The sequence below is a fragment of the Rhizobium sp. 10N414 genome (assembly GCF_056394785.1).
In genome coordinates, this window is record NZ_JBFTIN010000035.1 from 1 (window position 1) to 57,671 (window position 57,671).

47 protein-coding genes and 2 pseudogenes (1 of these 49 running past the window's edge) are annotated in these 57,671 nt (G+C 60.1%); 26 read left to right on the top strand and 23 right to left on the bottom strand.

What is annotated here, in order from left to right; all coding sequences use genetic code 11:
• The coding region (locus AC1DE4_RS24515; protein WP_477883514.1) for a porin at positions 1–189 on the bottom strand (189 nt) is incomplete at its 3' end.
• A gap of 362 nt (positions 190–551) precedes the next feature.
• Positions 552–1,649, bottom strand: a complete 1,098-nt coding sequence (locus AC1DE4_RS24520; RefSeq protein WP_477883516.1) for a Rossmann-fold NAD(P)-binding domain-containing protein — start codon at positions 1,647–1,649, stop codon at positions 552–554.
• Between the two features lie 275 nt (positions 1,650–1,924).
• Here AC1DE4_RS24520 and AC1DE4_RS24525 point away from each other — a divergent pair, with 275 nt between their 5' ends.
• The 3 genes from AC1DE4_RS24525 to AC1DE4_RS24535 all read left to right on the top strand — a co-directional run bounded on the left by AC1DE4_RS24525 (position 1,925) and on the right by AC1DE4_RS24535 (position 4,569).
• Positions 1,925–3,976: an NAD(+) synthase gene (locus AC1DE4_RS24525; RefSeq protein ID WP_477883518.1), complete on the top strand. Its 2,052-nt coding sequence runs from the start codon at positions 1,925–1,927 to the stop codon at positions 3,974–3,976.
• A gap of 73 nt (positions 3,977–4,049) precedes the next feature.
• Positions 4,050–4,259, top strand: a complete 210-nt coding sequence (locus AC1DE4_RS24530) for a hypothetical protein (RefSeq protein ID WP_018117224.1) — start codon at positions 4,050–4,052, stop codon at positions 4,257–4,259.
• A gap of 49 nt (positions 4,260–4,308) precedes the next feature.
• Positions 4,309–4,569, top strand: coding sequence for a hypothetical protein (locus AC1DE4_RS24535; RefSeq protein ID WP_192304920.1), 261 nt, complete (start codon positions 4,309–4,311; stop codon positions 4,567–4,569).
• A 9-nt stretch (positions 4,570–4,578) separates the two neighbouring features.
• On the opposite strand, the gene AC1DE4_RS24540 is transcribed toward AC1DE4_RS24535, so the two are convergent.
• Positions 4,579–5,481, bottom strand: coding sequence for a LysR family transcriptional regulator (locus tag AC1DE4_RS24540; RefSeq protein WP_477883520.1), 903 nt, complete (start codon positions 5,479–5,481; stop codon positions 4,579–4,581).
• Positions 5,482–5,617: 136 nt separating this feature from the next.
• Here AC1DE4_RS24540 and AC1DE4_RS24545 point away from each other — a divergent pair, with 136 nt between their 5' ends.
• The 4 genes from AC1DE4_RS24545 to AC1DE4_RS24560 all read left to right on the top strand — a co-directional run bounded on the left by AC1DE4_RS24545 (position 5,618) and on the right by AC1DE4_RS24560 (position 10,338).
• Complete coding sequence (locus AC1DE4_RS24545) at positions 5,618–6,784, top strand: HlyD family secretion protein (RefSeq protein ID WP_477883522.1); 1,167 nt, start codon at positions 5,618–5,620, stop codon at positions 6,782–6,784.
• Between the two features lie 113 nt (positions 6,785–6,897).
• On the top strand, positions 6,898–8,517 hold the full coding sequence (locus AC1DE4_RS24550; protein ID WP_477883524.1) for an MDR family MFS transporter: 1,620 nt from the start codon (positions 6,898–6,900) through the stop codon (positions 8,515–8,517).
• Positions 8,518–8,547: 30 nt separating this feature from the next.
• Complete coding sequence (locus tag AC1DE4_RS24555) at positions 8,548–9,789, top strand: adenylate/guanylate cyclase domain-containing protein (RefSeq protein WP_025660028.1); 1,242 nt, start codon at positions 8,548–8,550, stop codon at positions 9,787–9,789.
• 84 nt (positions 9,790–9,873) lie between these two features.
• Positions 9,874–10,338: an RrF2 family transcriptional regulator gene (locus AC1DE4_RS24560; RefSeq protein ID WP_477883526.1), complete on the top strand. Its 465-nt coding sequence runs from the start codon at positions 9,874–9,876 to the stop codon at positions 10,336–10,338.
• Between the two features lie 6 nt (positions 10,339–10,344).
• Here AC1DE4_RS24560 and AC1DE4_RS24565 read toward each other — a convergent pair whose 3' ends face one another.
• On the bottom strand, positions 10,345–11,445 hold the full coding sequence (locus AC1DE4_RS24565) for a monooxygenase (RefSeq protein ID WP_477883528.1): 1,101 nt from the start codon (positions 11,443–11,445) through the stop codon (positions 10,345–10,347).
• A gap of 158 nt (positions 11,446–11,603) precedes the next feature.
• Here AC1DE4_RS24565 and AC1DE4_RS24570 point away from each other — a divergent pair, with 158 nt between their 5' ends.
• On the top strand, positions 11,604–12,341 hold the full coding sequence (locus AC1DE4_RS24570) for a metallophosphoesterase (protein WP_018857328.1): 738 nt from the start codon (positions 11,604–11,606) through the stop codon (positions 12,339–12,341).
• On the opposite strand, the gene AC1DE4_RS24575 is transcribed toward AC1DE4_RS24570, so the two are convergent.
• The 7 genes and pseudogenes from AC1DE4_RS24575 to AC1DE4_RS24605 form a co-directional block, all read right to left on the bottom strand.
• The gene (locus AC1DE4_RS24575; RefSeq protein WP_018857329.1) at positions 12,342–14,693 is read right to left on the bottom strand and encodes a polysaccharide biosynthesis tyrosine autokinase; all 2,352 of its coding nucleotides are present in this window, start codon (positions 14,691–14,693) and stop codon (positions 12,342–12,344) included. It abuts the gene before it with no gap.
• 4 nt (positions 14,694–14,697) lie between these two features.
• Positions 14,698–15,705: a glycosyltransferase family 2 protein gene (locus AC1DE4_RS24580; protein ID WP_169682261.1), complete on the bottom strand. Its 1,008-nt coding sequence runs from the start codon at positions 15,703–15,705 to the stop codon at positions 14,698–14,700.
• The gene (locus tag AC1DE4_RS24585; protein WP_169682263.1) at positions 15,702–16,628 is read right to left on the bottom strand and encodes a glycosyltransferase family 2 protein; all 927 of its coding nucleotides are present in this window, start codon (positions 16,626–16,628) and stop codon (positions 15,702–15,704) included. The genes AC1DE4_RS24580 and AC1DE4_RS24585 overlap by 4 nt, the downstream gene beginning before the upstream one ends.
• Positions 16,625–17,623, bottom strand: coding sequence for a glycosyltransferase family 2 protein (locus tag AC1DE4_RS24590; protein WP_026371804.1), 999 nt, complete (start codon positions 17,621–17,623; stop codon positions 16,625–16,627). Before AC1DE4_RS24590 ends, AC1DE4_RS24585 begins: the two co-directional genes overlap by 4 nt.
• A gap of 60 nt (positions 17,624–17,683) precedes the next feature.
• Positions 17,684–18,832 (bottom strand): annotated as a pseudogene (locus AC1DE4_RS24595) (glycosyltransferase family protein); the annotation flags it as partial.
• A gap of 38 nt (positions 18,833–18,870) precedes the next feature.
• On the bottom strand, positions 18,871–19,665 hold the full coding sequence (exoK, locus tag AC1DE4_RS24600) for an endo-1,3-1,4-beta-glycanase ExoK (RefSeq protein ID WP_018857333.1): 795 nt from the start codon (positions 19,663–19,665) through the stop codon (positions 18,871–18,873).
• Positions 19,666–19,668: 3 nt separating this feature from the next.
• Positions 19,669–20,748, bottom strand: a complete 1,080-nt coding sequence (locus AC1DE4_RS24605) for an acyltransferase family protein (RefSeq protein WP_210258301.1) — start codon at positions 20,746–20,748, stop codon at positions 19,669–19,671.
• A 589-nt stretch (positions 20,749–21,337) separates the two neighbouring features.
• On the opposite strand from AC1DE4_RS24605, the gene AC1DE4_RS24610 reads away from it, so the two are divergent.
• Positions 21,338–22,297, top strand: a complete 960-nt coding sequence (locus AC1DE4_RS24610) for a glycosyltransferase family 2 protein (protein ID WP_113471286.1) — start codon at positions 21,338–21,340, stop codon at positions 22,295–22,297.
• Positions 22,298–22,307: 10 nt separating this feature from the next.
• Here the strand turns inward: AC1DE4_RS24610 and AC1DE4_RS24615 are convergent, their stop codons facing one another.
• On the bottom strand, positions 22,308–23,309 hold the full coding sequence (locus tag AC1DE4_RS24615) for a glycosyltransferase family 2 protein (RefSeq protein ID WP_113471287.1): 1,002 nt from the start codon (positions 23,307–23,309) through the stop codon (positions 22,308–22,310).
• A gap of 136 nt (positions 23,310–23,445) precedes the next feature.
• Positions 23,446–23,712 (bottom strand): exopolysaccharide production repressor protein, encoded by a 267-nt coding sequence (locus AC1DE4_RS24620; protein WP_018117241.1) that lies wholly within the window; start codon positions 23,710–23,712, stop codon positions 23,446–23,448.
• A 774-nt stretch (positions 23,713–24,486) separates the two neighbouring features.
• Here AC1DE4_RS24620 and AC1DE4_RS24625 point away from each other — a divergent pair.
• From AC1DE4_RS24625 to AC1DE4_RS24640, 4 genes are all read left to right on the top strand, one after another.
• Positions 24,487–25,167 carry a sugar transferase gene (locus AC1DE4_RS24625; protein ID WP_025660022.1) on the top strand — a complete coding sequence of 227 codons (681 nt, stop codon included), beginning with the start codon at positions 24,487–24,489 and terminating at the stop codon, positions 25,165–25,167.
• A 76-nt stretch (positions 25,168–25,243) separates the two neighbouring features.
• Entirely contained in the window at positions 25,244–26,515 is a 1,272-nt protein-coding gene (locus tag AC1DE4_RS24630) for a polysaccharide biosynthesis/export family protein (RefSeq protein WP_113161517.1), read from the top strand.
• A gap of 10 nt (positions 26,516–26,525) precedes the next feature.
• Positions 26,526–27,791, top strand: a complete 1,266-nt coding sequence (locus tag AC1DE4_RS24635) for an O-antigen ligase family protein (RefSeq protein ID WP_018857339.1) — start codon at positions 26,526–26,528, stop codon at positions 27,789–27,791.
• 48 nt (positions 27,792–27,839) lie between these two features.
• Entirely contained in the window at positions 27,840–28,847 is a 1,008-nt protein-coding gene (locus AC1DE4_RS24640) for an acyltransferase family protein (RefSeq protein WP_169682270.1), read from the top strand.
• Here the strand turns inward: AC1DE4_RS24640 and AC1DE4_RS24645 are convergent.
• Positions 28,842–32,036, bottom strand: coding sequence for an efflux RND transporter permease subunit (locus AC1DE4_RS24645; protein WP_477883532.1), 3,195 nt, complete (start codon positions 32,034–32,036; stop codon positions 28,842–28,844). The two genes, AC1DE4_RS24640 and AC1DE4_RS24645, sit on opposite strands and share 6 nt — an antisense overlap.
• Positions 32,033–33,208 carry an efflux RND transporter periplasmic adaptor subunit gene (locus AC1DE4_RS24650; protein ID WP_477883534.1) on the bottom strand — a complete coding sequence of 392 codons (1,176 nt, stop codon included), beginning with the start codon at positions 33,206–33,208 and terminating at the stop codon, positions 32,033–32,035. The genes AC1DE4_RS24645 and AC1DE4_RS24650 overlap by 4 nt, the downstream gene beginning before the upstream one ends.
• A gap of 400 nt (positions 33,209–33,608) precedes the next feature.
• On the opposite strand from AC1DE4_RS24650, the gene AC1DE4_RS24655 reads away from it, so the two are divergent.
• Genes AC1DE4_RS24655 through AC1DE4_RS24665 form a run of 3 tightly spaced genes read left to right on the top strand, consistent with a single transcriptional unit; the run spans position 33,609 to position 36,826 of the window.
• On the top strand, positions 33,609–34,073 hold the full coding sequence (locus AC1DE4_RS24655) for a MarR family winged helix-turn-helix transcriptional regulator (RefSeq protein ID WP_018857343.1): 465 nt from the start codon (positions 33,609–33,611) through the stop codon (positions 34,071–34,073).
• Entirely contained in the window at positions 34,066–35,292 is a 1,227-nt protein-coding gene (locus tag AC1DE4_RS24660; RefSeq protein ID WP_477883536.1) for an HlyD family secretion protein, read from the top strand. The genes AC1DE4_RS24655 and AC1DE4_RS24660 overlap by 8 nt, the downstream gene beginning before the upstream one ends.
• Positions 35,285–36,826, top strand: coding sequence for a DHA2 family efflux MFS transporter permease subunit (locus tag AC1DE4_RS24665; RefSeq protein WP_018857345.1), 1,542 nt, complete (start codon positions 35,285–35,287; stop codon positions 36,824–36,826). The genes AC1DE4_RS24660 and AC1DE4_RS24665 overlap by 8 nt, the downstream gene beginning before the upstream one ends.
• A 3-nt stretch (positions 36,827–36,829) precedes the next feature.
• Here the strand turns inward: AC1DE4_RS24665 and AC1DE4_RS24670 are convergent, their stop codons facing one another.
• The 3 genes from AC1DE4_RS24670 to AC1DE4_RS24680 are packed head-to-tail and all read right to left on the bottom strand — an operon-like array spanning position 36,830 to position 38,706.
• On the bottom strand, positions 36,830–37,420 hold the full coding sequence (locus tag AC1DE4_RS24670) for a DNA-3-methyladenine glycosylase (protein WP_018117252.1): 591 nt from the start codon (positions 37,418–37,420) through the stop codon (positions 36,830–36,832).
• 28 nt (positions 37,421–37,448) lie between these two features.
• Positions 37,449–37,769 carry a hypothetical protein gene (locus AC1DE4_RS24675; protein WP_025660014.1) on the bottom strand — a complete coding sequence of 107 codons (321 nt, stop codon included), beginning with the start codon at positions 37,767–37,769 and terminating at the stop codon, positions 37,449–37,451.
• A gap of 46 nt (positions 37,770–37,815) precedes the next feature.
• Complete coding sequence (locus tag AC1DE4_RS24680) at positions 37,816–38,706, bottom strand: LysR family transcriptional regulator (RefSeq protein ID WP_477883538.1); 891 nt, start codon at positions 38,704–38,706, stop codon at positions 37,816–37,818.
• 121 nt (positions 38,707–38,827) lie between these two features.
• Between AC1DE4_RS24680 and AC1DE4_RS24685 the strand changes: the two genes are divergently transcribed.
• Together AC1DE4_RS24685 and AC1DE4_RS24690 are read left to right on the top strand one after the other, a co-directional pair.
• Entirely contained in the window at positions 38,828–39,565 is a 738-nt protein-coding gene (locus AC1DE4_RS24685; protein WP_477883540.1) for an SDR family oxidoreductase, read from the top strand.
• Positions 39,566–39,599: 34 nt separating this feature from the next.
• Positions 39,600–39,796: pseudogene (locus AC1DE4_RS24690) on the top strand (oxidoreductase); the annotation flags it as partial.
• A 239-nt stretch (positions 39,797–40,035) separates the two neighbouring features.
• On the opposite strand, the gene AC1DE4_RS24695 reads toward AC1DE4_RS24690, so the two are convergent.
• A complete protein-coding gene (locus AC1DE4_RS24695) occupies positions 40,036–40,947 on the bottom strand; it encodes a LysR family transcriptional regulator (RefSeq protein WP_018117257.1) in 912 nt (303 codons plus the stop codon).
• A 168-nt stretch (positions 40,948–41,115) separates the two neighbouring features.
• On the opposite strand from AC1DE4_RS24695, the gene AC1DE4_RS24700 reads away from it, so the two are divergent.
• From AC1DE4_RS24700 to AC1DE4_RS24725, 6 genes are all read left to right on the top strand, one after another.
• The gene (locus tag AC1DE4_RS24700) at positions 41,116–41,937 is read left to right on the top strand and encodes an alpha/beta hydrolase fold domain-containing protein (RefSeq protein ID WP_113471290.1); all 822 of its coding nucleotides are present in this window, start codon (positions 41,116–41,118) and stop codon (positions 41,935–41,937) included.
• A gap of 41 nt (positions 41,938–41,978) precedes the next feature.
• A complete protein-coding gene (locus tag AC1DE4_RS24705) occupies positions 41,979–43,169 on the top strand; it encodes an efflux RND transporter periplasmic adaptor subunit (RefSeq protein WP_018857353.1) in 1,191 nt (396 codons plus the stop codon).
• 123 nt (positions 43,170–43,292) lie between these two features.
• Complete coding sequence (locus AC1DE4_RS24710) at positions 43,293–46,493, top strand: efflux RND transporter permease subunit (RefSeq protein ID WP_018857354.1); 3,201 nt, start codon at positions 43,293–43,295, stop codon at positions 46,491–46,493.
• A 141-nt stretch (positions 46,494–46,634) separates the two neighbouring features.
• On the top strand, positions 46,635–47,618 hold the full coding sequence (gene denD / locus AC1DE4_RS24715) for a D-erythronate dehydrogenase (RefSeq protein WP_169682280.1): 984 nt from the start codon (positions 46,635–46,637) through the stop codon (positions 47,616–47,618).
• Positions 47,615–48,511 carry an NAD(P)-dependent oxidoreductase gene (locus AC1DE4_RS24720; protein WP_169682282.1) on the top strand — a complete coding sequence of 299 codons (897 nt, stop codon included), beginning with the start codon at positions 47,615–47,617 and terminating at the stop codon, positions 48,509–48,511. The genes denD and AC1DE4_RS24720 overlap by 4 nt, the downstream gene beginning before the upstream one ends.
• Positions 48,512–48,694: 183 nt before the next feature.
• The gene (locus AC1DE4_RS24725; RefSeq protein WP_477883544.1) at positions 48,695–50,476 is read left to right on the top strand and encodes a putative bifunctional diguanylate cyclase/phosphodiesterase; all 1,782 of its coding nucleotides are present in this window, start codon (positions 48,695–48,697) and stop codon (positions 50,474–50,476) included.
• A gap of 17 nt (positions 50,477–50,493) precedes the next feature.
• Here the strand turns inward: AC1DE4_RS24725 and AC1DE4_RS24730 are convergent, their stop codons facing one another.
• The 4 genes from AC1DE4_RS24730 to AC1DE4_RS24745 form a co-directional block, all read right to left on the bottom strand.
• Positions 50,494–51,510: an NAD-dependent epimerase/dehydratase family protein gene (locus AC1DE4_RS24730; RefSeq protein ID WP_018857358.1), complete on the bottom strand. Its 1,017-nt coding sequence runs from the start codon at positions 51,508–51,510 to the stop codon at positions 50,494–50,496.
• 2 nt (positions 51,511–51,512) lie between these two features.
• The gene (locus tag AC1DE4_RS24735; RefSeq protein WP_477883546.1) at positions 51,513–52,829 is read right to left on the bottom strand and encodes a UDP-glucose dehydrogenase family protein; all 1,317 of its coding nucleotides are present in this window, start codon (positions 52,827–52,829) and stop codon (positions 51,513–51,515) included.
• Positions 52,830–52,924: 95 nt separating this feature from the next.
• A complete protein-coding gene (locus AC1DE4_RS24740; RefSeq protein WP_477883548.1) occupies positions 52,925–54,352 on the bottom strand; it encodes a mannose-1-phosphate guanylyltransferase/mannose-6-phosphate isomerase in 1,428 nt (475 codons plus the stop codon).
• 36 nt (positions 54,353–54,388) lie between these two features.
• On the bottom strand, positions 54,389–55,813 hold the full coding sequence (locus tag AC1DE4_RS24745) for a phosphomannomutase (protein ID WP_477883550.1): 1,425 nt from the start codon (positions 55,811–55,813) through the stop codon (positions 54,389–54,391).
• Between the two features lie 154 nt (positions 55,814–55,967).
• Here AC1DE4_RS24745 and ung point away from each other — a divergent pair, with 154 nt between their 5' ends.
• Positions 55,968–56,678 (top strand): uracil-DNA glycosylase, encoded by a 711-nt coding sequence (gene ung, locus AC1DE4_RS24750; RefSeq protein WP_169684506.1) that lies wholly within the window; start codon positions 55,968–55,970, stop codon positions 56,676–56,678.
• 128 nt (positions 56,679–56,806) lie between these two features.
• Positions 56,807–57,671: the 5' portion of a VOC family protein gene (locus AC1DE4_RS24755; protein WP_169684508.1), read on the top strand. Its footprint extends 68 nt past the window's final position; 865 of the gene's 933 nt are visible here — the first part of the coding sequence; it begins with the start codon at positions 56,807–56,809; the stop codon falls past the right edge of the window.

Below are 57,671 nucleotides of genomic sequence, written 5' to 3' on the forward strand. Positions count from 1 at the left end.
GATGTAACCGCTGATCTTCAGGCAGGTTTCGGTGCCCGGGATGTAGAAGTAGCCGCTGCCGTAAGCGTCGCAAACGCGGACGTATTCAACTGGTTCCGGCTCAGCAGCAACGATGGCGTCAGCAGCCTGGGCGCTCGTAAAGGCAGCCAGGGCCGCCGCCGAGCTCATAAGGATCATCTTAATGTTCATTCTCAGTCCAATCTTTTGTCGATTGGGCACAGGTCATCACTGCCTAAACCGGCTCTACCTACCCCAAATTGTTTCGTACAAGCCCTTGCGGGAAACGCGGTACGTCCGCAGCGCCAAATTACATTTCCCATTAAATGTATCAATAATAGATACAGTCAAAAATTGGGTTTTGCTGCAAAGCGAAATCGGGGTGTTGCGCAATCGCAACTGTCGCTTTCTGCGCAAGAAGAGGGTTGCTAATGCAACCTGTAACAGTTTGGTATTCAAAGTGTTTTTGATATGGATGTCATCCGGATAATATTGTTGCATTGCAGCATTTGTATCGCCCTGCGGCTCATCCTTTTGTCAACGCTGGGCCTGAATCACGATGACGCGCGCGTCGTTTTGGCCACTTCTTTCAGCAGCGCGGCAGCGGTGGGATCGGATGGATCGAGCCTAAGAACACCATCCGTGTCGATCAGGTGTTCCAGCAGGTTTCTCACGCCCTCACTGAAATGCCGGCTCGCTTCGGCAGCCTCGTGGCTCGCAAGTGTCGTGGAGCCGATGATCCGCACGCCGAAGACGTTGATGACTTCGTCGGCTCGCGTCAGTGCGCAATTTCCGCCGTTTTCTGCGGCAAGGTCGACAATGACCGTTCCTGGACTCAGCCGCGAAAGCATGTCTTCGTCGAGGAGGAGAGGGGCAGTTTGACCGGGTATCACGGCGTTTGTGGTGATCAATTGCATCTTCGAGAGGGGATCCGAAAGCTCTCGGCGAAGCCGTGCCAGTTGTTGCTCCGGCAATGCGCGGGGAAAGGGCATCGGAGCTAGGGTCGTGCCGAGAAATCTGGCCCCGAGCCGTTCGATCTTGTCCTGCGAATCCTTGGCAAGGCCAAAGCCATGAGTCAGTGCGCCGAGGCGACGGGCGGTCGCCAATGCCTGCAGGCTTGCAGCATCGCCGCCCAAGGCAGCCATTCTCACCGGCCGCACGAAGCTGCCGTCCACCATCAACATTGGGTGCGAAATGCCGAACTGCCTGGCGGCCTCAAGGACGGCGGCGTGGCCGGTGATTGCCGCTTGTCTCGATGAGATGTCGGCGCCCTTGACCCCCTGCACACAGGAGAGGCGGGCGATGTCGAGGTGGAGCGGTCGCGCTCCGCTGGGAAGACGGGTGGCCAGGGGTGCGTGCGAACCAAGGAAAACGAGGGTCGCGGTCGCTGGAAATACCCGCGTGGTTGCCGGCTGCCGCACGCTCACGAATATGTCCGAGGAGGGCACCATATCAGCGAATTCGGCCGGTTCGCCGCCGGCGACGACATAGGCCTCATCAACGTGGCCCGCGCCGACACCGCAACCGCGCTCGAAACGAACCGACACACGCTTGGAAAGCCGCCGCACGTCCTCCGGCGTCAACGCAACGCGACGCTCACCGGGATGTGTTTCCCGAAGCAGCCCGGCGCGGACGCGGATAAAGTTGGACATTGATCGCTCTGGAAGAGGGTAAATCGAAGTGTGCGCGCGAGCGATATAGGCTGTCTCTTCCATAGTTTTATGACAGTTTGGTAATTTTATTCTGGGCAGTGATGTTGATTTTCACATTGTCACAACTGTCGATAAGTCATTCATTTTAAACGATACTATTTACCGCTTGCATGAGCGATGTCGAATAAGATTGCCGGGTGGGCGAGATCAGGTTTTGCCCGGAGGCATTTGGATGTAATGGTCAGTCATAAGGCGCGTGACTGCTGGAGGCATTGGTGAATTTCTATTCGGTTTACGATCAAGGTTTTGTCCGTGTCGCGGCCTGCACCCCGAATTGCGAGATCGGCGATCCCGATTTCAACGCGCAGGCAACGTTGGAACTGGCGCGGCAGGGACACGCCGAAGGTGTTGGCCTCATGGTGTTCCCCGAACTCGGGATTTCCAGCTACGCGATCGACGACCTTTTGGGGCAGGATGCGCTTCTCAGGGGTGTGGATGCTGCAATCGGCGATATCGTCCGGGCAAGTCGCGACCTGACGCCGGTACTTCTTGTCGGCGCGCCGCTGCAGAGTGGCGGTCGGCTCTATAACTGCGCGGTCGCCATTCACGCTGGTCGTATTCTCGGCGTCGTTCCGAAGATGCATCTCCCGAACTATCGCGAATTCTACGAGAAGCGCTGGTTCGCGTCGGGACGAGACGTACGAGGCGAGAGCATTCGTGCCGCCGGCGAGGTGGTGCCATTCGGCACGGATCTCGTCTTCGCCGCCGAGGACATGGATGATTTCATCTTCCATATCGAGATCTGCGAAGACCTCTGGGCTCCGGCGCCGCCGAGCGATTTCGGCGCGTTGGCCGGCGCATTGATTCTCGCAAATCTCTCGGCCAGCAACATAACGGTCGGAAAGGCTGAGACCCGCAAGCTTTTGTGCTCGGCACAATCGGCGCGCAGCTTGTCGGCTTATGTCTATTCAGCAGCCGGCCCCGGCGAATCGACGACGGACCTCGCTTGGGACGGCCAGGCCTGCATCTATGAGCTCGGCAGCCTGCTTGCCGAAACCGACCGCTTCCCAATTTCGTCGCAGATGTGCGTTGCGGACATCGATGTCGAGAGACTGCGGCTGGAGCGGCTGCGAACGGGCACGTTCAATGATGCGGCGACGCTCACTCTTACCGCCGGTCGCGAATTCCGGCGAGTAGGGTTCCAGTTCAAGAAGCCGAAGGGCGACATTGGCCTCAAACGCCATGTTGCGCGCTTCCCCTTCGTGCCGGCTGACGAAAGCCGCCTCGATCTGGATTGCTATGAGACGTTCAACATCCAGGTGCAGGGACTGATGAAGCGGCTGCGCTCGACCGGCATCAAGCGGCTTTGCATTGGCATTTCGGGTGGGCTCGATTCCACCCATGCGCTACTCGTCGCGGCGCGTGCCTTCGACCAGCTCGGCTGGCCGCGCTCGGATATTCTTTGCTTCACCATGCCGGGATTTGCGACGGGCGACGCCACCAAGTCGAACGCCTGGGCCTTGATGCGCAGCATGGGCGTCACGGCGGAGGAGGTCGATATCAGGCCGTTGGCGCTACAGTTGCTAATGGATCTGAAGCATCCCTTCGCAGGCGGCGAGTCGGTCTACGATACGACCTTCGAAAACGTCCAGGCCGGCCTGCGCACGGACTTCCTGTTCCGCGCGGCAAACCAGCGAAACGCGCTGGTGCTGGGAACCGGAGACCTGTCGGAAATCGGCCTCGGCTGGTCGACCTACGGCGTTGGCGACCAGATGAGCCACTACAACGTCAACGCATCGGTGCCCAAGACCTTGATCCAGCACCTGATCCGCTGGGTGATCCGCTCAGGGGATTTCAACGAGGAAGCCAATGCGACATTGGAAAGCGTTCTTGGCACGCTGATTTCGCCGGAACTGGTGCCTGCCGATGAAAATGGCGTCATGCAGAGCACGGAGGACAAGATCGGCCCATACGATCTGCACGACTTCGCACTCTACTACACGACTCGTTTCGGGCTTCGCCCGTCGAAAATCGCCTTCCTTGCCTACAATGCCTGGCGGGACGCCGAGGTCGGCGTCTGGCCGCCGCATTTCCCCGCCGACAAGCGCCGCAGTTTCGATCTGCCTGTCATCAAGCACTGGATGGAGGTCTTCCTCTTTCGGTTCTTCACGATCAGCCAGTTCAAGCGGTCGGCATCGCCGAACGGCCCGAAGGTGACGTCGGGTGGTTCCCTGTCTCCCCGCGGAGATTGGCGCGCGCCGTCGGACGGCAACGCCCGGATATGGCTCAAGGAATTGAAAGCGAACGTTCCGGATGTAAAGGCGTAGGCAGAGATGCCTTGCAAAAGCCATGCATCGCGCCAGATGTGGCCCAGGAGCACTCTGAGGTAGCGGTAAGAACGTGACAGATGAAGCTTGTCCATCCGAGGATCTTCCCCGTTACGAAATCCGTCAGGAGCCGCGTGGCAGGTGGACGATCGTCGATACCTTGACGTCCTTGCCGGCGGCAACGGACGGAAGGGATTTCGTCGGCCTTAGCAAGAGGGACGCGGAGGACATCGCCCGCGAACTGAACCTCGCCGCTGCCGAAGGACGGGATCCTCTGATCTGATCTCTTGGAACTTGGCGAACGCCGCCGGCGTTTCGTTGCCAGAGGTGCAATGATGACCGCCAATGACAACAGGCCGGACAATCATTCCAGCGATCGGCAAACTGCTTACGAAGCGCAGGAAACGGCGCTGTCCCGAGAAGGGCGCAGCCTGTCCGCCTGGGCGTTGCTGGGCGCTGTCGCCTTCGTGATTGCCGCGGTCCTCTTGGCGTTCAGCGTTTGGACGGGCGGCGGCAGCAGCCCTGCACCGAGAGCACCGGCAGGGGCAAGCAGCCCCAGCACCGCACCGCCGCCGACGCAGAACACGAACTGACCAAGGCCCTCACGTCATCCATTTCCGGTGCTCCGCGAAGCGCTCCGCGAGGAGGTCGATGAACAGGCGAACTTTCGTCGGCAAGTGGTTGCGGTTCGGATAGATGGCATTGATGCTGAACTCGACGGCGCGATAGTCGCGCATGACCCGGACAAATCGTCCGGAGGCGATGTCATCAAACACAACGAAACTTGGTGCCRGGAATATGCCCTGGCCCGTCGTCGTGAGGTGCCGCAGGGTCTCGGCACTGTTGGATACGACGTTGCCGCCAATCTTCACACTCATCTGGGCGCCATCTGCATCTTCGAAGCGCCATTCGTCTCCGTAGGGGTAATACGTATATTGGAGGCAGTTGTGATTTGCCAAATCCGCCGGGACCTGTGGCGCCGGATGGTTCTCAAGGTAGTTCGGCGAGCAGACCAGGATATGGCGCCATGGCGTCAACTTCCTGACAACAAGGCTCGAATCCGGTGGCGGCACGGTGCGGATCACGAGGTCGTAACCTTCCTCGACCATATCGATCATCCTCTCCCCAACACTCAGGTCGAGCGCGATCGAGGGATATAGCTCAAGATACTCGCTGACGACGGGCAGCAGGAAGCGGACGATGGCCGCGCTGGTATAGACCTTGAGCGTGCCGCGCGGTGTCGAGCTCATTGCACCGGCCGTGCTGTCGGCTTCCTCGAGATCGGCAAGTATCTGAGCCGAGCGTTCGTAGTAGTACTTGCCGGTTTCCGTGAGGCTGACCTTGCGCGTGGTGCGGTTGAGCAACCTGACGCCCAGCCTGTCCTCGAGGGACTGCACGTGGTTGCCGACCATCGTCACCGACATGTTGAGACGGCGCGCGGCCGCTGAAAAGCCGCCGCACTCCACCACGCGACCAAAGACTGTGAGGCTCGTCAGCCGATCCATTGCACCCCCTAGATTATCCGCTCTGAGTTGATGATCCTTCCCGATTTAAGCAGATTATCAGATCGCGCGTAACGACGCATTGTCTGTCTCATCGAATTTAGCCTCGCCTGACGAGGCAAACCACTGGAGAAGGACAATGGTCGAATTACCCCGCAAGGAAGCCTTCGAGGCGGCCGGCGAGCCCGAGGTTGCAAGGGTCACCGAAGCCCCGGCTGCACCGGCAGCGGACGTTGCCTCTGCCGTCGAAGCCAAAGGCAAGAAGGGTCGCAAGCTCGTTAAGCGGACGATCTTGGCTGCCGCGTTTCTTGCCGGTGCCGCCTTTGTGGCGGACTACGGCCATCACTATTGGACGGTTGGCCGTTTCATCGAATCCACTGATGATGCCTATGTGAAGGCCGACTATACGACCGTTGCACCGAAGGTCTCGGGCTATGTCGCCGCAGTCCTTGTCGGTGATAACGATGCAGTCAAGGCTGGGCAGGTGCTCGCCAAGATCGACGATCGCGACCATCAGGCCGCATTGTCCCAGGTCAAGGCCGACGTCAAGGCCGCAACTGCAGCCATCACAAATCTCGATGCGCAGATCGAACTGCAGCAGTCGATCATCGGCCAGGCCAGGGCGACGATCGATGCATCACTGGCGTCGCTGGATTTTGCTCGCTCCGATGCGGCCCGTTCGCAACGGCTGATCACCAATGGTGCCGGTACGCAGTCGCGGGCGGAACAGAGCCAATCACTTCGCGATCAGGCGCAGGCGGCACTTGAACGGGATCGGGCCGCGCTGGTCGCCGCGGAAAAGAAGGTGCCCGTTCTTCAGACACAGCGCGAGCAGGCTGTCGCGCAGCGTGAGCGCGCCGCCGCCGCCCAGCATCAGGCTGAACTTAACCTTTCCTATACACAGATCATCGCTCCGGTCGACGGCACCGTCGGCGCCCGCACCATTCGAGTCGGACAGTTCGTAACCTCGGGGACGCAGTTGATGGCGGTCGTGCCGCTGCATTCCGTCTATGTCGTCGCCAACTTCAAGGAAACACAGCTCACTCATGTACGCGCCGGGCAGCCTGTCGAGGTCAAGGTGGACAGTTTCCCCGACGTGGAAATCAAGGGCCATGTCGACAGTATTTCACCAGCGAGCGGGCTGGAGTTCTCACTGCTACCCCCTGACAATGCGACCGGCAACTTCACCAAGATCGTCCAGCGCATCCCGGTAAAGATCGTCATCGACGACGAGAAAGTGAGCGGTTTGCTTCGCGCCGGAATGTCCGTCGAGCCTGAGATCGATACCAAAGCGGCCGTCAGGTAGGTGGTACCGGGAAGGATTATCCAGCCTGATTGGATGATCCTTCCCTCCTTTCCCGAATTATCAGCCGAACCTCGTCATGAGATTGTTTCCGCATAGCCGGAAGGAGAGACGTCATGGCTACACTTCAGATCGTCGCCAACAATTCCAGCCCGCGTCCAGTGGACGCTGCGGCTCCGAAGCCCGCAGCTGCGATGAGCGCCTTTCGCATGTGGAGCGCCGTCGTCGGTTCGACGCTCGGCGCGTTCATGGCCGTCCTCAATATCCAGATCGTCAACGCTTCGCTCGCGGATATCCAGGGTGCGATCGGCGCGGGCAAGGACGACGGTGGCTGGATTTCGACCTCCTACCTGATTGCGGAGATCGTGGTCATCCCTCTCAGCGGTTGGCTTGCTCAGGTCTTTTCCGTCCGCAAGTATCTCCTGACCAACGCCATTTTGTTCCTGCTATTTTCCGTCGCCTGTGCTTTCGCGGCGAACCTCCAGCAGATGATCGTGCTGCGCGCCGTTCAGGGCTTTGCGGGCGGCGTGCTGATCCCCATGGCGTTCACCATCATCATCATGCTTCTGCCGAAGCCCAAGCAGCCGATCGGTCTGGCCCTCTTTGCCCTCTCGGCGACCTTTGCTCCTGCCATCGGGCCTACCATCGGCGGATATCTGACCGAGAACTACGGCTGGGAGTTCATCTTCTACGTCAATCTGGTTCCCGGTTTGCTCATGGTGGGAATGCTCTGGGCGTCGCTCGATCGCACTCCGATGAAACTCGGTCTGCTCGCCAAGGGCGATTGGCCGGGCATCATCACCATGGCAATCGGCCTTGCCGCCCTGCAGACGGTGTTGGAAGAGGGGAACAAGGAGGACTGGTTCGGATCGGATTTCATCGTCCGCCTGTCGATCATCGCTGTCGTGTCGTTGACGCTGTTCCTCATTATCGAGCTGAAGACCGCCCATCCGCTGCTAAACCTCAGGCTCCTCGTCCGTCGCAACTTCGGCTTCGGGATTGTGGCGAACGTCCTGCTTGGGATCGCCCTTTATGGCTCTGCCTTCGTTCTTCCAATCTATCTGTCGCGCATCCAGGGCTACAATTCCGAGCAGATCGGCATGGTCCTCGCCTGGACGGGCATTCCGCAGCTGCTKTTGATCCCGCTGGTGCCCCGCCTGATGAAGCGTTTTGACGTTCGCTTACTGATCGCCTTCGGTTTTACGCTGTTTGCCGCTTCGAATTTCATGAATGTCTACATGACCGCCGACTATGCGAGTGACCAGCTCTTCTGGCCAAACGTCATCCGCGCCGTCGGGCAGGCGCTTGTCTTCGCGCCGCTCTCGGCCGTCGCAACAGCGGGCATCGAACAGGAAAATGCAGGTTCCGCATCCGCGCTCTTCAACATGATGCGTAACCTCGGAGGCGCCGTCGGCATCGCAAGCCTGCAGACCTTTCTGAGCAAGCGCGAGCAATTCCATTCGAATATCCTGACGAATTCGATCTCGGTCTTCGAAGAAGCCACTCGGGATCGTGTAGCGAAACTGACCGCCTACTTCATGAGTCACGGTGTCAGCGATCAGGCTGTTGCCACCAACAAGGCCGTCGTCGCCATCGCGCTCAAGCTGCGCAAGCAGGCCAACATCATGGCCTTCAGCGACACATTCTTCGTGCTCGGTGCCGCATTGCTCGTCGCACTGCTCGCAACGCTGCTGCTGAAGAAGCCGGGTCATCTGTCCGGGGGCGGCGCTCACTAGCGCCTCACTCCGCCACCAGGGAGAAACGCCATGAACCGCATCCTCCAAATCGAAACCGAGACCCGCCCCTCAAAGACAGATCGCGTAGCAGGCAATACAAACTCACTGCTGTCGTTGATCGAGTGGCTCTCCGGCGATGAATGCCATGCGCTCGATGAGCCCGGCCTGATCTCCACCCTCGGCCGCCGCCTACTGGCACTCGGACTGCCTATCGATCGCATGACGCTTCATCTCATGACGCTTCATCCGGAACTGATTGGCCGTACGCTTGCCTGGGCTCCGGGCGATCCGGTCGAGATCCACGATCGCGAACACAGCGCGCGCCAGACCTTTGCCAGCAGCCCTTTGCGCAAGGTCATGGACAGCCGCGAGCCGCTGGTTGTCGGGCTGGGTGACAGCATGCACGGCCGCTGGCAGGATATCGATATCTTTGCAGGCCGTGGCCTCGTGCAATTGATGATCGCGCCTCTTTGCAATGCCGACGGGCCGGTGAGCGCGGCTGCCTTCGGGACCCGGCGGCCCGGCGGCTTTACACCTGCCGAAATCCAGGCTCTCGAGCGGATCCTCCCGGCGTTGCGCAACACCTGCGAATTGCGGGTGATGCGTCAAGTCGAACTCAGCCTGCTCGACACCTATATCGGTCCGCTCACAGCGCAGCGCATCCTCGCCGGGCGAGTCCGGCAGGGCGAGATCGAGTCCATTGAGGCGGCTCTTCTGCTTTGCGATCTGCGCGGGTTCACGGAGATATCCAACAGGCTGCCAAGCAACAGCGTGCTCGAGTTGCTCAACGCCTATTTCGACAAGGTCATTCCCGCCATCACGCGCGAAGGCGGCGAAGTTCTGAAATTTATGGGCGATGCCGTCCTTGCGTTCTTTCCTGGCTATGATCCGGCCCGCAGTAGCGCTTCGGCATTGATCGCCGCCAAGGACATTCTGCGTGAGATCGATAAATTCGAGTTCGGCGATATCGCTCTCAACGTCGGCATCGCCCTGCACCATGGCGAAGTCAGCTACGGCAATATCGGATCCGGTCGCCGCCTCGATTTCACGTTGATCGGTCCCGACGTGAATCTGGTCAGCCGCATCCAAACGGCATGCGGAGATCTTCGCGTCCCGCTCCTGATGTCCGATGCACTCCGGTGCGAGGCTCAGGCCGAGGCCGTCTCGGTGGGCTGGCACGCGCTCAAGGGCTTCTCGGAGAAGGTCGAGCTCTTTCGCCTTCCGGAGTCGTTCCCGGGGCGAGCAGAAGGCGAATATAAACTATATAAATAATAGCTATTTGTTGTGTGTTCACGGTTTTGGCGTTATTTGCTGAATAATGGGGATGGAGAGTACGGGGGCGTAAGGCAACAAGAAATGCTGACGAAAAAGGGAAAGTATGGGCTGAAGGCGCTGGTTGACTTGGCGCGGCTTGCGCCGGGGGAAACCGCCTTCATCAATGACGTTGCTTCGCGCAACAACATTCCGAAGAAATTCCTGGATACGATTCTTCTCGAATTGCGAAATGTCGGCATTCTTCGGTCGAAAAAGGGCCCCGGTGGCGGGTACTCGCTGTCGCGTCCGGCGTCTGAAATTCGCATTGGCCACGTCATCCGCACGCTTGACGGGCCTTTGGCGCCTATTCGCTGTGCGAGCCGTACAGCTTACGAAGCCTGCGACGACTGTTCCGATCCCGAAAACTGTCAGGTGCGGCGCTCCATGACTGAGGTCCGCGATGCGATCGCAGACATTCTTGACAATATGACGCTTGAGCAGTTCGTCGCGTCGGGCAGCAAGCTGGACGATGCGGACGAGGAAGCCGCTATCTCGGTTGCCAACTAAGCAGCATCAGCTACCGCCAAAATAATGCTCTGCTGCCGCCCGGTAAAGATCGTCGTCGGCCGCATCATTCGCGCGAATTCGCGCATTTCTCCAATGTCGATCGAGATTCCGGCCGATGCTTGTCGCGCCGGAGCCCGACAGCTCGAACAGTGCGTTGGCGACTTCCAGGGCCGTCCTGCTTGCCATGATCTTGGCAGCTGAAGCGGAGAAGAACGCGAGTTCGACCGCGCCGGTCGATGGGCCGACCTGGGAAAAATCGAGTTTGTTGCCGGCGCTTTCCAGGAGCGCTGCAGTCGCCTGCACGGAAAGGGCAAGCTTGCCGATGCTGGCTGAGAGCGGCGCCTCCCGGAGGTTGGCGAGCGCGGCCCGGGCAATGCCGAGGTCCGTGCCTGCATGGAGTAGGGCGGCCAGCGCCGAACTGGTCGAGTGGCGTTGCCGTTGATTGTCCGTCTCTTCGGCGTTCCCGGTGACACCTTGGGCGACAGCGGTTCCGGCGCCATTCGTCCGTTGCCCGAAACCATCCCAGTCATCGATGATCTGCAGGCCCGCGGCTTCGCGGGGAAGGTAGAAGCGAACCGATTGCCCTTGCGTGTCAGTCGCTTCGACAGCGATCCAATCGGCAAAGAGGATGCCGGGCGCACGCAAGCTCCGGCCGCTTAATTGATAATGGAGGCCGGAGGGAACAGCCGCACCGGCTTCGGGAAAATCTGCTGCGACGAAATGATCGCCGGCAAGGACGTGAGCGAAGAAGAGTGCCTTTCGCTCTTCATTCTGTTCACTCCGGAGTTCCTCGAGCACCGTGAAATGGCGTTCGAGGCACTCCCCGATGGAAGAATCGCCTTCAGCGATTATGGCAACGATCTCGCCGAGAAGCGCATTGCCGACGTCCAGCCCCTCGTTCTCAGGCGGCACGGTCACGGCCGTCAGTCCCGACTGGAAAAGGGCGTCGAGCTCCGCGCGAGGAAACACCCGGTTGATGTCACGCTCGCTCGCCTGCAGCGCAAAGTCCGCGGCAAGGCGGCGCGCGGTGGCTATCGCCTCTTCCTCGCTTTCGATACGGTGCGCGGCTGGTCTTGTCCGGTCTTGAAACCGCGATACGGTTCCCATCGCTTCTCCTATCAGTTGCGCCTCTAGGATTGCTGGATCGCGGGTGCAATGATAAGGCGCGTTTTTCTACGAATGCACGAGCGATTGAATTTTATTGTCGCTTGATTGCACTAATGCGAAGCGTGCGACGCTTCGCTGTCCGCAATGAGAGGTTCAACATGCCTTCAACAGTCCATGAGCGGCTGAAACTGGATCCCGGCGACATTCCGATCTACGCCATCGGTGACATTCATGGCAGGTACGACCTGCTGCTGAAGGCGGAGCAGGCCATCATTGACGACGCTGCCGTAATCCCGGGGCGCAAGCTTATCATCACGCTCGGTGACTACATTGATCGCGGCCCCTCTTCGGCACAGGTGATCTCGCACCTGATGATGCCTCCAGCGGCGAATTTCGACCGCATCTGCCTGACCGGGAACCACGAGACCACGATGCTCGACTATCTCGACGGTCTGGTTTCCTTCTCGGATTGGATGCGGATGGGGTCGGATGCGCTGCTACGCTCCTACGGGCTCGATCCGGAACAACTGCCGCTGGTTTTTCCGAACGCCGCCAAGCTCGTGGGCTACATCAAGCAGTCAATACCGAAGCCGCACATAGATTTCCTGCGATCCCTGCCGATCTTCGTCGACACGCCGAATGTTCTGTTCGTTCATGCCGGCATCGATCCGATGCTGCCGATCGATGCGCAAAGCGACGAGGATCTCGTTTTCATCCGCCATCGCTTTTTCGAGAGCAGCCGGCCGCTGCCGAAAGTGATCGTTCATGGCCATACGCCGAACGATGAGCCCGAGGTCCTGCCGATGAGGCTCAACCTTGATACAGGCGCCTTCCACAGCGGCAGACTTACGGTTGCCAGACTGTGGAGAGGGCGCGTGCATCTCTTCCAGACGTGATCAGGCGCCGGCTTCTGCGGGCTCCCGCTTCCTTGACGTCTCTTCGGTGTAGTAGCTCACATATTTGTGGCGGTAGCGTTCAGTGCCGCCGAAGTTGGTGAACTTGCCGAGTTCCGTCATGTCGGTCTTGTTGAGGATCACACCCAGAATCTTCGACTTGATCTGCGGCTCGGAATTCAGAAGGTCGCGCACGACTGATGTCGGTGTCGAGCCCCATTCGGTCACAAACAGGAAGCCGTCTACCTGCGGAGCAAACGCCTTGGCGTCGATAACAGGGCCGAGCGGTGCAAGGTCGACCACGATGTAGTCGAACATCTTGCGGGCATTTTCCATCAGATTGAACATGCCCTGCGAAGCAAGCAGTTCGCTCGTGTGCATAAGGTGATCGTTCGGCAGAACCGGCAGGATCGCGAGCTTCGTTATCGGATCGATCTTGACGGCACTCGCCCACGGAACCTCACCGAGGACTGCTTCGACAAGACCCTGTTGCGGTGGGTTCCGCAGCATACGGGTCAGGCCCGGATTGCGCAGGTCGGCGTCAATCAGCAGCGTGCGCTTGCCGCTGGAGGCGAGAAGTGCTGCGAAATTGGCCGCCGTGGTCGACTTGCCTTCTCCCGGCATCGCCGAGACGACTCCGATGACGCGGTCCGACTTGCCCAGGAACATGACGTCGCTTGCAAGCTTCGCGTTGCGCAGCGTTTCGGCGAAGACCGAGCGTGGCGCCTCGAGGACGACGCGCATGATGCGTTCGAAGGTTGCATCCGACTCTGCTTCGGCGGCTTCGACCGGCGGATTGGTGCGCGGCCGGAAGATCTTACCCTCCCGCGGCGCCTTGCCGATGAGCGGCAGGTAGCCGAGGAACTTGAGGCCAAGGATCGTCCTGACATCGCCTTCGACACGGAAGAACCGTTCACGGAATTCCTGAAACGCCGTAAGTCCACCCCCGGCCATCAGGCCGAGAACGATGGCGAGGCCAAGCGTCATGGTCTTTTTCGGGCTGGACGGCGATGCCGGCACGCCGGCTTCAGAGATGACGCGAGCCTTGGCGATCGGGAAGGACTGTTGCTGCGAGGCTTCCTCGTATTTGCCGAGGTAGGATTCATAAAGGGTCTTCAGGGCGGTCGCGCGCTGCTCGAGATCGTTGAGTTGGACGAGCGACCTGTCGGCCTCCGAATTCTTGCCAGTCAGGTGTTCGATGTTCTGGCGGAGCGAGGCCTCGCGTACGCGCGCGACTTCGGATTCGTTGTGGTAGCTGGCCGTCAGTTGCTGCAGTTCCTGATAGATCTGGCGGGTCAGGTCCTGCTTTTCGGCACGCAAAGCGACGGCCTGCGGATGGTCTTCCCCGAAGTTGGTTGTAACCTCCTGCTCGCGCTTGTTCACCGCGGCGTAACGCGTGCGCAAATCCTTGATCACGGTATTATCCGCTTGGCCTGACGAGATCGCGGCGTTGTTCACAGCGCTCTCCGGACCAAGGTCGATGATCGATTTGAACTGGCTGTAGCGGGCCGACGCGCTGGCACTGTCTGCCTGGGCGACGATCAGTTGCTTGTTCAGGTCGGCAAGCTGCTGTTCCGACATCAGTTCGCCATTGGCCGACGTGAGGCCGTTGTCGGACTTGAACTTCGCGACATCGAGGGCAGCCTGCTGCGACCGCTCGCGAAGATCCGCAAGGCGCTGCTGCAGCCACACCGAGGCGCTTTCCGTGGCGTCGAAGTTGGCGTTCAGCTGATCGTTCAGGTAGGCGGTGGCGTACGCCTTGGTGATCCGTTGTGCCAGAAGCTTGTCGGTCGAACGGAAGGAAACCGCGAGAACGGAGCTGCGATTGACCCGCGATACCGCCACGGCCTCCTGCAGCAGGGCGGCCGCCTTCTGGCGGCGGCCGTTGCGCGCATCGTCTTCCGTTACCGGCGGACCGCCGGGCGCCAAGGCGCTGACGATCAGCTTCACGCCGGACTTGACTAGCTCAACTGGCGACTTCGAAGGGTCAAGGATTGTCGAATTGTCCTGAAGTTTCTCGGCATCGACGACGCGAAGCGCAAGTTCGTTCGACTTGAGAATTTCGACGGCGCTGGCGATCTGCATGTCGACCTGCTGCGAGCTGGCGGCCGGCGTCGGATCCTGCGCGTATTTCGCGATGTCGTCATCGAGCAGGATCTGCGTCATCGACGTATATTGCGGGGTCGCAAGGAGCAGAAAGATGACGGCGAGCGTCACGGTTGCGGCAACGCAGAGCGCGATTGATCCGGCGCGCCGGATCAGGATGGCAATCAGGCGATCGATGTCGATGAAAGAATCGGAATCGTCGGCCGCTTTGGGCAGAGTGCTGTGCAAGGTCAGGTTCCGTTGGTTCATGGCTCTATCCTTTGCGGGAGCGGGTCACGCCATCGATGGCTGTAAGGTCGGTCCGAGGGCTTACCAAGTGGCGAAGCGGCGCGAGTGCGCGATTGATCCGAATGGCGATTGGCATCCTCAGATGGGCCAACGCCGACGGATTGCTCCAGGCCGTCTTGATCGCTCCGGAGATCGACCGGTCTTTGATGTTCTGTACGAGGATGAGGAATGCGCGGCCCCGGCGGAGGCTTTGTTCGCGAAACTCCTGTGCGGCCGCCGCCTCCGCATCCAGCGTGTGATCTCGAAGGAAGGCCTTATCACCCTCGATCATGGCATCGATGTGATGAAGGGCAAGAACGCGTGAAATCGATCCCTCACGAATCTGATAGTCGTAGCCAGGGATTGGCTCGATCACGCAACGCCCACCAAGCGCCATGGCCGAGGCGAGAAACAGATAGTCCTCACCGACCTTGAGGGCTTCGTTGAAGCGAAGTCCATGCTGTTCGATAAAGGCGCGCTGAAAGATCGGCTTGAGATAACCAAAGTTATGCGTTGTCTGAAAAAGGGCATTCGATCGTATGAATATCGGAAGCGTCAGCTCAGGTGTCTCGGCCAACGACTGCTGGATAAACATCGTCTCCGGCGGCGTGCCGTCGGCGCGAATAACACGGAGATTGTCGACGGCAATCTGGGCACCGGCATTCTCTGCGCGCTTGATCATGCGCTGCAAACGCTGCGGCTCGACCGTGTCGTCGGAGTCGAGCACTGCAAGCCACCGGCCGGTTGCAGCCGACAACGCGGCATTGCGCGCTGCCGCCGGCCCACCATTGCGCCCAAGCGCCAGGAGCTTCACGCCCCTGTTCGCGTAACTTTCCGCAATGGTTCTCGTCTCGTCCGTTGAGCAGTCATCGGCGACGATCACCTCAACCGACACGCCCTCTTGTGCAAGGGCGCTGTCGATCGCCTTGGCGAGCGTCTCCTCGGCATTGTAGGCAGCGACGATGAAGCTGACGTCGGGCTGGGTTTGCGTCATGCAGCCTCCGCCGTTCCATACTGACGAATCTCACGAACGCCGAGCAGGCCACTCACCACGCCGGTATGCATGAGGCCGCGAAGGGCGTAGCGATACCGCAGAACCGGAGAAAAGACGCAGGCAAGCGCCGCGCCGTAGCAGAAGGCCGCCTTGGCTGCCGCCAGGCCGATCTGCTTTAGCCGCTGCGGGCCAGCGTTCTTTTCCTGGAGCAGCCGCCCATGCGTCTGGCCGAAGCGGAAGCGGCGCTTGGCAAGCCAGGACAGGCCAGCGCGGCTTTCGGTCACCGGTTCATAAACATAGGCCTCGGGTGCAAAGGCAATCCCGCCGCCATCGGCATGCATGTGGCTGAAGAACTCCGTGTCCTCGCCGCCGGTGCGCCCAAGTGCAAGGTTGAAGCGGCGCCCGACCACATGGGGCGAATCGAGGCGAAGAAGGACGTTGCAGGTGTAACCGGTGCGGATTTCACCGCAGACCCATACGGGCAGGGTCGAGTGGAAGTCGCCCTCGCGCATCCAGTTCGGCGCCGTGGACGAGTAGACGCTGCGGACGGGGCCAAGCACCGCATCCGCCTTGGTCTTCCTGGCAACGGCAAGCAATTCCACCAGCCATTCCTCGCTGGCATCCTCATCATCGTCGATGAAGGCAAGGAAATCGCCCGTCGCATTTTCCAGGCATGCATTGCGGGCAATCGAAATGTTCGATGCCGGGCAGTGCACATAGGCAATTTCATGCGGAATGGTCGGACGAAGCGCATCGACCCGTTCCTTGGCGCTCGGAACCTTGTCGTTGTCGGCGACGATGATCCGCAGCGTTGCTCCATCGGGCACCGCGAGGACCGCAAGCGAAAGCAGCGCTTCGTCAAGCGAAGCGCGGCGGTAAGTGCAAATGCCGATATCGATCTGCAGGGGGGGCATGTCGTTCATGAAGAGACCTTTCTGCCGCGGAAGCTCAGAAGCTCCATCCAGAAACCGGCAGACCAGGCGAAGTGCATCACCATTGCCGAAACAGCGGCAAGCGGGCCGTATGGATTCTTGTGGCCGATGGCCATCCAGAAGCCGTAGCCGACGCATGCGACGGCCCAGAGGCTGAATGGGATAACGGCCGCCCAGTTCAGAACGGCAAGAAATGCGCCGATAAAGACCGGAACGACGAGAAGCGGGAGCATCTGCCGAAGATTGGGCATGCTGCCATGCTTCAGGATGTTCTTCGCGCGACCTCTGCCATAGCCAAGATATTGGCGGAACAACGTCGAAATGGTCGAGCGCGGATAGTAGGTCATTCGCGTCTTGTCGGTCATCCAGATGCCGAAGCCCGCCTGCTTCAGGCGGTAGTCGAGCTCCGCATCCTCGTTGTGGCTGAAGGTTTCATCGTAGCCGCCGACCGCGTCGAAGGCCGCGATGCGCATCAGCGCGTGATGGCCGTGATTGGTCCAATGCCCCTTGGCGCCCTCGCGATGCTTGGAACCGCCATTCCCGAGTTTGGAATTCTGAGCAAAGGCAGTTGCCTTCTGGAAGACGCCGAAGCCGACCGTTTCCATGGCGACCACGACGGAGTCCGCCTGGGTGAGCACGGCCTCCTGAACGAGGCGTCGGCAGTAATCGGCGGGGTAATCGCCGTGTGCGTCGATCCGGATCAGGTAGTCGTAGTCACGGCCAAAGGTCTGAACCGCGAGATTGACCGCCGCACTCTGGATCCGTCGGGGATTGTGCAAGAGCACGATCCGCGGATCGGCAGCGCTGATGCGAGCGACGATGTCGCGTGTCGCATCCGTGCTGCCGCCGTCGGCGACGACGATCCGGGCATCCATGTGATCGATTTCGAGGCTCAATTTGGCGAGCAACGCCTCGATATGCTTCTCTTCGTTCAGGCAGGGAATGATGATGAGACTGGAGACGCTGGCACCGACATCAGGCTTCATGGTTGTCCACCCTTCTGGAGACACGCTTGTTGGAATGATTGCGCCGGCACCGCCCCTCTCTGCGGTTGCCGGGACAAGGCGGGAAAGGCTTGCGACGAGGGCCGCGCAATCGCTGCGGTCGGCAAGCCAGATCTTGCGATCCTTGGCGGCGACGGCCTCGCTCAATGCGCGGTGCCGCTCGCCTGTCATGGTTTCGAACAACTCTGCGAGCTGCGAAACGTTGGCTTCGGAAAGCTCTAGGCCGATGTCGCGTGACTGGAGGAAGCGCGCGGTCTCCGTGCCTTCGAGGGCAATCGGCACGGCGCCATACAGGCATCCCTCATAGAGCCGGTTCGGCAGGAGCCAGCTCGAATTGAGGCCGTCCTCGAAGAAATCGATCGCCCAGGAGAAATGGACGTCGTCGTAGATCGCCCGCAAATCCTCGGGATTGCGATAGGGGCCTTCGAAACGAAGATAGGGCTCGTCGCGCACGAAGGCATCGAAATCCTCGAACTCCGAGTAGGCGGGGCGACCACGCAGAACGATCTCGACCTTGCCTTCCATGCGGCGCGAGAATTCGGCAAGAAGGCCGAGCGACTTGCGGCAGCGAAGCGCACCGAACCAGCCGATCTTCCACGGCTCGCCCGGTTGCTTCAGGGGACGGCCAAATGCCGGCTCGATAGCGGCTTCGTCAAGGGCGATGACCTTGTTCTCGATCAGAAGCATCTCGGCTTTGACGCCGGAGCGAGGATTGAAATAGTTCTCGATGAAAGCCGGAGAGCTGGTCAGAATGAGCTTGGTATTCCTGCCGAAATGCGCCTCTGCGCGGCGGATCGCCTTGCCGACCACGTCGTCGCGCAGCAGAAGGCGATGGATATCCAGGCATTCGTAGACAACGGGAACGTTGCCACCGAAAAGCGTGTTGGCTTTGTGCGCGACGGCCAGTGCCTCCAGATTGCGGCCGATGATGAGATCGGGCTTCTCTACGTTCTTCAACAGAGCCTTGAGGCCGGTCATCGCCTTTGCGACGGCGCTCATGCGCTGCGCAAATTTGGCATCGGCCGTGCGTCCAAGCTCGATCGGCGTGACGCCATGCACTTCCGCAAGCCGGTTCTCGCCGCGGCGGAAACCGGCAAGCACGACCTCGGCGCCGCCCTCGCGCAGCATCAGCACCCGCCGTCTGACGGCCGGATCTGCCAGGTCGTGCACGAGGTAGAGCACTTTGAGCATCGACGTTCCTTTTGCTGTATGGGCTTGGCCCGCGCTGGTCAGTTGAGCGTGCATGCGATCGATTCAGGGAACTGGCACTTGTCGCCGAGCGCGGTGAAGGCCACGCGGTCAACGCTGAGAGTGGTTGGCTTCGTGTAGTTGAAGCGCCCCATCCAGTTCGAAAGTGTGTCGGAACCCCATAGGCTGAAGAAGATCTTCTGCGGGTTGGACGGTATCTTCGACGGATCAGTAACGTCCTGAACAAGCTTGCCGTTCAGGTAGTAACGCAGTCGATCCTTTTCCCAGATAAAGGCATAGTCATTGAAGCCCTCATCGGCTTTGTTGCCAACCGGAACGAGTTTCTCGTTGCCACCCTTGGCCTGCACATACTGGTTCACCTGCACCTCGCCGGTGTTCTTGCCCAGCACTTCGAAGTCGATCTCATCGTGCTTCTGCTTGTCGGCTGGACCGATATAGGTGAAGAAAGCGGAGTTCAGCCCCGAGCCTGTTCCAGCCTTGATGCGGGCTTCGTAGGTGCCGTAGCTGTAACGCTTGGTCGTCTGGATCTCACCACACAAGTAGTTGCGGTCGTTCGATTTTCCGTCGGCGAACGAAAGCTGAAGGGCGCCGTCCTCGGCCTTCGCGTTGTTCTTCGACCAGGTGCAATTCTGGTGGGCGCCGTTGTTCCAGCCGTCAGAAACGTACCAGAAGCCATGGTTGATCTTGTCGAAATCGTCGACGAAGGACTTTCCGGATGCCTGCTGTGCTGAAGCCGGCAGCGCTGAAGCGCAGGCTGCCGTAATGGCGATCAGGCCGAGGCAAAGTTTTCGCGCATGGGCGATTTGGGTCGTCATGTGTCACCTTTGCTGTGTAGCAAGTTCGGGGGAGACGTCGTGCGGCGACGTCGGTTTTGCGGACCGTTTGGTTCTGCCACCCGTCAGGATTGCGTAGAGCCGCGGAAAATTCTTCCGGCAGAGCCCGTTCGAGAACGTGAGAAACGGAAACAGCAGCGCGAAAGACAGAACGAAGAAGAGCGGGTAGAAGCTCAGGTCCGACTTGCCCCATAGGATCCAGAAAAAGACGAGTAGCGGATAGTGGGCGCAGAAGATCCAGAAGCTCAGGCTTCCCGTTTTCGCGAGCCGTTGGCCGAGTTGCGTCTTGATCAGCGGCGCCGATAGCAGCCAGAAGCCAAGAGCGCCGACGATTGCTAGCGCGTTGCGAAACAATTGCACCCAGTCCGGCAAGGACGGGCCCGTGAAGAAGATCGCCGTTGCGAGGAGCGCCGAGGCGGCGAGCAAGAGAAAGACGCCAACCGGCGCAAAGCGATCGAGAGCCTTCAAGTCGAACTGCTGCAGGGCAATGAAGATGCCGAGACTGAAGCTGAAGAGGATCGAGCGCTTGAGAACGATGTAGATCGACAGCTCCGGAATCAGCGCGATCACCAGCAAGGCGGTCAACGTCAAAATCGGCGCACGGCTGATCAGCCACGCGAGGATCGGTGAAAGCAGGATGCAGACGAAGAGATCGCGGAGGAAGTAGAGCGGCACATTGTCAGGAAAATTCTCCACTGCCAGCACTTGCGTCATGAGATCGCGGCCGGACGCGTTCAGCGGATCAGGCAGATAGCCGTCACCGATGCCGACACTGGTCGCCAGAATGATCGCTGCAATGAACGCGCAGTTCCAGAGCAGGAATGGCAGGAACACCGTCTGCACTTTCGTGCGCACGGTTTTCCTGTAGCTGAAGTTTTCCTGTCCGCCGCGAAACAGCAGATAGCCCGAGATCGCGCTCAGGCAGGGAACGCCGACGCGAAAGAGCGCCTCCGTCAGGAAAACCCGAATCCAGTCAAATGCGCCGTAGGTCCCGTCGTAGGGACTGCTGGCGGCATCGAACGGTATGTGAACAAACACAATGCCCGAAATGAGCACGATGCGCATCAGATTGATCCGCGACGATACATTCGCATCAACATTCACGTTATCAGTCACCCCTTTTGGGCCGCACCTCCCCTTGCGACCGTTTTCAATCAGAGCAGACTCGAGCCCGCGCCGAGAAAGCTACGGCGGATTCCCGGAAGAAAATATGGCACTGCAGCAAAAAGTGATCGGCGGTCCCACTTCGTAACAGTCGTTCTGTCCTGGCTCAGTATGGGAAAACGCCTACGCAGGGGTCTGCCGAATCGAGCTCAACGTCAACGTGAGCAGTGCATTTCATAACATGATGATATTCATCAATTTCTGGGTTCTTTATGCGCCGCGGGGCCTGAAAGTTTTTGTTGACTAGTGAACGATTGTTACAACGCGAGGCTGACGAATTGCTCCGATCGTGGCCGAATTGCGGCTTGGGACTGAACGGCCGTTTCGTTCCGATACAGTTTGGGACGACCCGCTCAGATCACCCGCTTTGACAAACTTCGGCCGAAATGAACGTCATCATTTTGCAGTGCAGCAGACTTGCTGCGCTTTCATTCACCCCTAGATGCGTCAGGGGCGGAAAACATCACTTCGCGTATCTCAAGGAGAGCGTATGGCGACCTTCACGATCATCATCCCCTTCTACCAGCGTCAGGACGGCATTCTCAGCCGCGCCCTGGCGTCGGTCTTCTCGCAAAGCTTCAAGGATGTTGATGTCATCGTCGTCGACGACCAGTCGCCACGCTCTCCGGATGCGGACCTAGCGTCGCTGTCGGAGGAGGATAGGGCGCGTGTCACGGTGATCGCCCAGCCGAATGCCGGACCGGGCGGTGCCCGGAACACGGGACTCGATCATGTGCCGGAGGCGACGCGATATGTTGCCTTTCTCGACTCCGACGATGTGTGGACGCCCGATCATTTGGCCAATGCAGCCAAGGCGATGGAGGCTTTCGGTGGCGACTGCTACTGGGCGTCCATCGAAGGGGGCGAGGAGTTCGACTACCATTTTGGTATCGCCGCTCTCGAGAAAGAGGAGGGGGCGCGGCGTCTCCTGAGCAAGCCGCTAATCCTCGACGTGCCTGACCTCGCGGGCGTCATGCTGAAGAACTGGGCGTTCCTGCACATGTCCTGCATGGTCATCGGCCAGCCGCTGTTCGAGAAGGTTCGTTTCGACGCGGCCCTGCGCTTGGCGGCCGAGGACGTTCTGTTCTTTTGCGATTGCATCATCGCCGCGAAACAGGTGCTGCTCTGCGGCGAGCCTGGGGCGCTGCGCGGCGAGGGCATCAACATCTTCCACGGTGTCGACAACGCCTCGCCGGAGTTTCTCAAGCAGCAGTTCATCACCTGGATGGCGCTCGACCAGCTGGAGAGCCGCTTCTCTCGCCGACCGCGGGAGGTGGAGACGATCAAGGAGCACAAGAACACCGCCCGAAAGCAGGCGATCTGGAGCCAGATCGGCCTTCTGCGTCGCCGCAAGAAGCCGGATTTCCGGCTGCTCGCACGCTGGGCGGCACGCGATCCCCGATTGCTTCAGAGCGCGCTGCAGCTGGCGGCGGCCAAGTTTTCCAGATAGTCGAACCCGGCTACTTGGCTGGGGCGCTCAGAAGATATCGCAAGCCATCGCCTTGCGCGGTGACGGAAACGCCACCCGGATTTCGCAGGCGCTCGGTCTTGTCCATCAGGATGCCCGTCGCAATGGGCGGGAAGGCGGTTGGGTGGGTTGCGATATAGGCGATGGCCGCCAGCGGGCCCGATTGTGATTTGATGTCGAGGAACCGCCGCAGCTCATATTTGCCGCGCACGTGCCGCTCGTGCCGACGCACAGCATCGGCGGCCTCAGGCGGCAATCTTGACGATGCCAGCAGCACGCGATCGGCCTCGTAGAGGCGACGAAGATCTTCGGTGCGGTGTCGACCGCTGAGCGAATTTCCGCGCACGACCGCCCCGTAGCCGCAGCTGTGGATCACCTTGTAGCGCGCGCCGAGCGCCAGCGCCCTGATGTAGAGGTCGTAATCCTCTCCAAGCCGCATCTCCTCGCGGTAACGCAGGCCGTGCTTGTCCAGGAAGGCGCGTCGCATGATCGGCTTAAGGAAGCCAATCTCGCCGCGCCGAACGCCACGCTTGGAAATGTTGCCGTCGACAAAGGTGGGCAGGTCGAGGAAGAGCGGGCTTGCGGCAAATTGCTGTAGGCGCTGGGGCGCCTGGCTTGCTGTATCGGCATCGACAAAGGCGATGTTGTCGGCAACGAACTCCCAGTCGTCCTCCACAAGCATCTGGCGAAAGCGGCCCTCGAAGAAGAAGTCGTCCGCATCGAGGATTGCGATCAGGGGTGCCGAAGAGATGTCGATGGCGTGGTTGCGGGCGGCAGAGGGGCCCTTGTTCTGATCGAATCTGACGACATTCAGCCTTCCGCTGGTGTCGTCCGCACGTCTCGCGGCCCCTGCCGTGCCGTCGCTGGAGCCGTCATCGACGACCACCACTTCGGTCACTTCGGGCTCCCGAAGCGCCGATCTCACGGCGGTTTCTATCGTGTCCGCCGCGTTCTTGGCTGCGATGATGACGCAAATGCTTGCCGTTTCTGCCACGCGTAGCCTCCGTTGTTTTCGCTCAACAACTAGGACGTCAAAGTGTGGCGGACAACGGGCGGCCGTTCAAATGATGTTACGGGGCGAGGATGCCTTCCATGCCGGACAGGCACGACAGCGGTACGAATTGCGATGCTTAGCGATTGAACGGCTCAGAGCCCTTGAAGGGCGACACAGGCATTTTTTCCGCTTCTTCGCGCTTTACGGCGGGGCGAATCGTGCGGCTCCTGGATTCCTTCCAGACAAGGTAAAGCACGCCGCCAAAGTAGCCGGCCTGAAGCAGGACGGCGCAAATTGCGGTCTTGATCGCGGTGCCAGCGAGGGAACCGCTCAGCCAATACGTCGCCACAGCAAATACGGCCAATGCGCCGAGCATGCTGAAGATAACGCGAGGTGCATACATCTGTTGCCTCCTCCATCGGAGCTTCTTCAACGAACAATTATCGAAGACGAAAGCGCCACCGGGATCCTTCCTAGGATAATGTTTTACAGGACTTCCTGTTTCAACTGAAGGTCTGGAGACGTTTTTTGCGCCTGCGAAATGCGTAGTACAGCGACGATCTTAAAGGTTTCTTCCGGCTATTGGTAAAAATGCCACGCGCTGTCACCCTTCGCGGGCTTTTGCGAAAGATGATTAAAGAAGATTACATCGATCTTTGGTTGCGCCTAATTTGGCAATACACGTAAGCATTAGTGCCACAATGTCGGTCACAACGGGTGCGTTGGAGGGGTTGTGCGTTCAACTTTTATTACAAAGTTTTTAATTTTAATCGGTTTGCTAGTGCAGTGCAAAACTGATGGTGCAATGCAATAGAGAACTCTTTCGACAAATAGAATCCATTGCTTTGCGAGAAGCCGCCAGTGCAAACCACCAATTGCTCCCACCATGCCGGAACGACCTAGACTTCAGTATCTTTGGCTCCGATAGCAACGGCCCAGACTTTTATTGGTACACGCATAGATTATTTCGAGATCGCCAGAGAATTGTATGACTATTTCAGCGGATTCTTAAAAACAAAAAATCTGAACGGCGGCCGGAAAAACACGTCGTAAAGCGTCAGTCGTAAAATTGTGGCTTAAAAAAACAAAATCACCTCATACACTTCGAATTCGTCAGGGCCAGCTAAGCGGCCTGAGCCTACCCGACCAAACGGCAAACATAAGTGGAGTTACCTCTATGAAGTCTGCGACGAGATCGGACAGTTCGCCATTTTATGGCGCAGTTCATCAGAGCGTGTTTCCGCCGACTGGCGGGATCGCAAAACGGGCATTCGATGTGTCCGCCGCCTGCCTCGGGCTCATCTTTCTGAGCCCGCTTTTTTTGATGGTGATGTTGCTTGTGAAGCTCTCCGACAGGGGGCCGATCTTCTACGGACATCGCCGCATCGGCCACAATGGCCAGGAGTTCCGTTGCCTGAAGTTTCGGACAATGGTCACCAATGGTGACAAGGTTCTGCAGGAGCACCTGCGAAACAATCCGAAGGCCATGGAAGAGTGGCGTGAAACGCGCAAGCTGCAGGATGACCCCCGGGTTACTGCCGTTGGTGCCGTTCTACGCAAATTGAGCCTTGATGAGCTGCCCCAGCTCTTCAATATCATCCGCGGCGAAATGAGCGTCGTCGGTCCGCGTCCCGTTGTTCGAGACGAACTCGAAAAATACGAGAATGCGGCCGTCTATTATCTGCAAGCTCGCCCTGGCCTGACAGGCCTCTGGCAGATCAGCGGACGCAATGACGTTTCTTACGCCACCCGCGTCGCCTTCGACACGCACTATGTCGAAAACTGGTCGCTGGTTCGGGATGTCGTGATCATCGCACGCACAATCCCGGCGGTATGCGCTCAACGCGGCAGCTACTAAGCCGCATCTCAAAACCCAAAACAGTACTGCGCGGCGACGCCTTGCGGCTTGTCGTGCTGAGACACGGGGAAGGTTCATGGAAAGACGCTTTCTTGACGGCAAGGCCGGACGATTTCGTTCGCTAAGATCCGGTATTGTTGTCGCAGCCGGACTTGCTGCTTTATTGGCGTCCTCATCGCTTGCCAGTGCAGACGACTACCGGCTCGGAATGATGGACAAGCTGAGGATTCGGGTGGCCGAGTGGCAGACCGCGGATGGCAGCATCCGCGACTGGTCGGTTATCAGTGGGGACTATACGGTCGGGCCTTCAGGAAGCATTTCCCTGCCTTTCGTCGGTGACATGCCCGCATCAGGCAAGACGACGGATGCGATCGCCCAGGAGATCGGTTCGGCTCTGCAGAAGCAATTTGCTCTGAAAGACCGACCTTCTGCCTCGGTGGAACTGTCGGAATTCCGGCCGGTCTATCTCTCCGGTGACGTTGAAAAGCCCGGTGAATATCCGTTCGCGCCCAATCTCACGATCGTCAAGGCCGTGAGCCTCGCGGGTGGCCTGCGCCGCGCGGACGCCGGGCAACGCTTCGCCCGCGACTTCATCAACGCCAAGGGTGACGCGGTCGTCTACATGGCCGACCGTGCACGCCTGCTGGTGAAGCAGGCGCGGTTGCGCGCGGAGATCGCGAACCAGGATACGATCGAAATGCCGAAGGAGCTGCAAGACAAGCCGGAGGCGAAGCCCCTGCTTGACAGCGAAACGGCTCTCATGAACACGCGCAAGAAGCGGCTGACGCTGCAGCTTCAGGCTCTTGCTGACCTCAAGCAACTGCTGCAAAGCGAGGTCGAGACCCTCGCCAAAAAGAGCGAAACGCAGACTCGGCAATTGCAGCTTGCGACCGCGGACCGCGACAAGGTCGAGGATCTTGCGGAGAAGGGTCTGGCACTCAGCGCCCGCAAGATGGCCGCCGAGCAGCGCGCTGCCGATACCGAGGCGACGCTTCTCGATATCGACACAAATTCGCTGAAGGCCAAGCAGGATATCAGCAAGGCCGATCAGGACGAGATCACGCTTCGGAACGACTGGGATGCGCAGCTTGCCCAGGAACTTCAGAATGCCGAAGCTCAACTAGACGAACTCCATCTTAAGCTCGAAACCAGCAATTCGCTGATGGCGGAGGCATTGACGCAATCCACCGATGCCGCCCGTTTTGACACCAGCACCGGGGCTGCGAGCATCGCCTACTCGATCGTCCGCGATGTCGACGGCAAGGCGAAGGAGATTCCGGTTCAGGAAAATACGGCACTGCAGCCCGGCGACCTGATCAAGGTCACCGCCGGATTGGCAATGAGATAACGAGGCCGCAATGCGGATCGCAAAATCTGTGCTCATTCAGCCAGGCAGGAATGCGAATTTCGCCATCCCTGCCGTGGCGCTGTCACTTTTTTGCTTCGCCTACTCGATTAAGTTCGGGCAGGTGGCGATCCTGCTTTACTATGCGCTCTGGTTGCCGCTGATTGCCGTGGACTACAAGAAGGTGCTCGGCAGCCATGGTCGCTATCTCTGGATCTATGCCTTCGCAGCACTTGCCTTCCTGTCGGTCTTCTGGTCGGCGGTTCCGAGCATTTCGCTGCGTGCCAGCATCCAGTACCTGACTCAGGTCATCTGTGCCCTGATTGCAGTCCGCGTGGTGGACGTCAGAAGCCTGACGGTGGGCATGATCGCCGGTGTGGGGATCGTTCTCGTCTATTCGCTGCTGTTCGGCTACTACGAGTACGACCCGCTGGACGGCACCTTCAGTTTCGTTGGGGCCTTCGCCTCGAAGAACCAGCTTGGCTTCTATGCGTCGCTTGGGTTGATCGTTTCCTTCGCGGCCGTCTTTATCTTCGGTGAGAGACGCCTCTGGATGGCGGCGTCGGGAATAGTCGGGCTGCTATCGGCCTACTGCCTCATCGCCTGCCAGTCTGCGACGTCCGTTTTGACGACTGCCGTCGTGATTGCCCTCATGATGGGGCTGCGTGTCGTGCTCGCACTGACCCCCGACCACCGCAAGCTGCTGGTCGTCGGCGGTGGCGTCGCCGTCATCATTCTCGCCGTTGCTGGCGTCTATCTCGGCGCGGTCGATGCCGTTCTCGGCATCTTCGGCAAGGATTCCACGCTGACCGGGCGTACCTATCTCTGGCAGCAGGGGATCGAGGCGGCAAAGCAGAATCCGGTCTTCGGCATCGGCTACCAGGCCTATTGGGTTCAGGGCTTCTCGGAGCCGGAGCGCCTGTGGGAAGAGTTCTTCATCGGATCGCGGAGCGGCTTCCACTTCCACAACACCTACATCGAAACGGCCGTCGAGCTGGGCCTCGCGGGCGTGGTCGTTCTTGCAGGAATGCTGTTGCGGATTTTGTGGGGGCACTTGCGCCGCGTCATCGAGGATTTCAGGAACGACGAATCCTATCTGCTGTTCTCGATCGCCGTGCTGCTGACGATCCGCTCCTTCGTCGAGATCGATATTCTGACACCGTACAACGTCGGGACGTTTCTTTTCTATTTCGCCGCCGGAAAGCTGGCGACAGCGCGCCGCCAACCAGCGGTGAGCTCATGGCAACAGCACGCGTCGCCTGAGCCTCTCCCTCAATAATGTCATTGCATTTTCGACCGGGCTTGGTCCGGTTCTCCGAGGAAACGGATGAAGACACTTTACGGCATCCAATATCTGCGCGCCTTCGCGGCACTTGCCGTCGTGGTCTTCCACGCGGCCGAAAGAACCGGTGAGCATTTCGCCATTGGTGCCGCCGGCGTCGATGTTTTCTTCGTCATCAGCGGTTTCATCATGTGGGTCATCAGCGACCGCCGCCCAATGACGCCACAGGGGTTCCTGCTTGATCGCATTCGCCGCATTGCGCCTTCCTACTGGCTGGTCACGAGCGTGATGATCGCCGGCGCCCTCGTCGGTCTGTTTCCAAACCTGAAGCTGACCGGCGCCCATATCTTGTCCTCGCTTTTCTTCATTCCTGCCCACTCGCCGAGCACTGGCGAGATCTGGCCGGTCCTCGTCCAAGGCTGGACGCTGAATTTCGAGATGTTCTTCTACATACTGTTTGCCGGCGCGCTCTTCCTGCCGCGTCGCTGGAGACTGGTCTATCTGACGGCCATTTTCGGGAGCTTCTTCCTGATCGGCCTGGTGTTCAAGCCTGCATCGCCCGTGCTGAACACCTATACCCGGTCGATCATCCTCGAATTCCTCGGGGGAGTGCTGCTCGCTGAATTGTGGATCCGGCGCTGGATTGCAGGCACCAGTCTCGGCCTTGCATTCGTTGGCGCATCACTCGTCGGCTTCGCCATGATCTTTCTGATCGAAGCCGATTTCAATGAAACGATCTGTGGGCCGCTGGCCATCGCTTTGGTCTACGGCATGGTGTCGCTCGAGGCGGACGGCAGCATTGGCCGCGTACCGCTTCTCACCTATCTCGGCGATGCATCCTATTCGATATACCTCTGGCACACGCTGGCAATCTCCGTGATCGTCAAGGCTGCCGGCGCGGCCGGGCTGTCGGCAACGCCGACGATCGTAATTGCCGTCATTGGCGGCACGATCCTCGGAACGGCAGCCTACGAGTTTGTCGAAAAGCCGCTCCGGAAGATCCTTTCGTCAGACCTGTTCAAACCGAGCGCGGTCGAGCGGCGCCCTTCATGAAGAAGTCTCAGTGGCAGCCTCCTCGGAGGGCGGGGCGGGCTCGGCCTGCGCAACAGGCTTTCGCCGGCGCCCGCGCAACACGACGTAAAAGACGGGTGTCAGGAACAGGCCGAAAATCGTTACGCCGAGCATCCCTGAGAAAACGGCCGTTCCGAGCGATTGGCGCATTTCGGCGCCGGGGCCGGTGGCGATCATTAGCGGCACGACACCGAAGATGAACGCGAAGGCCGTCATCAGAATCGGCCGCAGCCGCAGGTGACTGGCCTCGATGGCGGCCTCGGTTGCCGACTTGCCTTCGTCCTGTGCCTGTCTCGCGAATTCTACGATCAGGATGGCGTTCTTGGCCGCCAGCCCGATCAGAACGATCAAGCCGATCTGCGTCAGGATGTTGTTGTCCATTCCGCGCAGATGGACCCCAAGCAAGGCTCCCAGGATCGCAAGGGGGACGATGAGGATGATGGCTAGCGGCAGAACCCAGCTTTCATATTGCGCCGACAGGGCCAGGAACACGAAGACCACCGACAGGGCGAAGATGTAGATTGCGGTATTGCCGGTGTTCCTCTCCTGGAAGGCGATTTCCGTCCACTCGAAGGTCGTTCCTGCCGGCAGGATCTGCTTGGCGAGGCCTTCCATCTTGTCGAGTGCGGTGCCCGTCGAAACGCCAGGGGCGGCATTACCCTGCACGGGGACGGACACATACATATTGTAATGCTGGACGAGGGATGGGCCGCTGGTATCACGGATGTCGACCAGCGTGCCAAGCGGGACGAGTGCACCCGTCGCAGATCTTACCTTGAGGGCGAGGATGTCGTCACGCTCGACGCGATACTGCTGGTCGGCTTGCGCGCGCACTTGGTAGACACGCCCGAAGGCATTGAAATCGTTGACATAGGATGTGCCGAGATTGATCGACAGCGTGTCGAATATGTTGGTGATCGGTACGTTCAGCGTGCGCGCCTTGTCGCGGTCGATTTCGAGGAAATATTGTGGACTGTTGGCGGAAAACGTCGTGAAGACACCCGTCAGACCCTCGGTCTGGTTCGCCATGCCCATCAGCTGATAGGCAACGCCGAGGACGCGGCGCATATCGGAGCTCTCGCGATCCATCAGCTGGATCTTGAAGCCGCCGGCATTGCCGATGCCGGAGATCGGCGGCGGCGGAATGGCGATGATGAAGGCTTCCTGGATCGCCTGCAGGCTCCCATAGAGCTGGCCGATGATCTTCGTGGCCGTCTCGCCATGCTCCAAACGATTTTCGAAGGTGTCGAAGGCGGCAAAGACCACGCCGGCGTTAGAAGCGTTGGTAAACGTTGCGCCGCTGAAGCCCGAGAAGGCAACAGCATTCTTGACGCCAGGCGTGTTGCGGATGATCTCCGAAGCGCGCTCGACGACCGCGTCGGTGCGTGAAAGCGCTGCACCGTCAGGGAGTTGCACGACGACGATGGCGTACCCCTGGTCCATGACCGGGACGAAGCCGCCGGGAACGATCCTGCTCATATAGTATGTGGCGCCGAGCAGGCCGACAAAGATCAGCAGTGCGACGCAGAGTGCTGCGACTGTCTGCACCGTATGACGGACGATCCATGAATAGCCGGCACTGAGCCTGTCGAACCCATTGTTGAATCCATTCGCAAGCGCGCTTCCGAAACGCGCGATCGGATTGCGCCGCTTCTCGTGCTCCTCGTGTGGCTTGAGCACCAGTGCTGCGAGCGCTGGCGAGAGGGTCAGGGAATTCAATGCCGAGATCGCGGTTGCGACCGCGATCGTCACGGCGAACTGACGATAAAACTGGCCTGATATGCCGGGGATAAAGGCCGTTGGGACAAACACGGCGATCAGCACGAGAGAGATGGCGACGACTGCCGTTCCGACTTCGTTCATCGTCACATGCGCCGCCTCTCGCGGCGTCATTCCCTTTGCCAGGTTGCGCTCGACATTTTCGACCACGACGATGGCGTCGTCGACGACGATGCCGATCGCCAGTACGAGGCCAAACAGCGTCAACATGTTGAGCGAAAACCCGAAGGCAAGCAGAAACGCGAAGGTGCCGATCAGCGAGACCGGGATGGCAACGATGGGGATGATTGCCGTTCGCCACGACTGTAGGAAGATGAGAACCACGATGGCGACGAGGAGGGCGGCTTCAGCGATCGTCTTGTAGACCTCGTTGATCGACTCCGCGATGAATTCGGTCGGGTTGTAGACGATGTCGTAGCTAAGGCCCTGCGGGAAATCCTGGGCGACTGTGTCCATTGTCTTCTTGATTTCGGCCGCGGCTGCAAGCGCGTTGGTGCCGGGACGCGCGAAAATGCCGAGCGCGACCGCCGGCTTGCCGTTCAGATAGCTATTGGTGACATAGTCCTTGGCGCCGAGTTCGATGCGGGCGATATCCTGCAACTGGACGAGACGCCCCTCGGAGGTCGCTTTGACGATGACGTATCGGAACTGTCGGGCATCCGAAAAACGTCCTTGCGTCGTCACCGTATATTGGAAGGCGTTGGTGCCGGCGGCCGGCGGCCCGCCGATCGAGCCGCCGGAGACCTGCACGTTTTGTTCGCGCAGCGCGTCGACGACATCGCTGGCGGTCATGCCATAAGCCGACAGTTTCTGCGGGTCGAGCCAGATGCGCAGCGAATACTCGCGTTCACCGAACAGGATGACGTCGCCAACGCCGTCAAGACGAACCAGGGTGTCGCGGATACGGGTGCGTGCGTAGTTGGAGACATAAAGTTGGTCGTATCGGGAATTCGGCGACAGCAGATGCACCACCATCATCAGGTCGGGCGAGCTTTTTGCCGTCGTGATGCCAATGCGCCGCACTTCTTCGGGAAGGCGTGGCTCGGCGATGGCAACGCGGTTCTGGACAAGCACTTGTGCCTTGTCGAGGTCCGTACCGAGCTTGAAAGTCACGGTCAGCGCCATGGAGCCATCGGCCGTCGAATAGGAAGACATGTAGAGCATGTCCTCGACGCCGTTGACCTCTTGCTCGATCGGCGTCGCCACGGTGTTGGCGATCGTCTCGGCGTCAGCGCCGGGATAGGAGGTGCGGATGACGATGGTCGGCGGTGCAATCTCCGGGTATTGCGCCACGGGCAACTGGAAATAGGCAATGCCGCCGACAATCAGCAGCACAATAGAGAGCACCGACGCGAAGATCGGGCGGTCGACGAAGAAGTGTGCAAATCTCATCGGCTGAGCTCCAGGCCGGCGGCTTCTGGCGCAATCTCCTCGCGGCTTTGCGGTAGCTCGACGACCTGCGGCGTGACCTTGGAGCCGGGGCGGGCTCGCAGCAGGCCATTGATGACGATCGTCTCGTTGCCGTCCATGCCCTCGCGGATGACGCGATAGCCGTAGAGGCGCGGGCCCGGGCGGACGGGCTTTGCAGTGACCATCCCATCCTCTCCAACGACATAGACGACGCGCTGGTTCTGGTCGGACCCGATTGCTTCATCGGGGACAAGGATCGCCTTATAAACATTTGATGCCTCGACAGAAACGCGACCGAACAGCCCCGGCTGGAGCACGTAGTTCGGATTGTCGAAGCGCGCGCGTACGCGCTTCGTGCCGGTCTCGCTGTCGATCCTGTTTTCAGCGAAGTCCAGCTTGCCCTTGAATGGCTTCTCGGTCGAATCCGTGATCCTGACCTCGACCTCCACGCCGCCACCGCCTTGCTGCAGATCGACCCCGCGGTCGCGGGCAGTCTGCGCGAAGTTGAGAAGGCGGCGTTCATCGACGTCGAAATAGAAGTCGATGGGATCCACCGAGACAATGGTCGTCAGAATCGATTGGTCAGCCTGAACAAGGTTGCCGACGGAGATCAGCCGGCGGTCGATGCGGCCGCTGATCGGCGCTGTGATCTTAGTATATTCGAGGTCGAGTGCCGCGCGATCGGCCGTTGCTTGCGCTCCACGGACGTTTGCCTGTGCCGAAACCCATTCGCGCCGGCGGTCGTCAAGGATCGATATCGACTGGCTACCACTCGTCGCAAGGCTCTCGGCCCGCTTGAATTGCGCTTCGGCATAGACGAGCGTCGACTTGGCCACCTCCAGTGCCGCATTCGCCTCGTTCAGGGCAGTGACGAATGGCCTCTGGTCGATGACGAAGAGCAGGTCACCCTGCGTGACGAGTGCGCCGTCGGTGAAGTGAACCTCCTGAAGGTAGCCGCCAATGCGCGAGCGCACCGATACCTGATCGACCGGCTCGAAGCGTCCAATGAACTCATCGTTGTCGACGACATCGCGCACGACAGGTTTGGCGACAGAGACGGGAGGGGGAGAGCCTGGCTGCTGCGCCACCGCCGAAGCGAACGGCAGGAAAGTCAGGGTGCCAATAGTCAGCAGTCGTCGAAGGGAGGAAGGCATGGCGGTTTCCTTATCCGGACGGCCGCAAACGCTGCCGTCGCTTATGCTGATGTGATGCGATTCATGTCTTGATGTCTCTGAACAAAGGCTCTGCCCTCATTCACCTATGCCATTGTAAATTCACGATCACGGCGTTCGGCCGCGTTCCGGCCCTACCATCGAGAAAAATGGGTCGGCCGCCGGTAACCCTCTGGATTTCTACTTTAAACGGCTGCCGCTCGAAATTGCAAATGCCACACGGTTGCAATTTGCGAAAGCCCTCAGAAATCTCTGCGCGTATTCTCATGCGGCATTTTGGCCGCAGATGCGGAATCTGGAGAAGCGCCTATTGTGCTATGCACACGCTTAATATATCTGAGCGTATTATAAGTGTGCTTATGAATTATCGGCACTGGCTCCCATGAACAGCAATCCTACCCTCGGCTTCCTATTGCACGACGTCGCACGGCTGCTTCGCAAGCGGTTTGAGCAGCGTGCGCGCTGCCTTGGGCTAACGCGGTCGCAGTGGCAGACCCTGGCTTATCTGCGCAGCAATGAGGGGATCCACCAGAGCGGACTTGCCGAGATCCTGGAAATCGAGCCGATCACGCTTGTCCGCATTCTCGACAAACTCGCCGATCGCGGTCTCATCGAGCGCCGGCAGCATCCGACCGATCGCCGTATCTGGCTTCTCTATGTGCGCGAGGAAGCCCATCCGCTTCTGGCCGAGATGCGCGAGCTTGGTGATCTGACACGCGGCGAGGCATTCGCCGGCATCCCTTCCGAGCAGCGCGATCAGCTGTTCGACATTCTAACCGAAATGAAGACGAACCTGGTGCAGGCCTGCCGATCCCCGGTAGCCGAGAATGAGACAAAACATGGCTGAGAAGTCCTCCCTGCGCGTCGTTACAGACGCAAATGCCAAGAACCCAGTTGAAGAAAAGGATGTTTCTCCTCGTGAGGAAACGGTAGCCGAGGCGCCTTCATCCAATTCAGCGCCCGCTACTGCTGTGGCTGCGCCTGGCGGCACTCAGGTCCGCCGCCGGCGCAGTCTCAAGCGCCCCGTTCTGTTCACGCTGCTGCCCGTCGCGCTCGTCGTTGGCGGCTACTACTACGTCAATGGCGGACAGATCATGTCGACCGACAATGCCTATATCCAGGCTGACATGGTGGGGCTGACGACAGACGTTTCCGGTATCGTCGACCAGATTAACGTGCATGAGAACGAAGCCGTGAAGAAGGGCCAGGTGCTCTTCAGCCTGCGGCAGGATTCCTTCAAGATTGCTCTCGACGGTGCGGAGGCGCAGCTCGGCGCCGTCCGAAACCAGATCCTCAATCTGAAGGCCAGCTATCAGCAGTCGCTTGCCGAGATCACGCAGGCCGAAGCTGATATTCCGTACTATCAGACCGAATTCGACCGTCAGCAGAACCTGCTGAACAGCTCGGCCGCGACGCGCACTGCTTATGATCAGGCCAAGCACAATCTCGATGCGGGCCATCAGAAGGTCGCCGTCGCAAAGGCCGAAGCGGCAGCAACATTGGCCCAGCTCGGCGGCAATGCCGATCAGCCGGTTGAGCAGAACCCGCTCTATCTCGAAGCCAAGGCGAAGGTGGACGACGCACAGCGCGAACTCGACCACAGCGTCGTCAAGGCGCCGTTCGATGGTATCGTGACGAACGTCAACTCGCTGCAGCCGGGCTCCTACCTGCAGGCGTCAACGCAGGCCTTCTCGCTGGTTTCGGACAATAACCTCTGGATTTCCGCGAGCCCGAAGGAAACGGAACTGACCTATGTGAAGCCGGGCCAGCCGGTGACGATCTATGTCGACACCTATCCGGGCGTGGAGTGGAAGGGCAAGGTCGAGAGCATCAGCCCGGCCTCCGGCTCCAGCTTCTCGCTGCTGCCGGCGCAGAACACGACGGGCAACTGGGTCAAGGTCGTGCAGCGCATTCCGATGCGCGTCAGCATCGATCACGCGGCTGGCAAGCCGCCGCTTCGCGTCGGCATGAGCACGGTCGTCGATGTCGATACGGGCCGCGCCCGTGGCCTTCCAGATTTCGTTTCCAAGCTTTTGGGCCGCTCTGCCGGCAAGGACCATGAGTAACGCTGCATCATCACCGGCCACCCTGGTTGCCAACAGGGGCGCGATCACGGCTTGCGTCATCCTGGCAGTGATCATGCAGGCGTTGGACACGACGATCGCCAACGTCGCGCTGCCCTATATTCAGGGCAGCGTCTCGGCGAGCGCCGACCAGATCAACTGGGTCCTGACCTCCTACATCGTGGCGGCCGCGATCATGACGCCGCCATCAGGCTTTCTGGCCGCCAAGTTCGGTCGCAAGCGGGTGCTTTTGGCGGCAATCGCCGGCTTCGTCGCGGCTTCCGTTCTTTGCGGCCTTGCGCAATCGCTGAACCAGATTGTTGCCTTCCGCCTGTTGCAGGGCCTGTTCGGCGCGTCTCTGGTTCCCCTCTCTCAGGGCATCCTCCTCGACATCTACACTGCCGAGGAGCGAGGCTCGGCCATGGCCTTATTTGGCGTCTCGGTCATGGTCGGGCCGGTCCTGGGACCCGTCATCGGCGGCTGGCTGACCGATAATATCAGCTGGCGTTGGGTGTTCTACATCAACGTGCCGATCGGCGCGCTGGCGTTTGCCGGCATCGTGATCTACGTCACGGAGACGAAGCTCGATGCGCTGGCGAAGCTCGACTGGTTCGGGTTCGGGATGATGAGTCTCGGCATCGCGTCGCTGCAGCTCTTTCTCGATCGCGGCGAACAGCTGAACTGGTTCGCGTCCGGCGAGATCATGATCGAGGCGATCGTCTGTGCCGCTGCCTTCTATCTGTTGATCGTGCATACGCTGACGGCCGAAAAGTCGTTCGTGAATCCGAAGCTGTTCCTCGATCGGAACTTCTCGGTGAGCATGCTCTTCATCTTCGTTATCGGCATCACCTACCTCGCCTCGCTGGCGCTGATGACGCCCTATCTGCAGACGCTGATGGGATATCCCGTCATCACCGCGGGCATCGTCATGGGGCCGCGTGGGCTCGGCACGATGCTTTGCATGTTTATCGTCGGCAAGCTGATCGGGAAAGTTGACTCGCGGCTGCTCTTGGTGACCGGACTCGGGCTGACGGCCTGGGCGATGTATGACATGACCGGTTGGACGCCCGATGTCTCGCAGTGGACGATCGTGTCCGTCGGCTTCATTCAGGGCGCCGGGCTCGGCTTCCTTTTCGTGCCGCTGACGACGATCGCCTTTTCGACGCTGCCCGCCCACATGCGCGGCGACGGCACCGGCCTCTACAACCTGTCGCGCAACATCGGCTCGAGCGTCGGCATTTCGATCGTTTCGGCGCTTCTCGTCGAGAACGCCCAGGTGAACCACGAGAGCATCGCTGCCTATGTGACGCCGTTCAACCGGGCCTTCGAGGCGACGGCGGCACAGGGGCTGAATCCGCTGACTGCGGCCGGTCGTGCGGCTCTCAACGAAGTGATCACCCTGCAGTCGACGATCATCGCCTATATAGACGACTTCAAGCTGCTGATGCTCATGTCGCTGGCGGTCATTCCGCTCGCGCTGCTGCTGCGCAAGCCGAAAGTGGCACCTGCCATGGATCACAGCGCCGTCATGGAATGAGCCTCAGCGGAAAGGTTTGCTGAGATAGCGAGATCCTGAGATGCCGAAGCGCCATGGCGCTTCGGCATTTTTCGTTATGCCGATCCGCTGGCCGGCGACAATTTCGACGGGAGCCGAAGGAGCGATCGAGAAGGGCGACCGGTCGAGCAACCTGTCGTTCAGGGAGAGATCGACGCCGAGCGCTTGGCAGAGCTTGCCGGGGCCGCTGCAGAGCTGCGTCAGCGCATGGTTGCTGCGGCGTTCGATCATCGTCGCGATGCCGGCTTCCGGCTCGATTGCGCGGATCAGCACGGCCGAGCCGGGGGTGCACACGAAATTCAGGCACCAGTGTATCCCGTAGATGCGATAAATGTAGACATTGCCAGGTCGACCGAACATGGCGCGGTTGCGCGGCGTGGGACCGCGGAAGGCGTGCGAGGCTTCGTCGTCAGGGAAGTAGGCTTCAGTCTCGGTTATGCGGCCGCCGACATCGCCGACGCGCAGATGGGAGCCCAGCAGATCCCGGGCGACGGCAATCGCATCGCGCTCGAAAAAGCGCGTGAGATCAGGGCCGGCGAGGGGAGTGGCGCCGATCGCACCGACGCCATGTGTCATCTGTTTCAGGCTTCCGGTCCATGAGGCACTAATGACCGACCTTTGGGTCATGAGCAGAAATGGAGGATCCGGTCACCGAGACGGGATCGCTTGCCGGAAAAGTATCCTCGAGGCCTTCTTCCAGTTCTTCTTCGAGAAGCGCGGCATCCTTGCCGCGTGTGCCATCGGCTTGCGAACTCTGCAGTGTTGTTGCGAGCAACGCCCTCGCGCGGGTAATCGCATTATCGCTCGTTAGCCCGGGAGAGGCGGCGGCATAGAGCGTGACCGATATGTTGTTGCCGGACTGATCCGTGAAGATGACGACAAAACAGCCGTCCTTCGGATGCACGGTGACGTCTGTGATGGTCATGAAAATTCTCCAGCTCTGACTGTCACTGTAAGTGAAACGCTTTTCGCTAGGATTGTCGAGCAAAGACCTTCACCAGCCAGTCGATGAAAACGCGAACGCGGGGCGAGAGCTGCCGGTTGGGCGGATAGAGCAGGGAGACCGGTGTTTCGGTCAGCGGGAAATCCGGCAGGACGTGAATGAGCGTGCCGGCCGCGAGATCCGCTTCGGCGTGATAACGTGGCACCTGTATCAAGCCGAGGCCGAGCCTGGCAGCCGACATGAAGCTCTCGGCGGCGTTCACCGTCACCGTCGCGGGCAGGGTGACATTACGGATGCTGCCGCCGACGATGAATTCCAGTGGTAGCACGCCGCCCGTCGCCGTCGAGCGGAAACCGACCATGCGGTGGCCATCGAGCCTGTCCGGATGTTCGGGGAGGCCGTGTTTCTCGACATAGGCGGGAGCTGCAAGGGTAACTTCCTCCAACATTGCGACGCGTCTTGCTACCATGTCGCTGTCCTGGGGCGTGCCGACGCGTAACACGCAATCGATGCCCTCGCGAACGAGGTCGACCAGCCGGTCGCCTTCGCTCATGTAGAACTCGATATCAGGATAAGTTTCGAGGAAATGCGGAAGGCTCGGCAGCACAAAATGCCGGGCAAGCGTGCCATGCACGTCCACACGCAGCATGCCTTTCGGCATGGCGTCGGCAAAGGCGCCTTCCGCGTCTTCGATGTCGGCGAGGATCGAAAGGCAGCGTTGGTAATAGGCTTCGCCGTCCAGTGTCGGGCTGACATGGCGCGTGGTCCGCTGCAGCAGCCGCACGCCGAGGCGTGCTTCGAGTTGTTTGACGGCATCCGTCACCGTGGAGCGCGGCAGGCCGATGTCCTCTGCGGCAAGTGTGAAGCTCCGGCGCTCCACGACGCGGGAGAAGACCCGCATGGCATCGAATCTGTCCATCTTATTTGTTCGCGTTATTCGGATAGTGATGCCAGATAATGATTGATTATCCGCAAACTGAAAAGCGGCATCTTCTCCCCATCAGAAACGTGCTGAGCACAACGAAAGAAGGAGAGAGGCAATGGGCAATGAGAACAAGGTTGCGCTGGTTACTGGTGCATCGAGAGGCATCGGCGACGCAATCGCGGAGCGTCTGGCCAGAGACGGTTTCACCGTCGTCGTCAACTACTCAGGAAACGTCGCACTCGCCGAGGAGCTTGTGCAGAAGATCGAGCGCGACGGCGGCAAGGCTCTGACGGCGCAGGCCGACGTCAGCAATGCCGAGGCTGTCAGCCGGATGTTCGATGCGGCAGAAGCAGCCTTCGGCGGCATCGATGTGCTCGTCAACAATGCCGGTATCATGCAGCTTTCGTCGATTGCCGATGCTGACGATGCCCATTTCGATCGCCATGTCAGCGTGAACCTGAAGGGCACGTTCAATACATTGCGCGAAGCCGCAAAGCGCCTCCGCAACGGCGGTCGCATCATCAATCTGTCAACGAGTATCGTCGGCCTGAAGCTGGAAACTTACGGCGTCTACGCCGCGACCAAGGCCGCCGTCGAAGCCCTGACGGCGATCATGTCGAAGGAAATGCGCGGCCGTAACATCACCGTCAACGCCGTGGCTCCCGGGCCGACAGCAACCGACCTTTTCCTTGATGGGAAATCGGAGGAACTGATCGCCCGCATGGCCAAGATGAACCCGCTGGAGCGCCTGGGCACGCCCGAAGATATCGCCGCCTCCGTCTCGTTCCTTGCAGGTCCCGACGGCGCCTGGATCAACGGCCAGGTGTTGCGTGCCAACGGTGGCATCATCTGATCTCCGGCTCCCGCGGCGGGTTTGGCCCGCCGCCGCCGATGCCGATGCGGGCACGGTTGCGATGGCAACGCCGAGGCTATCCTCATGCCGTTCGGCACGCGTCGGTTCCGTACGCATATCGATCCGTCAGAGGACGGTGCCGAGATCGTCGTTGGCGTCGCTGATCGGGTCCGCGCCGAAATGTTCCGGCGGATCGGCTTGGAGGATCTTCTCAAACCGGCCGTTCACTAAACCGTGATACCGGCCATTGTTCCGGTTTTGCGAACCTGCTGTGCATAAATCAGTACTTAACAAACGGCAAAAAGCAGGCTTATATTATTTGCGTAAAGGCGACTGGGAAGACCTCCAACTCGGGCGCCACCTCAGATACCGGCCGAGCCATTTCCCTGGTGACGCGGCAGGGTCTGAAAGGAATTCGATGATCGACTGTTGCGGCCCGTCGAAGGGACTCCTTCCGGGCCGCAATTGCGTCAGGCATCATTCAGCTTGGCATCCGAGAGCAATTTCACCAGCCAGTCGACGAAGACACGGACCTTGTTGCTGAGGTGGCGGTTCGGCGGATAGACGATATAGAGCGGCAGCGGTTCGCGGCTCCATTCCGGCAAGATCTCCACCAGGTCGCCCTTGGCCAGCGCATCGCGGATCATGAAGCGCGGCAGTTGGGCAATACCGAGCCCGTTCAGCGCCGCATTGACGAAGGTTCGGCTGTCATTGACCGACAGCAGGTAGCGCGGATTGATCTCCAGTTCCTCATTGTCCTTGCGGAATTCGAAGGGAAGTGTCCGGTTCGTCTGAGCGCGGAAGTAACTCACTGAATAATGGTCGTTTTCCAGCTCCTCGGGGCGAGTCGGAATGCCGAATTTCTCGATGTAGAGCGGTGCCGCGCAGGTGAGCATTTCGACCTCCGAGACACGTCTTGCGATCAGCGACTGGTCGGCCGGCGTGCCGGCGCGAAGCGCGCAGTCGACGTTCTCCGCGAGGTAGTCGACGGTGCGGTCGCCCACACCCAGGTCTACCCTGATGTCCGGATACTTCTGGTAAAAATCGCAAAGCGCCGGGACGACAATCCAGTCGGCGAAAGCGCCGGCCATTTCGACGCGCAAGCGGCCGGTCGGCAGGCCTTGCGAGTTCGAAAGGCTGCCGTCGAGTTCCTCGAGCTCGGAGACGATCTGCGCCGCCCGCTCGTAGTAGAGCGCGCCGTCGGTCGTCACCATGACGCGTCGTGTGGTGCGATTGAGAAGTTTGGTATGCAGATGTGCTTCAAGCCCCTGAATGAGATTGGTCACCGTCGCCTTGGGCATAGCGAGCGTGTCGGCGGCCCGTGTGAAATTGCCCGTCTCTACGACGCGGATGAAGGCGCGCATTGCCGAGAGCTGGTCCATCGGAAAATCACCTAAGCAGATTGCACTGCGGTATTGTTCGAAATTCGGAACAGTGTAATCGCTCTATGGCTTCTTATTCCGACAATGGAATAACAATATCTTTTCTTCACAAATTGCAAGCCATCTCGGCTCGCAATACGTTATGTGGGTCAAACGCGAGCCGGAGCCATGGCGGTGCATGTGAAAGACATAGTGTTGGAGAAGGTGGCCACCGGGCCCGTTTCCGCGCGCGTCTATCAGGGTGCCGAGTTCGGCAAGGGTTCACCCATCGTACTGTTTTTCCACGGCGGCGCATTTCTGCAGTCGGGCGTCAAGGACAGCGTGGTTGCCGAAAGCCTGGCGAAGGCTGGCGCGATTGTCGCTGTACCTGACTATAATGCGCCGCTTGGCAACGTCTTTCCTAAGCCGCTCGAAGTGGGTTACTCGATCTTTTCCTATCTCGCCAACAAGCGCGCGTCCGGTATTGGCGACCGCAATTCGCTGCTGATCGTGGCTGGCGAAGAGGCGGGCGGCAATATTGCTGCCGGCGTCGCCTTCAAGGCGCGCGACCATTTTGCGGATGCGCTCAATGGCCAGGTTCTGATTTCGCCGCTGCTTGATCCTTTCATGGGCACGTCGTCGATCCGCAAGGCGGATGGCATAGGCATGCGTCAGCGCTGGGCCGAGGGCTGGAGCCAATATCTCAGCGGCGGCGGCTGTCATCCCTATGCCGCGCCGTGTCTGTGTTCCCGCATTTCGGGGGTCGCGCCGGCACTCGTTCTGACGGCGGAGGATGATCCGCTTCGCGACGAGACGCTCGGTTACGCCGATCGCCTCAAACAGGCTGGTGTGCCAGTTCGCCGGAATGTCCTTCCCGCCGGGGCAGGCTGGCCGATGCTTTATGGCGGGAAATGCGAACAGGCACCGAATTGGCAACAGACGATCACGGACCAATTCGAAAGCTTCGTTCGGGATATTAGCAGCCAACCTATTGCATTGAAGACGAACTGATTGAATTCGGCCACTGAGAGAGGGCCGTAAGGAGAGTACCAATGACGTCCAGTAAGAAGCGCTGGGCCCTTGTGGGCGCCGGCTTGGGACTTGTTGCGTCCGTTTCGGCCGCAGCCATGTTTTTCGAACTGCCGATGAGCACGACTGCCACGGCGGCTTCCGCACCTGCGCAGGCTCCCGCTGTGCCGGTGACGGTGGCCGTCGTCGCCGGCCGTGACGTCACGACATGGCAGGAGTTCTCGGGACGGCTTGAAGCCGTCGACCGCGTGCAGGTCCGTTCACGTGTGGCCGGCGCTGTCCAGTCCGTGCACTTCCGCGAAGGCGCGCTGGTAAAGGCCGGCGACCTGCTCTTCACCATCGATCCGGAGCCCTACCAGGCGGCGGTTTCGCAGGCTGAAGGACAGACTGCCTCGGCCGAGGCCAAGGTCAATCTTGCTCAGATCGAGCTGGAGCGTGGCCGCAGGCTTTCCGACAACAAGACGATTTCGCAGAGCGATTTCGACCAACGGCAGAATGCCTTCACCGAGGCTCAGGCCGGTCTTCGCACCGCTCAGGCTGCTCTTCGCTCGGCCCAGCTTGAGCTCGGCTACACCGAGGTCCGCGCGCCGGTCGCCGGCCGCGTCGGCAAGATCGAGATTACCGTCGGTAATCTTGTTGCCGAAGGCAGTTCATCTCCCGCCCTGACGACGCTGGTGTCGGTCGATCCGATCTATGCCAGCTTCAACGCCAGCGAGGAGATGGTCACCAAGGCGCTTTCCGAGTTGCCGGCTGGCGATGGCGCCGTTCCCGCTGTCGAGCAGATCCCGGTCGAGGTTGGTACGCTCGCCGATCAGGGCACGCCGATCAAGGGCAAGCTGCAGCTGATCGACAACCAGGTTGACGCGGCCAGCGGTACGATCGGCGTTCGCGCCGTCTTCGACAATCCCGGCGGCAAGCTGATCCCCGGCCAGTTCGTTCGCGTCCGCATGGGCGAGCCGAAGGCCGAAAACAAAATCCTGGTCAGCGACCGTGCAATCGGCACCGACCAGGACAAGAAGTTCGTGTTCGTCGTCGATGCCGAAAACAAGGTCAGCTACCGGCCGGTGCAGCTTGGTCCGATAGCGGATGGCCAGCGCATCGTCGAAAGCGGTCTTGTTGTCGGCGACAAGATCGTCGTCAACGGACTGCAGCGTATTCGTCCCGGCGCAGTGGTTGCGCCGCAGGCGGAAGAAAAAGTGGCGACGGCTCAGTAAGCCGACGCATCAGGAGCGTCTCGGCGCTCCGCGTTAATTCCGAAACGACCTGATCCACCGGCGGCCTCCCAACCGCCGGAGCGGGTCGTTGCATCCCGATTTCATCCCGGAGAGGGCTTTGAAATGAATTTCTCCAGATTTTTTGTCGACCGTCCGGTGTTTGCCGGAGTCCTGTCGGTCCTCATCGTCGTCGCCGGTCTGCTTGGCCTGCGTGCGCTGCCGATTTCCGAATATCCCGAAGTCGTGCCGCCATCGATCGTCGTGCGCGCCACCTATCCGGGCGCAAACCCGGAGGTCATCGCGCAGACGGTCGCAACCCCGCTCGAAGAGCAGATCAACGGCGTCGAGGGCATGCTCTACATGTCGAGCCAGGCGACCTCGGACGGCGTCATGACGCTGACGGTCACCTTCAAACTCGGCACCGACCCCGACAAGGCACAGCAGCTCGTCCAGAACCGCGTGTCGCAGGCCGAACCGCGTCTGCCGGAGGAGGTGAAGACCATCGGCATCACGACGGTCAAGAGCTCTCCCGATCTGATGATGGTCGTCAACCTGATCTCGCCCGACAACCGCTACGACATCACCTATCTGCGCAACTACGGCGTCCTCAACATCAAGGACCGGCTGGCGCGCATCGATGGCGTCGGCCAGGTACAGGTGTTTGGTTCCGGCGACTACTCGATGCGCGTCTGGATCGACCCGCAGAAGGCCGCCGAGCACGGCCTTGCCGCCAGCGATGTCACCAACGCGATCCGTGGCCAGAACGTCCAGGCCGCAGCCGGCACAATCGGCGCCTCGCCGAGCCTGTCGGGTGTCGACCTGCAGCTGAACGTCAATGCGCAGGGCCGTCTCCAGACGCCTGAGCAGTTCGGCAACATCATCGTCAAGACCGGCACGAACGGCGAGATCACCCGCCTGCGCGACGTCGCCCGCATCGAGCTCGGTGCGGCCGACTACTCGCTGCGCTCGATCCTCGACGGCAAGCCGGCGGTCGCCATCCCGGTCTTCCAGTCCCCGGGGTCCAATGCCATCACCATCTCGGACGAAGTCCAGAAGACGATGGAAGAGCTGAAGACCGCGATGCCTGACGGTGTCAGCTACGAGATCGTCTATGACACGACGAAGTTCGTCCGTTCGTCGATCGAGAAGGTCGTCGACACGCTGCTCGAAGCCATCGCGCTCGTCGTCATCGTCGTCATTCTGTTCCTGCAGACATGGCGCGCGTCGATCATTCCGCTGATTGCCGTTCCGGTCTCGATCATCGGCACGTTTGCGGTGATGTATGTCTTCGGCTTCTCGATCAACGCGCTCAGCCTGTTCGGCCTCGTGCTGGCGATCGGTATCGTGGTGGACGACGCGATCGTCGTTGTCGAAAACGTCGAGAGAAACATCGAAAATGGTCTCAGCCCGCGGGCTGCCACCTACAAGGCGATGAAGGAAGTCTCGGGCCCGATCATCGCGATCGCGCTGGTGCTCGTCGCGGTGTTCGTGCCGCTCGCCTTCATCACCGGTCTGTCCGGACAGTTCTATCGCCAGTTCGCGCTGACGATCGCGATCTCGACTGTCATTTCGGCCTTCAACTCGCTGACGTTGTCTCCGGCTCTGGCCTCGCTCTTGCTGCAGGATCACCATGCCAAGCGTGACTGGCTGACGCGCGCCATGGACGCGGCCTTTGGCTGGTTCTTCCGTGGCTTCAACAGGGCGTTCGGTGCTGCCTCCAAGGGCTACGGCAAGGGTGTCGGCGGCCTCGTGTCGCGCAAGAGCATCGTCATGCTGGTGTATCTGGTGCTGGCCGGCGCCACCTACGGCCTCTTCAATGCGGTGCCGGGCGGCTTCGTGCCGGCGCAGGACAAGCAGTATCTGATCGGCTTTGCCCAGCTGCCGGATGCCGCGAGCCTCGACCGCACCGAAGACGTCATCAAGCGGATGAGCGACATCGCCATGGCCGAGCCTGGCGTTGCCCATGCGATCGCCTTCCCGGGCCTGTCGATCAACGGCTTCACCAATTCCTCGAACGCTGGCATCGTCTTCGTGACGTTGAAGGATTTCGAGGAACGCAAGTCGCCGGCGCTTTCGGGCGGCGCGATCGCCATGTCCCTGAACCAGAAGTTCGGGGCGATCCAGGATGCCTTCATCGCGATGTTCCCGCCGCCGCCGGTCAATGGTCTCGGCACGACGGGCGGCTTCAAGATGCAGCTCGAAGACCGCGCCGGTCTCGGCTATCAGGTGCTCGACGAAGCCAACAAGGCGATAATCGCCAAGGCCTACCAGACGCCTGAGCTGACGGGCATCTTCTCTGCCTATCAGATCAATGTTCCGCAGCTCTATGCCGATCTCGACCGTGAGAAGGCGGAACAGCTGGGCGTCCCGGTAACCGACGTGTTCGAGACGCTGCAGATCTATCTCGGTTCGCTCTATGTCAACGACTTCAACGCCTTCGGCCGTACCTACAGCGTGCGCGTCCAGGCCGATGCCAAGTTCCGGGCGCAGCCCGAGGATATTGGCAAGCTGAAGGTTCGTTCGGCATCGGGCCAGATGATCCCGCTGTCTGCGCTCCTGAAGGTGAACGCGACAACCGGGCCGGAGCGGACCAACCGTTATAACGGTTTCCTCTCCGCCGATATCAACGGCGGTCCTGCTCCGGGCTTCTCCTCCGGCCAGGCTCAGGCAGCGATCGAAAAGATCGCCGACGAGACCTTGCCGAAGGGCATCAGCTTCGAATGGACGGATCTGACCTATCAGCAGATCCTGGCGGGCAACTCCGGCGTGATCGTCTTCCCGCTGGCGCTGCTGCTGGTGTTCCTGGTGCTCGCTGCCCAGTATGAGAGCCTGGCGCTGCCGATCGCGATCATCATGATCGTGCCGATGGGCGTGCTGGCGGCGCTGACGGGCGTCTGGCTGACCGGTGGAGACAACAACATCTTCACGCAGATCGGTCTGGTCGTCCTTGTCGGCCTCTCGGCGAAGAACGCGATCCTGATCGTGGAATTCGCCCGCGAGCTGGAATTCGAAGGGCGCACCCCGGTCCAGGCTGCCATCGAGGCAAGCCGCCTGCGTCTGCGCCCGATCCTGATGACCTCGATGGCCTTCATCATGGGTGTCGTGCCGCTCGTCGTCTCGACCGGTGCCGGTGCCGAGATGCGCGCCGCCATGGGTGTCGCGGTGTTCTCAGGCATGATCGGCGTCACCTTCTTCGGCATCTTCATGACGCCCGTCTTCTACGTGCTGGTCCGCAAACTCTCGGGCAACCGCCCGCTGATCCAGCACAAGGAGCACGAGCACGACGCGGAGGAAGCCGAAATCATTCGGCTCGCTGCCGAATAACCCCCACTCAGCGGCGAGACGTGGAAAGGCGGAGCATTGCTCCGCCTTTCCTGTTTTCATGAGCCGGCCAGACGGTTATGTCTCGAAGGGCATGCACGGGCGAGGGGAGTCGCACGCTGCAAGGTTTGATGGAGGCGGCCAATGCATATCGCGATTATCGGCGCAGCGGGAATGATCGGGCGCAAGTTGACCGCGCGGCTCGTTGCGGACGGGCGGCTGGCGGGTCAGGCCATCAATCGCCTATCGCTTGTCGACGTCATCACGCCGGCTGACCCTGAAGGCTTTACGGGGCGTGTGGAGACGAGCGCGGTCGACGTTTCCGCTCCAGGGCAGGCCGCACGGATTGTCGCCTCGCGCCCGGATGTAGTGTTTCATCTGGCCGCGATCGTATCCGGCGAGGCTGAGCTGGATTTCGAAAAAGGCTACGGCATCAATCTCGAAGGCACGCGCGCGCTTCTTGAGGCGATCCGCGCCGCTCATCTGCAAGACGGGTACCGGCCTTGTGTCGTCTTCACCTCGTCCATTGCGGTCTTTGGAGCGCCTTTCCCCCAGGTCATTCCTGATGATTTCAATCTCACGCCCCTGACAAGCTACGGCACGCAAAAGGCGATGGGTGAATTGCTGTTGGCGGATTACACGCGCCGCGGCTTCATCGACGGCATCGGAATCCGGTTGCCGACGATCTGCATCCGTCCCGGCAAGCCGAACAAGGCTGCTTCCGGCTTCTTCTCCGGCATCGTTCGTGAGCCGTTGGCCGGGCAGGAGGCGACCCTGCCGGTGCCGGAAACTGTTCGCCATTGGCACGCGTCGCCGCGTTCGGCCGTCGGGTTTCTGGTCCATGCCGCCAGCATCGACCTGCAGCCGCTCGGCGCGCGCCGCAGCCTGACGATGCCCGGTGTCAGCGCCACCGTCGGAGAGCAGATCGAGGCGTTGCGCAAGATCGCAGGGGAGAAGGTCGTCAGCCTGATCCGACGCGAACCCGACGAGCTGGTCATGAAGATCGTATCGGGTTGGCCACAGGCTTTCGAGGCCGAGCGCGCGAAGGAGCTGGGTTTTGTCGCCGATGCTTCGTTCGAGGACATTATTCGAGTGCACATCGAGGATGAATTGGGAGGACAGCTATGACTATCGGCAAATCACGCAGCATTGCGTTTCTGGGAACTGGGCTGATGGGCGCGCCGATGGCTCGCAGGCTGTTGCAGTCCGGCTTTGCCGTCACGGTCTGGAACCGCAATCGCGAGAAGGCGGAAGGCCTCGTTCCGGATGGCGCGGTCCTGGCGGATACGCCCGCTGCCGCCGTCAAAGGGGCATCGGTCGTGTTCACCATGCTGACCGACGGAAAGGCAGTGGAGGACGTGCTGTTCACGCAAGGTGCTTCGGAGGCGCTTGATGTCGGCGCGGTGGTCATCGATTCCAGTTCCATTACCCCTGACGCGGCCCGGCAGCATGCGTCAAAGCTCGCCGGGCGTGGCATCCGCCATCTCGATGCGCCGGTCTCCGGCGGTGTGGTGGGGGCGGCTGCCGGTACACTTGCGATCATGGCAGGCGGCGATGGCGCTTTGGTCGAAGAACTGGCCGACGTCTTTGCACCACTTGGCCGCGTGACGCATGTTGGACCAAGCGGTTGCGGTCAGCTCGCGAAGCTCGGGAACCAGCAGATCGTCGCCATCACGATCGGCGCCGTTGCCGAAGCGATGCTGCTCTTCGAGGCGGGGGGCGGTTCACGCGAGGCGTTCCGCCGGGCGATCCGGGGAGGCTTCGCCGAAAGCCGCATTCTCGACGTTCACGGCCAGCGGATGGTCAATCGCGATTTTGGGACCGCCGGCCCTTCGAAATTGCAGCTCAAGGACCTAAACAATATCGTCGCAACGGCGGAAGGTCTCGCTTTGACGCTGCCTCTGACGGAGGCGGTCCGTGCCGAGTTCGCCGAGTTTGTCGAACATGGTGGCGGTGAGACCGATCACAGTGGCCTGCTGCTGCAGCTTGAAGAAAAGAACCGCCGTTCGTCGAAAGGCTGAATTGCCTAGACACTCGAGTCTCTGAGAAGATCGATGATGCATTCGGCTTGCAATTGTTGATGGATTTTTAGTGCATCCTAATTAATCTCTCGCCAAAAGGTTGGTTCTGCACCCATAATGGGCTTCCTCCTTGGAGGCCTGACACCATACTGTTACTCGAAGCTGCATGAGGCTTGAACGGCGTTGGCATCGAGCAGTCCCACACGGTCCGAACGAGAGTTTCAGGACATCCTGCGGCGCCTTGAGCTTGCACTCGACGCGTCACAGATCGGTGTTTGGGAGCACAACCTCGATCGGCACGAAATCTCCTGGGACGTTCAGATGCACCGGATCTACCAGACCGGAAGAGGCAGCGGGCCGGTCGCCGCTACAATCTGGTCGGATGCGATTCACCCCGACGACCGCGAGCGTGCCGAACTGGAGTTCGAGGACGCCATTGCCAGACGCGGGCAGTATAATTCGGAGTTTCGGATCGTCTGGCCGAACGGCGAGATACGGCACATCCGCTCGCGGGCTCATTTCTATGTCAGCGAGGAAGGGTCACCCTCTTTCATCGGCGCGGAGTGGGACGTCACTTCGGACGTGCTTCTTGCCAACGAGGCGGCGCGTCAGCGCGCCGTCGCGGAGGCACGGGCCCTCGCTTTGGAGGAGAGCAGTGCCCACATCGAATATGCTGCGGAACACGATTATTTGACGGGCCTTCCCAACCGCCGGCTTTTCGACAAGCGCCTGGCGGAACTGGCCGAGGATGCCTCAGTCTCGACGCTCGCCGTCCTGCATCTCGACCTTGACGAGTTCAAGCAGATCAACGACAGCCATGGCCATGCGGCGGGCGACACCGTATTGCGTGCCGCAGCTTTGCGGATCGRGGCCGCCATTCCGAAAGCTACGATGGTGGCACGCATCGGTGGCGACGAATTCGTTATCCTGCTCGTCAATTTCGGAGGGCTGACGGAACTGAACCGCATGGCGCGTGAGGTGCAGCGGCGCTTGAAGAAGAAGGTCCGTTTCGGCCACGAAATGCTGCAAAGTGGAGCGTCGATCGGCATTTCCTGGTCGGCAGATCGCTCCGGCTCCAATCTGCTCGCCGAGTCCGATATCGCGGTATATCAGGCAAAGACATCGGGCCGCGATCGTATCGAGTTCTTCTCGCAGCAGCTCAAGGACGATCTGATGGGCAAGCGGCGTCTTGCCGAAGAGCTGAAGCTTGCACTGGAACAGGGCGATATCATTCCATTCTACCAATTGCAGCTCGATGCCCACACCCGCGACATCGTTGGCATCGAGGCCCTGGCGCGCTGGCATCACAGCGAGCGCGGCACCCTCTCGCCTGGCATATTCCTGAAGATCGCCGATGAGTTCGGCTTGTCTTCGGAGATCGATGCTTCGATCCTGCGACGCGTGCTCGCCGACCGTGTGACATGGGAGCAGCACGGCACAACCCTGCCACGGGTCTCGGTCAACATTTCGGGGCAGCGCCTCTACGATCCGCAGTTGATTGATGATCTGGAGACACTCGAGATACCGCGTGGCGCCCTGGTTTTCGAATTGGTCGAGACGATCTTTCTGGACGACTGCGACGACGAGCTTCTGCAGACGGTTGACCGCATCAAGCAGATGGGTATCGAAATCGAGATCGATGATTTCGGCTCGGGCCACGCGTCGCTGATCGGTCTCGTGCGGTTGCGCCCGGCTCGGCTGAAGATCGATCGGCAACTGGTAAGCGAGGTGGATACCTCCTCCGAGCAGCGCCGTGTCGTCAAATCGATTGTCGAGATCGGCAAGGCCCTCGGCGTCGATGTGATCGCCGAGGGCGTCGAGACGGAAAACCATGCCGTGGCGCTTGCCAAGCTCGGCTGTCATACGCTGCAAGGTTTTGCGCTCGGCCATCCGCTGCCGGCATCAGAGATCGATGATATTTTCGCTTCGAAGAAGGCGACGCAGGCGGCCCACCTCCGACGCTAGCCTAACGGTGGGGCCTCCTAAGGCTCGAGTTCGCCGCGTGCTTCCAGATACCAGTCGACGAAAGCCTTCACACCGACATCCAGTGTCGTCTCCGGCTTGTAGCCTGTCAAAGCCGCCAGCAGATCGGGGCTCGCAAAGGTGCGTGGCACATCGCCCTTCTGCATCGGCAGCATCTTGCGCTTTGCCGGCTGGCCGAGGACCCTTTCGACCGTCTCGACGAAGGTCATCAGGTTCTCCGGCTGGCCGCCGCCGATATTGACGACGCGGAATGGCGCCTGATGCGAGAGCGTCTCCACCCGTTCGTCGGCCACGCGGTTGGCCTCCGACGGGGCGACGGACGACAGGCGGACGATCGCCTCCACGAGGTCATCGATATAGGTGAAGTCGCGGCTCATCCGGCCTTCGCCGTAGATCTCGATCGGTTGATCCTCCAGCATGTTCTTGACGAACTTGAAGAGGGCCATGTCGGGACGGCCCCAGGGGCCGTAGACGGTGAAGAAACGGAAGGCGGTTGTCGGGATCTTGTGGAGATGCGCGTAGCTGTGCGCCATCAGTTCCATTGACTTCTTCGTCGCCGCATAAAAGGTCAGCGGCTCGTCGGCCCGGTCTGTCTCACGGAAGGGAATGGACGGATTGGCGCCGTAGATCGACGATGTCGAGGCCAGCATGAGATGGTTGACGCCAACATCCTTGGCGATATCGAGGATGTTCCAGGAGCCTTCGAGGTTCGATGTGAGATAGGCTTTCGGGTTTTCCAGGCTGTAGCGGACGCCGGCCTGTGCTGCGAGATGCACCATCACATCAGGCGCCGCGCTGGCCACGGCCTCTTCCAGGGCTTTGCGATCTTCGAGCATCGCTGTCACCGGGCGGAAGGCCGGAAACTGCGCCAGCGCCGCATTGCGCATGTGCTTGAGCTTGATGTTGTAGTAGTGCGTCATGCCGTCGAAGCCGACGACTTCGTGGCCATCCTGCAGCAAGCGGCGGGCAAGATGAAAGCCGATGAAGCCAGCAGTGCCGGTGATGAAATAGCGCATCTCTACTTCTTCTCGTTCTTCTTTCCGATGGCGAAATAGCTGAAGCCATGCTTGGTGACTTCGGCGACGGGATAGATGTTGCGCAGGTCAACGATGGTCGGGGTCTTCACCAGCGACTTCATCCGCTTGAGATCAAGCGCTCGGAACTCGTCCCATTCCGTGACGATGACGATGCCATCCGCGCCTTCTGCAATCTCGTACGGGTCGCGGCCGTAGGTGATGGGGCCGATAACCTCCTTCGCCATTTCCATGCCTTCTGGATCATAGGCGTGAACGTTGGCGCCGCCATCCAGCAAGGCCTGGATGATGGTGATCGATGGCGCGTCGCGCATGTCGTCGGTGTTCGGCTTGAAGGTCAGGCCGAGGACTGCAATCTTCTTGCCGCGGACATTGCCGTCGCAGGCGGCGATGACCTTGCGGCCCATGGCGCGCTTGCGGTTGTCGTTGATCGCAACCGTGGTTTCGATAAGGCGAACCGGGCTGTCATGATCCTGTGCGGTCTTGACCAGCGCCAGCGTATCCTTGGGAAAGCACGAACCGCCGTAGCCCGGACCTGCATGCAGGAACTTGTCGCCGATGCGCTTGTCCATGCCGATGCCCTTGGCGACCTTCTGGACGTCGGCGCCGATCTGCTCGCAGAGATCGGCGATCTCGTTGATGAAGGTGATCTTCATGGCGAGGAAGGCGTTGGCGGCGTACTTGATCAGCTCGGAGGTGCGGCGTTCGCAAAAATAGAGTGGTGCTTCGTTGAGGTAGAGCGGCCGGTAAACCTCGCGCATGATTTCGATTGCGCGCGGCTCCTCAGTGCCGAGAACAATGCGATCGGGGCGCTTGAAGTCCGTGATTGCCGCGCCTTCGCGCAGAAATTCCGGGTTGGAAACGACGGAAATGTCCTTCTCGGGGAATTCTTCGCGGAAAATGCGCTCGATCTCATCGCCAGTGCCAACAGGAACCGTGGACTTGGTAACGACAACGGTGAACCCGGACACGGCGGCCGCTATCTCGCGAGCGGCGGCATAGACATAGCTCAGGTCGGCGTGGCCATCGCCACGACGTGACGGCGTGCCGACGGCGATGAAGACTACGTCCGCGTCGGCAACGGAAGGCGCCAGCTCCTTCGAAAAATCCAGGCGACCGGCGGTGCGATTGTGGTCGATGATCGTGTCAAGGCCCGGTTCGAAGATCGGAACCTTACCGGCTTCCAATGCATCGATCTTCGCGGCCGACTTATCGACGCAGGTGACATGGTGGCCGAAATCGGCGAGGCAGGCACCGGAGACGAGGCCGACATAGCCCGAGCCAATCATCACAATACGCATGGAATCATTCCCTGAGACAACGATCGCGGCCCCGCCAATTGGCGGGGCCGCGATGGTGTTACAGGGGGAAGTTTATAAGTTCAAGACAACAGTGATCAGCTGCGGCCGAACTCATCGACGATGCGGATGATATCGTCTTCGCCGAGATAGGATCCGGTCTGGACTTCGATCAGTTCGAGCATGATCTTGCCGGGATTGGCGAGACGGTGGACTTCACCGAGCGGGATGTAGACGGACTCGTTTTCCCTCAGCATCTGCACGTTTTCGCCGATCGTCACCTCTGCCGTGCCCTTGACGACGATCCAGTGCTCGGAGCGGTGATGATGCTTCTGCAGCGACAGCTTCCTGCCCGGAGTGACGAAGATGCGCTTGACCTGGAAGCGGTCGCCATTCAGCACCGATGTGTAGCCGCCCCAAGGCCGGTAAGAGGTCGGGTGCGTCTCGGTCAGTTGCGATGTCGTGGGGGCGGCGGCGAGCATCTTCACGAGATTTCCGACGTCCTGGCTATCCTGCAGCCGCCCAACATAGACGGCATCCTCGCTGGCGATGACAGCGATGTCGTCCATGCCCTGGACGGCGAGGTGTATGCCATGGGTCATGATGAGCGAGTTCTTGGTGTTGACGACCGTCGTGTTGCCGGCTGCCACATTGCCATTTTCGTCGCGGCTGCCGCTCTTCCAGACGGAATCCCAGCTGCCGAGATCGGACCACTTGAAGGGCGAGGGGACGACGGCGGCGTTGCTCGTCTTTTCCATGATGGCATAATCGATCGAGATGTTCGGGCTGGTTGCGAACGCTGCCTTGTCGAGGCGGATGAAGTCGAGATCTCTGACACCTTTTGCAATGGCGTCGGCCGCAGCTTTGAGGACCGGCGCGGCATAGCTTCGCATCTCGGCAAGCACGCCTGAGACCGAGAACATGAACATCCCGGAGTTCCAGTAAAAACCTCCAGTCGCGACCATGTCTTCGGCCTTGGCAAGCGGCGGTTTCTCAATGAAGCGCGCGACCGTTCGTGCGCCCGTCGGGAGTGTCTTCCCACCTTCGATGTAGCCGTAGCCGGTTGCTGGCTCGGTAGGCTGGATGCCGAAGGTTACCAGCTTACCCTGGGCGGCGGTGGCGGCAGCGATGCGAACGCACTCAAAATAGGTGTCGTCAGCGACGATCTCGTAGTCGGAGCCGAGCACATGCATGACCGTGTCTTCATCAAAGCGATCACGCACGAGCGTTGCGGCCGCCGCAACTGCCGCCGCGGTGTTTCGAGCAACCGGTTCGAGCAGGATTGCCGCAAGGCCGATGTCCAACTCACGCGCCTGCTCGGCAACGAGGAAGCGAAACTCCTCGTTGGTCAGGATGACGGGTGCTTCGTAAAGCGCGGGATCGGACACGCGCAGCAGCGTTTCCTGGAACAATGTCTTGTCGCCGATAAAGCGGATGAACTGCTTAGGCGCTGCGGCGCGTGACAGCGGCCAGAGACGAGTGCCCTTGCCGCCAGCCATTATCACGGGAACGATCTTCTGTGTCATATGGAGTGTCCTCGAATATCTGTCTTGCTTCGCCGATCAACCCACCTGCGCCCACCAGCGGATTCGCTCCAGACCAGTGTGCAGCAACGTCGCGGCGGCTTCTTCGGTTTCCGCCTCGGCGTAGCAGCGCATTTCGGGGGCATTGCCGGACGGGCGGAAATGGATGATGCGGCGATCCGCCAGCGTAACACGAAGGCCGTCAATATCGCTGGCGCTGCCAACCTCGCCGATCGGCTGCAGGAACGCCGCGAGATTGGTGGGTGCGGCGCGAAGATAGGCCATCAACCGGGCACTGGTCTCAACCGGAAAATTCTCAAGCCGGTCGGCCGCGGCAAATGGCAGATTGAAGGACGCGGCGACCACCGAAAGAGGCTGCCGTTTGGAGGCAGCAAGGGAAAGCGCCGCCAGGATGGGGACGAAGCAGTCGCGTGTCGGCAGGGCCTTCAGCGTGTGACCGTTGACCTCGAATTCACTCGCGGTGAGCAGGCCGCCGTTCGCTTCGAAGCCTGCCACGCGAGTCCGGCCAGCCGCGAGTGCTTCTTGCATCCCTGATATGACGAACGGAGAGCCAACACGCGTGCGAATGACGCTGAAGCGACCGGCGGCTTCGATGCCGGAATTCGATGTCACGGGTGTCACAACCGATGTCGCACCGAGAAAGTTCGCGGCGATCAGGCCGAGCAAATCGCCACGCAGCGGCGTCCCGGTTTCGTCCGCCACCAACGGGCGATCGCCATCACCATCCGCAGAGACCATGGCGTCGAGGCCATGCTGTCTTGCGACCTGCTTGAGGTTGGCGATCGTCTCCTCCGAAACCGCCTCGGTGTCGACCGGAACGAATGTTTCCGAGCGGCCAAACGGCACGACCGTTGCGCCGTAATGTTCCAAAAGTTCCACGAGCAGGTCACGGGCGACCGTGCTGTGCTGGTAGACGCCGACTTTCAAGCTTGAGAGCGCTTCCGTGGGAAGAATATTGGCATTCCGTTCGCGGAAGAGCGCCAGGCATTCGACGGATTGGCTTTGCATCCCGGCACTGCGGGGGACAAACGTAAAGCCGGCACGGTCAAGTTCTGTCGCGACCGTCGTGATCGCTGCTTCGTCCGTTTTGTCGATCTCTCCGTCCGACCGATAGAACTTGATGCCATTGCGATCGGCGGGGATGTGCGAGCCTGTCACCATGAGACCCGCGGCTTTTTTCTGAAGTCCGTAAAGCGCCAGCGCCGGTGTTGGCACCGTGCCGCAGTCGCGGACCTTGAATCCAAGGCGATCAAGTGCATCGGCACAGTTTGCAACGATCTCCGGGCTCGAATCCCTGAAGTCCTGACCGATCAGGATGGTGTCACCCGGGCGGGCCATTCCACGGTCGAGCAGATAGCGGCCAAAGGCTGTGGCATAAAGCGCCGAAGCCCGGCCCTTAAGGTCGACAGACAGGCCGCGAAGCCCACTGGTTCCGAATTTCATTCTGAATAAGCCCCGGATGCGCTTGAATTCGCCAGCGATTCGACCTCAATCTACTAGGTGTTCGTAGATAGTGAACTCCGGTGAACAATAAAATGTTTGCCAATTCCCGGCTCGAGACAAGCCGAAGGCGCCCACGCGCCGACGAGGATCGTCGATGAATGAACAATCAATCGCACTGGAGGAGGGCTGGAGGGACGCTCTCGCCGGCGAATTTTCCAGCCCCTATATGCAGCAGCTCAAGGCGTTCCTCGTCGCACAGAAGCAGGGAGGCAAACGGATATTTCCCAAGGGATCGGAATATTTCCGTGCGCTCGATCTGACGCCGCTGGCAAACGTCAAGGTCGTGATTCTGGGCCAGGATCCCTATCACGGGCTAGGGCAGGCGCACGGCCTGTGTTTCAGTGTTCGACCAGGCGTTCGCATTCCGCCTTCACTCGTCAACATCTACAAGGAGATGCAGAGCGATCTGGGGATTACACCGGCGCGACACGGATTTCTGGAGCATTGGGCACGGCAGGGCGTCCTGTTGCTGAACAGCGTGCTCACAGTGGAGGAGGCCCAAGCCGCGTCGCACCAGGGCAAGGGCTGGGAGCGATTCACCGACGCCGTCATTGCCAAGGTCAACGATGAATGCGATGCCGTCGTCTTCATGCTCTGGGGCTCCTATGCCCAGCGCAAGGCAGCCTTCGTCGATATAAGGCGTCACCTCGTGCTGAAGGCGCCACACCCCTCTCCGCTCTCCGCTCATAACGGCTTTTTCGGTTGCGGCCATTTCTCCAAGGCCAATGCGTTTTTGCAGACGCACGGTCGAGGGCCAATCGACTGGCAATTGCCGACGAACCCCGGCGACGCCCAACTCTTCTGAACGATTGTCTTCTGTCGTTCACTAAAAAGAGACAATGCGTTCCGGTCCTCGGGGCTATTCCAATTGGTCCGGAGCGATCATCTATACCCCATACGAAGCCCGCGAGGCGGGCAAGAAAGGGGTCTTAAATGCTCGATCAAATCAAGGGTCTGCACCACGTCACGTCCATGGCGGAGGATGCCCGCACAAACAACCAATTCTTCACTAACGCCCTCGGTCTGCGTCGCGTCAAGAAGACCGTGAATTTCGACGCGCCCGACGTTTATCACCTCTATTATGGTGACGAAACCGGTGCACCCGGCACGATCATGACGTACTTCCCATTTCCGAAGATGGCGCAAGGTCGTCCGGGAACCGGTGAAGTTGGAACCACCGTTTTCTCGGTCCCGCAGGGCTCGATCGGCTTCTGGAGCGATCGCTTGAACAAATTGAATGTCACCGGCCTGAAGACTGAGGAGACATTCGGCGAGAAGCGTCTGAATTTTGCCGGTCCCGATGGTGATGGCTTTGCCCTTGTCGAAGTCAAGGATGACAGCCGCCAGCCTTGGACACACGGTGGTATCAGCGAGGATAACGCGATTCGTGGCTTCCATTCGGTGGCCATGCGTTTGCGTGACGATGGCGCCACGTCAGAACTGCTCAAGTTCATGGGCTACGAAGTCCAGGAAGAGCGTGGTGGTGTCAAGCGCCTGACTATTCCGGGTGGGAATGGCGCGCATCTCGTCGATCTGGAAACCATGCCGAACGTTTCACGCGCTTTGCCAGGTGCAGGGTCCGTGCATCACGTGGCCTTTGCCGTAGAAAATCGTGCGAAACAGCTTGAGGTCCGCAAGGCGCTGATGGATACCGGCTACCAGGTCACGCCCGTCATCGACCGTGACTATTTCTGGGCGATCTACTTCCGGACCCCGGGCGGCATCCTGTTCGAGATTGCGACCAACGAGCCCGGCTTCAACCGGGACGAAGACACTGCGCATCTTGGCGAGGCACTGA

Excerpts from the sequence above, each read along its gene's own strand:
- AC1DE4_RS24520 (WP_477883516.1), bottom strand. The coding sequence starts at position 1,649 with ATGTCCAACTTTATCCGCGTCCGCGCCGGGCTGCTTCGGGAAACACAT.
- AC1DE4_RS24535 (WP_192304920.1), top strand. The coding sequence starts at position 4,309 with ATGATGACCGCCAATGACAACAGGCCGGACAATCATTCCAGCGATCGG.
- AC1DE4_RS24545 (WP_477883522.1), top strand. The coding sequence starts at position 5,618 with ATGGTCGAATTACCCCGCAAGGAAGCCTTCGAGGCGGCCGGCGAGCCC.
- AC1DE4_RS24555 (WP_025660028.1), top strand. The coding sequence starts at position 8,548 with ATGAACCGCATCCTCCAAATCGAAACCGAGACCCGCCCCTCAAAGACA.
- AC1DE4_RS24560 (WP_477883526.1), top strand. The coding sequence starts at position 9,874 with ATGCTGACGAAAAAGGGAAAGTATGGGCTGAAGGCGCTGGTTGACTTG.
- AC1DE4_RS24565 (WP_477883528.1), bottom strand. The coding sequence starts at position 11,445 with ATGGGAACCGTATCGCGGTTTCAAGACCGGACAAGACCAGCCGCGCAC.
- AC1DE4_RS24570 (WP_018857328.1), top strand. The coding sequence starts at position 11,604 with ATGCCTTCAACAGTCCATGAGCGGCTGAAACTGGATCCCGGCGACATT.
- AC1DE4_RS24575 (WP_018857329.1), bottom strand. The coding sequence starts at position 14,693 with ATGAACCAACGGAACCTGACCTTGCACAGCACTCTGCCCAAAGCGGCC.
- AC1DE4_RS24580 (WP_169682261.1), bottom strand. The coding sequence starts at position 15,705 with ATGACGCAAACCCAGCCCGACGTCAGCTTCATCGTCGCTGCCTACAAT.
- AC1DE4_RS24585 (WP_169682263.1), bottom strand. The coding sequence starts at position 16,628 with ATGAACGACATGCCCCCCCTGCAGATCGATATCGGCATTTGCACTTAC.
- AC1DE4_RS24590 (WP_026371804.1), bottom strand. The coding sequence starts at position 17,623 with ATGAAGCCTGATGTCGGTGCCAGCGTCTCCAGTCTCATCATCATTCCC.
- exoK (WP_018857333.1), bottom strand. The coding sequence starts at position 19,665 with ATGACGACCCAAATCGCCCATGCGCGAAAACTTTGCCTCGGCCTGATC.
- AC1DE4_RS24605 (WP_210258301.1), bottom strand. The coding sequence starts at position 20,748 with ATGCGCATCGTGCTCATTTCGGGCATTGTGTTTGTTCACATACCGTTC.
- AC1DE4_RS24610 (WP_113471286.1), top strand. The coding sequence starts at position 21,338 with ATGGCGACCTTCACGATCATCATCCCCTTCTACCAGCGTCAGGACGGC.
- AC1DE4_RS24620 (WP_018117241.1), bottom strand. The coding sequence starts at position 23,712 with ATGTATGCACCTCGCGTTATCTTCAGCATGCTCGGCGCATTGGCCGTA.
- AC1DE4_RS24625 (WP_025660022.1), top strand. The coding sequence starts at position 24,487 with ATGAAGTCTGCGACGAGATCGGACAGTTCGCCATTTTATGGCGCAGTT.
- AC1DE4_RS24630 (WP_113161517.1), top strand. The coding sequence starts at position 25,244 with ATGGAAAGACGCTTTCTTGACGGCAAGGCCGGACGATTTCGTTCGCTA.
- AC1DE4_RS24635 (WP_018857339.1), top strand. The coding sequence starts at position 26,526 with ATGCGGATCGCAAAATCTGTGCTCATTCAGCCAGGCAGGAATGCGAAT.
- AC1DE4_RS24640 (WP_169682270.1), top strand. The coding sequence starts at position 27,840 with ATGAAGACACTTTACGGCATCCAATATCTGCGCGCCTTCGCGGCACTT.
- AC1DE4_RS24645 (WP_477883532.1), bottom strand. The coding sequence starts at position 32,036 with ATGAGATTTGCACACTTCTTCGTCGACCGCCCGATCTTCGCGTCGGTG.
- AC1DE4_RS24650 (WP_477883534.1), bottom strand. The coding sequence starts at position 33,208 with ATGCCTTCCTCCCTTCGACGACTGCTGACTATTGGCACCCTGACTTTC.
- AC1DE4_RS24655 (WP_018857343.1), top strand. The coding sequence starts at position 33,609 with ATGAACAGCAATCCTACCCTCGGCTTCCTATTGCACGACGTCGCACGG.
- AC1DE4_RS24660 (WP_477883536.1), top strand. The coding sequence starts at position 34,066 with ATGGCTGAGAAGTCCTCCCTGCGCGTCGTTACAGACGCAAATGCCAAG.
- AC1DE4_RS24665 (WP_018857345.1), top strand. The coding sequence starts at position 35,285 with ATGAGTAACGCTGCATCATCACCGGCCACCCTGGTTGCCAACAGGGGC.
- AC1DE4_RS24670 (WP_018117252.1), bottom strand. The coding sequence starts at position 37,420 with ATGACACATGGCGTCGGTGCGATCGGCGCCACTCCCCTCGCCGGCCCT.
- AC1DE4_RS24675 (WP_025660014.1), bottom strand. The coding sequence starts at position 37,769 with ATGACCATCACAGACGTCACCGTGCATCCGAAGGACGGCTGTTTTGTC.
- AC1DE4_RS24680 (WP_477883538.1), bottom strand. The coding sequence starts at position 38,706 with ATGGACAGATTCGATGCCATGCGGGTCTTCTCCCGCGTCGTGGAGCGC.
- AC1DE4_RS24685 (WP_477883540.1), top strand. The coding sequence starts at position 38,828 with ATGGGCAATGAGAACAAGGTTGCGCTGGTTACTGGTGCATCGAGAGGC.
- AC1DE4_RS24695 (WP_018117257.1), bottom strand. The coding sequence starts at position 40,947 with ATGGACCAGCTCTCGGCAATGCGCGCCTTCATCCGCGTCGTAGAGACG.
- AC1DE4_RS24700 (WP_113471290.1), top strand. The coding sequence starts at position 41,116 with ATGGCGGTGCATGTGAAAGACATAGTGTTGGAGAAGGTGGCCACCGGG.
- AC1DE4_RS24705 (WP_018857353.1), top strand. The coding sequence starts at position 41,979 with ATGACGTCCAGTAAGAAGCGCTGGGCCCTTGTGGGCGCCGGCTTGGGA.
- AC1DE4_RS24710 (WP_018857354.1), top strand. The coding sequence starts at position 43,293 with ATGAATTTCTCCAGATTTTTTGTCGACCGTCCGGTGTTTGCCGGAGTC.
- denD (WP_169682280.1), top strand. The coding sequence starts at position 46,635 with ATGCATATCGCGATTATCGGCGCAGCGGGAATGATCGGGCGCAAGTTG.
- AC1DE4_RS24720 (WP_169682282.1), top strand. The coding sequence starts at position 47,615 with ATGACTATCGGCAAATCACGCAGCATTGCGTTTCTGGGAACTGGGCTG.
- AC1DE4_RS24730 (WP_018857358.1), bottom strand. The coding sequence starts at position 51,510 with ATGCGCTATTTCATCACCGGCACTGCTGGCTTCATCGGCTTTCATCTT.
- AC1DE4_RS24735 (WP_477883546.1), bottom strand. The coding sequence starts at position 52,829 with ATGCGTATTGTGATGATTGGCTCGGGCTATGTCGGCCTCGTCTCCGGT.
- AC1DE4_RS24740 (WP_477883548.1), bottom strand. The coding sequence starts at position 54,352 with ATGACACAGAAGATCGTTCCCGTGATAATGGCTGGCGGCAAGGGCACT.
- AC1DE4_RS24745 (WP_477883550.1), bottom strand. The coding sequence starts at position 55,813 with ATGAAATTCGGAACCAGTGGGCTTCGCGGCCTGTCTGTCGACCTTAAG.
- ung (WP_169684506.1), top strand. The coding sequence starts at position 55,968 with ATGAATGAACAATCAATCGCACTGGAGGAGGGCTGGAGGGACGCTCTC.